General features: G+C 71.1%; 47 protein-coding genes, 1 tRNA gene and 1 riboswitch (1 of these 49 only partly in view). Of the genes, 18 read left to right on the forward strand and 30 right to left on the reverse strand.

Annotated elements, in window-relative coordinates; genetic code table 11:
* Positions 1-1056 carry the final stretch of an ATP-binding protein gene (locus ACSHV8_RS29425; protein ID WP_436520835.1) on the forward strand. 1206 nt of this gene lie to the left of the window's left edge, so 1056 of the gene's 2262 nt are visible here — the last part of the coding sequence; its start codon lies off the left edge, out of view; the stop codon is at positions 1054-1056.
* A gap of 59 nt (positions 1057-1115) precedes the next feature.
* On the opposite strand, the gene ACSHV8_RS29430 is transcribed toward ACSHV8_RS29425, so the two are convergent.
* The 5 genes from ACSHV8_RS29430 to ACSHV8_RS29450 are packed head-to-tail and all read right to left on the reverse strand — an operon-like array spanning position 1116 to position 7306.
* Positions 1116-1706 carry a LutC/YkgG family protein gene (locus tag ACSHV8_RS29430; RefSeq protein ID WP_436520837.1) on the reverse strand — a complete coding sequence of 197 codons (591 nt, stop codon included), beginning with the start codon at positions 1704-1706 and terminating at the stop codon, positions 1116-1118.
* Positions 1703-3124, reverse strand: a complete 1422-nt coding sequence (locus tag ACSHV8_RS29435) for a LutB/LldF family L-lactate oxidation iron-sulfur protein (protein WP_436520839.1) — start codon at positions 3122-3124, stop codon at positions 1703-1705. The genes ACSHV8_RS29430 and ACSHV8_RS29435 overlap by 4 nt, the downstream gene beginning before the upstream one ends.
* Positions 3121-3846, reverse strand: a complete 726-nt coding sequence (locus ACSHV8_RS29440; RefSeq protein ID WP_436520841.1) for a (Fe-S)-binding protein — start codon at positions 3844-3846, stop codon at positions 3121-3123. Before ACSHV8_RS29440 ends, ACSHV8_RS29435 begins: the two co-directional genes overlap by 4 nt.
* Positions 3847-3848: 2 nt before the next feature.
* Positions 3849-5279 (reverse strand): rhamnulokinase, encoded by a 1431-nt coding sequence (locus ACSHV8_RS29445; RefSeq protein WP_436520843.1) that lies wholly within the window; start codon positions 5277-5279, stop codon positions 3849-3851.
* A complete protein-coding gene (locus ACSHV8_RS29450; protein WP_436520845.1) occupies positions 5276-7306 on the reverse strand; it encodes a bifunctional aldolase/short-chain dehydrogenase in 2031 nt (676 codons plus the stop codon). The genes ACSHV8_RS29445 and ACSHV8_RS29450 overlap by 4 nt, the downstream gene beginning before the upstream one ends.
* A gap of 216 nt (positions 7307-7522) precedes the next feature.
* Here ACSHV8_RS29450 and ACSHV8_RS29455 point away from each other — a divergent pair, with 216 nt between their 5' ends.
* Together ACSHV8_RS29455 and ACSHV8_RS29460 are read left to right on the forward strand one after the other, a co-directional pair.
* Positions 7523-8830 carry an AAA family ATPase gene (locus ACSHV8_RS29455; protein WP_436520847.1) on the forward strand — a complete coding sequence of 436 codons (1308 nt, stop codon included), beginning with the start codon at positions 7523-7525 and terminating at the stop codon, positions 8828-8830.
* On the forward strand, positions 8820-9437 hold the full coding sequence (locus tag ACSHV8_RS29460; RefSeq protein ID WP_436520849.1) for an RloB family protein: 618 nt from the start codon (positions 8820-8822) through the stop codon (positions 9435-9437). Before ACSHV8_RS29455 ends, ACSHV8_RS29460 begins: the two co-directional genes overlap by 11 nt.
* A 170-nt stretch (positions 9438-9607) precedes the next feature.
* On the opposite strand, the gene ACSHV8_RS29465 is transcribed toward ACSHV8_RS29460, so the two are convergent.
* Entirely contained in the window at positions 9608-10174 is a 567-nt protein-coding gene (locus tag ACSHV8_RS29465) for a hypothetical protein (RefSeq protein WP_436536944.1), read from the reverse strand.
* Between the two features lie 84 nt (positions 10175-10258).
* Positions 10259-11662: an MFS transporter gene (locus ACSHV8_RS29470; RefSeq protein WP_436520851.1), complete on the reverse strand. Its 1404-nt coding sequence runs from the start codon at positions 11660-11662 to the stop codon at positions 10259-10261.
* A gap of 85 nt (positions 11663-11747) precedes the next feature.
* Here ACSHV8_RS29470 and ACSHV8_RS29475 point away from each other — a divergent pair, with 85 nt between their 5' ends.
* Together ACSHV8_RS29475 and ACSHV8_RS29480 are read left to right on the forward strand one after the other, a co-directional pair.
* Positions 11748-12707, forward strand: a complete 960-nt coding sequence (locus ACSHV8_RS29475) for an Lrp/AsnC family transcriptional regulator (protein WP_436520853.1) — start codon at positions 11748-11750, stop codon at positions 12705-12707.
* 119 nt (positions 12708-12826) lie between these two features.
* Positions 12827-13678: a poly(ethylene terephthalate) hydrolase family protein gene (locus ACSHV8_RS29480; protein ID WP_436520855.1), complete on the forward strand. Its 852-nt coding sequence runs from the start codon at positions 12827-12829 to the stop codon at positions 13676-13678.
* 67 nt (positions 13679-13745) lie between these two features.
* Here the strand turns inward: ACSHV8_RS29480 and ACSHV8_RS29485 are convergent, their stop codons facing one another.
* From ACSHV8_RS29485 to ACSHV8_RS29500, 4 genes are all read right to left on the reverse strand, one after another.
* Entirely contained in the window at positions 13746-14093 is a 348-nt protein-coding gene (locus ACSHV8_RS29485; protein WP_436520857.1) for a hypothetical protein, read from the reverse strand.
* A 55-nt stretch (positions 14094-14148) separates the two neighbouring features.
* Positions 14149-15189, reverse strand: a complete 1041-nt coding sequence (locus ACSHV8_RS29490; RefSeq protein ID WP_436520859.1) for a LacI family DNA-binding transcriptional regulator — start codon at positions 15187-15189, stop codon at positions 14149-14151.
* Between the two features lie 266 nt (positions 15190-15455).
* Positions 15456-15833 (reverse strand): nuclear transport factor 2 family protein, encoded by a 378-nt coding sequence (locus ACSHV8_RS29495; protein ID WP_436520861.1) that lies wholly within the window; start codon positions 15831-15833, stop codon positions 15456-15458.
* A gap of 116 nt (positions 15834-15949) precedes the next feature.
* Positions 15950-16582, reverse strand: coding sequence for a hypothetical protein (locus ACSHV8_RS29500; RefSeq protein ID WP_436520863.1), 633 nt, complete (start codon positions 16580-16582; stop codon positions 15950-15952).
* A 245-nt stretch (positions 16583-16827) separates the two neighbouring features.
* On the opposite strand from ACSHV8_RS29500, the gene ACSHV8_RS29505 reads away from it, so the two are divergent.
* Positions 16828-17334 carry a hypothetical protein gene (locus ACSHV8_RS29505; RefSeq protein WP_436520865.1) on the forward strand — a complete coding sequence of 169 codons (507 nt, stop codon included), beginning with the start codon at positions 16828-16830 and terminating at the stop codon, positions 17332-17334.
* 283 nt (positions 17335-17617) lie between these two features.
* Here ACSHV8_RS29505 and ACSHV8_RS29510 read toward each other — a convergent pair whose 3' ends face one another.
* A complete protein-coding gene (locus ACSHV8_RS29510; RefSeq protein WP_436520867.1) occupies positions 17618-18061 on the reverse strand; it encodes a hypothetical protein in 444 nt (147 codons plus the stop codon).
* A gap of 216 nt (positions 18062-18277) precedes the next feature.
* Entirely contained in the window at positions 18278-18844 is a 567-nt protein-coding gene (locus tag ACSHV8_RS29515; RefSeq protein ID WP_436520869.1) for a hypothetical protein, read from the reverse strand.
* A 350-nt stretch (positions 18845-19194) separates the two neighbouring features.
* Between ACSHV8_RS29515 and ACSHV8_RS29520 the strand changes: the two genes are divergently transcribed.
* The 4 genes from ACSHV8_RS29520 (at position 19195) to sigJ (ending at position 23950) form a co-directional block, all read left to right on the forward strand.
* The gene (locus ACSHV8_RS29520; protein ID WP_436520871.1) at positions 19195-20319 is read left to right on the forward strand and encodes a glutamate-cysteine ligase family protein; all 1125 of its coding nucleotides are present in this window, start codon (positions 19195-19197) and stop codon (positions 20317-20319) included.
* A gap of 493 nt (positions 20320-20812) precedes the next feature.
* Entirely contained in the window at positions 20813-21814 is a 1002-nt protein-coding gene (locus ACSHV8_RS29525) for a DUF4190 domain-containing protein (protein WP_436520873.1), read from the forward strand.
* Positions 21815-21950: 136 nt separating this feature from the next.
* Complete coding sequence (locus tag ACSHV8_RS29530; RefSeq protein WP_436520875.1) at positions 21951-23096, forward strand: NAD(P)/FAD-dependent oxidoreductase; 1146 nt, start codon at positions 21951-21953, stop codon at positions 23094-23096.
* A complete protein-coding gene (gene sigJ, locus ACSHV8_RS29535) occupies positions 23093-23950 on the forward strand; it encodes an RNA polymerase sigma factor SigJ (RefSeq protein WP_436520877.1) in 858 nt (285 codons plus the stop codon). Before ACSHV8_RS29530 ends, sigJ begins: the two co-directional genes overlap by 4 nt.
* A 17-nt stretch (positions 23951-23967) precedes the next feature.
* On the opposite strand, the gene ACSHV8_RS29540 is transcribed toward sigJ, so the two are convergent.
* On the reverse strand, positions 23968-24594 hold the full coding sequence (locus ACSHV8_RS29540; RefSeq protein WP_436520879.1) for a PilZ domain-containing protein: 627 nt from the start codon (positions 24592-24594) through the stop codon (positions 23968-23970).
* 986 nt (positions 24595-25580) lie between these two features.
* A complete protein-coding gene (locus ACSHV8_RS29545) occupies positions 25581-26462 on the reverse strand; it encodes a TIGR03560 family F420-dependent LLM class oxidoreductase (protein ID WP_436520881.1) in 882 nt (293 codons plus the stop codon).
* 67 nt (positions 26463-26529) lie between these two features.
* On the opposite strand from ACSHV8_RS29545, the gene ACSHV8_RS29550 reads away from it, so the two are divergent.
* Positions 26530-27060: a GNAT family N-acetyltransferase gene (locus tag ACSHV8_RS29550; protein ID WP_436520883.1), complete on the forward strand. Its 531-nt coding sequence runs from the start codon at positions 26530-26532 to the stop codon at positions 27058-27060.
* Here the strand turns inward: ACSHV8_RS29550 and ACSHV8_RS29555 are convergent.
* Positions 27018-27986: a hypothetical protein gene (locus ACSHV8_RS29555; RefSeq protein WP_436520885.1), complete on the reverse strand. Its 969-nt coding sequence runs from the start codon at positions 27984-27986 to the stop codon at positions 27018-27020. The two genes, ACSHV8_RS29550 and ACSHV8_RS29555, sit on opposite strands and share 43 nt — an antisense overlap.
* Positions 27987-28192: 206 nt before the next feature.
* On the opposite strand from ACSHV8_RS29555, the gene ACSHV8_RS29560 reads away from it, so the two are divergent.
* A complete protein-coding gene (locus ACSHV8_RS29560; RefSeq protein WP_436520886.1) occupies positions 28193-28552 on the forward strand; it encodes an ArsR/SmtB family transcription factor in 360 nt (119 codons plus the stop codon).
* Entirely contained in the window at positions 28549-29022 is a 474-nt protein-coding gene (locus ACSHV8_RS29565) for an SRPBCC family protein (protein WP_436520888.1), read from the forward strand. Before ACSHV8_RS29560 ends, ACSHV8_RS29565 begins: the two co-directional genes overlap by 4 nt.
* 112 nt (positions 29023-29134) lie before the next feature.
* Here the strand turns inward: ACSHV8_RS29565 and ACSHV8_RS29570 are convergent, their stop codons facing one another.
* From ACSHV8_RS29570 to ACSHV8_RS29585, 4 genes are read right to left on the reverse strand one after another with little or no spacing between them, the layout of a single operon-like run.
* The gene (locus ACSHV8_RS29570) at positions 29135-30379 is read right to left on the reverse strand and encodes a glycosyltransferase (RefSeq protein WP_436520890.1); all 1245 of its coding nucleotides are present in this window, start codon (positions 30377-30379) and stop codon (positions 29135-29137) included.
* A 9-nt stretch (positions 30380-30388) separates the two neighbouring features.
* Positions 30389-32632 (reverse strand): GH92 family glycosyl hydrolase, encoded by a 2244-nt coding sequence (locus ACSHV8_RS29575; protein WP_436536946.1) that lies wholly within the window; start codon positions 32630-32632, stop codon positions 30389-30391.
* A gap of 41 nt (positions 32633-32673) precedes the next feature.
* Positions 32674-34938, reverse strand: coding sequence for a putative bifunctional diguanylate cyclase/phosphodiesterase (locus ACSHV8_RS29580; protein WP_436520892.1), 2265 nt, complete (start codon positions 34936-34938; stop codon positions 32674-32676).
* Positions 34939-34980: 42 nt separating this feature from the next.
* Positions 34981-36186, reverse strand: a complete 1206-nt coding sequence (locus tag ACSHV8_RS29585; RefSeq protein WP_436536948.1) for an aminotransferase class V-fold PLP-dependent enzyme — start codon at positions 36184-36186, stop codon at positions 34981-34983.
* Between the two features lie 48 nt (positions 36187-36234).
* Positions 36235-36349: riboswitch (SAM riboswitch) on the reverse strand.
* Between the two features lie 72 nt (positions 36350-36421).
* Here ACSHV8_RS29585 and ACSHV8_RS29590 point away from each other — a divergent pair.
* Both ACSHV8_RS29590 and ACSHV8_RS29595 read left to right on the forward strand, forming a co-directional pair.
* Entirely contained in the window at positions 36422-37204 is a 783-nt protein-coding gene (locus tag ACSHV8_RS29590; protein ID WP_436520894.1) for a DUF1684 domain-containing protein, read from the forward strand.
* A gap of 33 nt (positions 37205-37237) precedes the next feature.
* The gene (locus ACSHV8_RS29595) at positions 37238-38329 is read left to right on the forward strand and encodes a M20 family metallopeptidase (RefSeq protein ID WP_436520896.1); all 1092 of its coding nucleotides are present in this window, start codon (positions 37238-37240) and stop codon (positions 38327-38329) included.
* 7 nt (positions 38330-38336) lie between these two features.
* Here ACSHV8_RS29595 and ACSHV8_RS29600 read toward each other — a convergent pair whose 3' ends face one another.
* The gene (locus ACSHV8_RS29600; RefSeq protein WP_436520898.1) at positions 38337-38939 is read right to left on the reverse strand and encodes an HD domain-containing protein; all 603 of its coding nucleotides are present in this window, start codon (positions 38937-38939) and stop codon (positions 38337-38339) included.
* 293 nt (positions 38940-39232) lie between these two features.
* Here ACSHV8_RS29600 and ACSHV8_RS29605 point away from each other — a divergent pair, with 293 nt between their 5' ends.
* Entirely contained in the window at positions 39233-40849 is a 1617-nt protein-coding gene (locus ACSHV8_RS29605) for a glycoside hydrolase domain-containing protein (RefSeq protein WP_436520900.1), read from the forward strand.
* Between the two features lie 46 nt (positions 40850-40895).
* On the opposite strand, the gene ACSHV8_RS29610 is transcribed toward ACSHV8_RS29605, so the two are convergent.
* The 3 genes from ACSHV8_RS29610 to ACSHV8_RS29620 all read right to left on the reverse strand — a co-directional run bounded on the left by ACSHV8_RS29610 (position 40896) and on the right by ACSHV8_RS29620 (position 44683).
* Entirely contained in the window at positions 40896-41690 is a 795-nt protein-coding gene (locus tag ACSHV8_RS29610) for an SAM-dependent methyltransferase (protein ID WP_436520902.1), read from the reverse strand.
* A 166-nt stretch (positions 41691-41856) separates the two neighbouring features.
* Positions 41857-43506, reverse strand: coding sequence for a sensor histidine kinase (locus ACSHV8_RS29615; RefSeq protein WP_436520904.1), 1650 nt, complete (start codon positions 43504-43506; stop codon positions 41857-41859).
* 7 nt (positions 43507-43513) lie between these two features.
* Positions 43514-44683, reverse strand: a complete 1170-nt coding sequence (locus ACSHV8_RS29620) for a PAS domain-containing protein (protein WP_436520906.1) — start codon at positions 44681-44683, stop codon at positions 43514-43516.
* Between the two features lie 52 nt (positions 44684-44735).
* On the opposite strand from ACSHV8_RS29620, the gene ACSHV8_RS29625 reads away from it, so the two are divergent.
* Positions 44736-45443 (forward strand): alpha/beta hydrolase, encoded by a 708-nt coding sequence (locus ACSHV8_RS29625; protein ID WP_436520908.1) that lies wholly within the window; start codon positions 44736-44738, stop codon positions 45441-45443.
* A gap of 84 nt (positions 45444-45527) precedes the next feature.
* Here the strand turns inward: ACSHV8_RS29625 and ACSHV8_RS29630 are convergent, their stop codons facing one another.
* From ACSHV8_RS29630 to ACSHV8_RS29655, 6 genes are all read right to left on the reverse strand, one after another.
* A complete protein-coding gene (locus ACSHV8_RS29630) occupies positions 45528-47279 on the reverse strand; it encodes a hypothetical protein (protein WP_436520910.1) in 1752 nt (583 codons plus the stop codon).
* 257 nt (positions 47280-47536) lie between these two features.
* Positions 47537-49927 (reverse strand): DUF3488 and transglutaminase-like domain-containing protein, encoded by a 2391-nt coding sequence (locus ACSHV8_RS29635; RefSeq protein WP_436520912.1) that lies wholly within the window; start codon positions 49925-49927, stop codon positions 47537-47539.
* Positions 49921-51033, reverse strand: coding sequence for a DUF58 domain-containing protein (locus ACSHV8_RS29640; RefSeq protein ID WP_436520914.1), 1113 nt, complete (start codon positions 51031-51033; stop codon positions 49921-49923). Before ACSHV8_RS29640 ends, ACSHV8_RS29635 begins: the two co-directional genes overlap by 7 nt.
* Entirely contained in the window at positions 51030-52004 is a 975-nt protein-coding gene (locus tag ACSHV8_RS29645) for an AAA family ATPase (protein WP_436520915.1), read from the reverse strand. Before ACSHV8_RS29645 ends, ACSHV8_RS29640 begins: the two co-directional genes overlap by 4 nt.
* Positions 52005-52014: 10 nt before the next feature.
* Entirely contained in the window at positions 52015-54579 is a 2565-nt protein-coding gene (locus ACSHV8_RS29650; RefSeq protein ID WP_436520917.1) for a fibronectin type III domain-containing protein, read from the reverse strand.
* A 185-nt stretch (positions 54580-54764) separates the two neighbouring features.
* Positions 54765-57341: a tetratricopeptide repeat protein gene (locus ACSHV8_RS29655; protein ID WP_436520919.1), complete on the reverse strand. Its 2577-nt coding sequence runs from the start codon at positions 57339-57341 to the stop codon at positions 54765-54767.
* A gap of 200 nt (positions 57342-57541) precedes the next feature.
* Between ACSHV8_RS29655 and ACSHV8_RS29660 the strand changes: the two genes are divergently transcribed.
* Positions 57542-57624: transfer RNA gene (locus ACSHV8_RS29660), tRNA-Leu, on the forward strand.
* The last annotated feature ends 47 nt before the right edge of the window (positions 57625-57671 follow it).

A 57671-nucleotide genomic window follows, 5' to 3' on the forward strand; every position in this document is an offset into this window, starting at 1 on the left:
CGGGACCTGCTGTTCCGGCCGTTCTCACAGGTGGACGCGTCGATCACCCGTACCTATGAGGGCACCGGCCTCGGCCTGGCGATCAGCCAGCGGCTCGCCGAGGCGATGGGCGGCGGCATCACCGTGGACAGCCAGCCGGGCCTCGGCTCGACGTTCACGGTCACGCTGCTGCTGCCCCCGGCCACACTGCCGGCCGGCCGGCCGGAACCGGCGGTCGCCCCGGTCGCCCGTCCCCTGCGGGTCCTGGTCGCCGAGGACAACCCGGTCAACCAGCGCGTCGTCGAACTCCTGCTGGAACGCCGCGGCCACCGCGTCGAGATCGTCGCCGACGGCGCCGCCGCGGTCGCCGCGGTCCGGGAAACCCGCTACGACCTGGTGCTGATGGACGTCCAGATGCCGGTCCTGGACGGCCTGGCCGCGACCGAACGCATCCGCGCCGACCCGCCGGCCCACGGCGCGCCCCGGATCGTCGCCCTCACCGCCAACGTCATGGTCGACGACCAGGCGGCGGCCACCGAGGCCGGGATGGACGGCTTCCTGGCCAAACCCATCCAGGAGCCGGAACTCGACGCCGTCCTGGCCGCCGCCACCCCCACCGGCCACTCCGAGGTGGCCCGCGCCGGCCTGGCCGCCGATGCCGCCCGCGCCGCGACCGCCGCCGGGGCCGCGCTGGTCCGGGCCACCGCCGGCCTGACCGAATCCGACAGCATCCGCGCCTGCGTGGACGGCATAGCCGGAGCCGGCCCGGCCGACCGCACCCGCCTGGCCGAGATCCTGCACAACTTCGCCGATCGCCTCCCCAGCACGCTCGACCGGATGGAACGGGCCGCCGCCACCGGCGACACCCGCAACCTCGCCCGCCTCGCCCACGGCCTCAAGGGTTCGTCCGCCACCCTGGGCGCGAGCCGTTTCGCCGCCCTCTGCGCCGACCTGGAGAGCCGGGCCCACCAGCACCCCGCCCACTCCATCGAACTCCTCCGGGACCTGCACACGCAGGCCCAGGAGGTCTCCACCGTCATGGAGTCGATCTCCGCCGAGCTCGCCCGCGCCGCCTAGGTGTCATGCCCACCGGCGACCGGTTCCATGTCGAGCTGGATCCGTGGCCGATCTCCGAGCTATGACTCCAGCAGTAGTACGTGCAGGTGGCGCGGCCCGTGCACCCCTTCGACCCGGTTCAGTTCGATGTCGCTGGTCGCTGACGGCCCGCTGATCCAGGTCAGTGGTTTTCCGGGGTCGAGCCGCCCCACCGCCTCGGGCACGGAGGCCACGACCTGTCCGGGTCGCAGCACCACGATGTGCACGTCGGGCAGCAGGGTGATGATCCGCCGTCCCTGGTCGGGTGACGCGTCGAGGACGATGGTTCCGGTTTCGGCGACGGCAACAGCGGCCGCGGTCAGGACCGCGGCGGCGCCGGCGATGCGGTCGGGTGCCAGGTTGTCGTCGACGAGGACGCCCTCCGGGCGCCAATTCAAGGGCAGCCCCGGGGGTACGACGATGGTCCCGCCCGCGATCGCGAAGGCAGCCGCCGCCACGTCGTCCTCGGCGATCCGCCGTACCGACGCCTTGTAGTCGACGAGCCGGTCCACCAGCACGTCGAGGTCGGCGGCCGGAAACGATCGGCGGTAGTCGCGGGGCGCCGGCCCGGGGTCGGGCGCGTCCCGCAAGGCCGCCCGGACCCGGCCCAGGATCAGGTCTTTGGAGTTCATCGTGACGCCCACCAGTCCCGGAAGGTCTGTTCGGGGAATTCCGGCAGGTCCCGTGACGTGGTCCACCCGGCCAGCGGCAGTCCTCGTCCGCGCCGTCCGGCGATCCGCGCCAGTTTGGCCGCCCGCTGGGCGCTCGCGTACAGCTTGGGCCGGTCCATGGTGTACGCGGCGGCCCGCATGGCCGCCTTCTCGGCCCGCGCGTGGGGCACCTTGTTCCGCAGGTGCACCAGGATCGACGGAATGTCGATCTTCACCGGGCAGGCGTCGAAGCACGCCCCGCACAGGGACGACGCGAACGGCAGGGAGGCGTTGTCCTCGACGCCGGTGAGCTGGGGTGACAGCACCGCGCCGATGGGGCCGGGGTAGACCGATCCGTACGCGTGCCCGCCGGTCCGTTCGTACACCGGGCACACGTTGAGGCAGGCCGAGCACCGGATGCAGTGCAGCGCCGAGCGCCCGGCCCGGTCGGCCAGGACGGCGCTGCGCCCGTTGTCCAGGAGCACCAGGTGGAAGTTCTGCGGCCCGTCGCCGGGGGTCACCCCGGTCCACATGGTCGTGTACGGGTTCATCCGCTCCCCGGTCGACGCCCGCGGCAGCAGTTGCAGGAACACTTCCAGGTCCTGCCAGGTGGGCACGATCTTCTCGATGCCCATGACGGTGATCAGGGTTTCCGGCAGGGTCAGGCACATCCGCCCGTTGCCCTCGGATTCGACCACGGCGAGGGTGCCGGTCTCGGCGATGCCGAAGTTGGCCCCGCTGATCGCGACCTTGGTGGCCAGGAACGTCTCGCGCAGGTATTTGCGGGCGGCGGCGGCCAGCACCGGCGGGTCGTCGGTGAGCGCCGGGTCCACCCCGGGCATCGCCTTGAGGAAGATCTCCCGGATCTCGGTGCGGTTGCGGTGGATCGCCGGCACCAGGATGTGGCTGGGCTTGTCCTGGCCGAGTTGCACGATCAGCTCGGCCAGGTCGGTCTCGACCGGCTGGATCCCGGCCGCTTCCAGGGCCTCGTTGAGCGCGATCTCCTGGGTGGCCATCGACTTGACCTTGATGACGCGTTCCGAGCCGGTCTGTCGCACCAGGTCGACGACGATCGCGTTGGCCTCGTTGGCGTCGGCCGCCCAGTGCACGACGCCGCCGCGCTCGACGACCCGCGCCTCCAGCTGTTCCAGGAGTTCGGGAAGGCGGGACATGACGTCGGCCTTGATCCCGGAGCCGGCCGAGCGCAGTTCCTGCCAGTCCGGCAGTTCGGCGATGACCCGGCCGGACTTGCCGCGGATGGTGGTGGTGGCGTGCCGCAGGTTGCGCCGCAGCTGGTCATCGGCGAGCGCCTTGTGCGCGGCGGCCGGGAACGGCTCGTCGCCGCGCAGGTGCCCGACGCCGCGCGGCGCGGTGGCCGGCATGCCGAGGAAGGTCGTCATGTGGCGGCCAGAATCTCGGCCAGGTGCACCGTCTTCACTCCCGAATCCCTTCGCCGCAGGCCACCGCCGATGTGCATCAGGCAGGACGCGTCCCCGGCCGAGCAGACCCTGGCGCCGGTGGACTCGATGTTGGTCATCTTGTCGTCGAGCATGGCCGCCGACGTCTCCGCGTTCTTGATCGAGAACGTGCCGCCGAAGCCGCAGCACTGCTCGGCGGCCGGCAGCTCGACCAGTTCCATGCCGCGCACGTTGCGCAGCAGCCGCAGCGGCTTGTCGCCGACCCGGGTCATCCGCAGGCTGTGGCAGGTCGGATGGTAGGTGACCTTGTGCGGGTAGTAGGCGCCGACGTCCTCCACCTTGAGCACGTCGACGAGCAGTTCGGACAGCTCGTAGGTGCGCGCGCCGACGTCCTCGGCCCGCGCGGCCAGCCCGGATTCCCCGGCCGCGGTGGCGACCATGGCGTGCTGGTGCCGGATCGAGCCGACGCACGACCCGGACGGCGCGACGATCACCTCGTACGGCGAAAAGGTTTTGACATAGCGCCTGACCAGGGGAAGTGCGTCCTTCTGGTAGCCCGTGTTGACGTGCATCTGCCCGCAGCACGTCTGCTCGAAGGGGAACACCACCTCGTGCCCGAGCCGTTCCAGCAGCCGGACGGTGGCCTTGGCCGCCTCCGGGAACAGGGTGTCGGCGAGGCAGGTCGCGAAGAGCGCGATCCGCACGGTCACCTCCCCACTCGGGCGGCGGCGGCCCGCCAGGGGGCGTCGTCGCCGCGCGGCTCGTAGCGCACGATCTGTTGAGTCTGCCGCACCAGCGCGCGCATCGCATCGAGCCCGCCGGTGACGACGCCCGCGGCGCGTGCCTGGACGAGCAGGTTGCCGAGCGCGGTGGCCTCGACCGGGCCGGCGAGAACCGGCAGGCCGGTGGCGTCCGCGGTCAGCCGGCAGAGCAGTTCGTTGCGGGCGCCGCCGCCGACCAGGTGCACCACCTGCGGATTCCGGCCGGATGCGTCCCGGGCCTGGCGCACCGCGCGCCGTTGCGCGAGCGCCAGGCTGTCCAGGATGCACCTCGCGATGACAGCGTTCCCCGCGTCGGCCGGCAGACCGGCCAGGTTCCGCAGCCGCCCGGTCATGTCACCGGGCGGCAGGAAGACCGGATCGTCCAGGTCGACCACATAGCGCAGCCCCGGTTCCTCTGCCGCCTCGCGAAGCAGGTCCGAGATGTCCGGTGAGCCCCACTCGCGCATGCACTCCTGCAACGGCCACAGGCCCATCACGTTGCGCAGATAGCGAATGGTCCCGTCGACCCCGCCCTCGTTGGTGAAGTTCGCCGCGCGCGAGTCGTCGCCGAGGACCGGCCCGTCCAGCTCCAGCCCGACAAGTGACCAGGTGCCCGAACTGACGTACGCGAAATCCTTGATCTTCGACGGAACCGCGACCACCGCGGACGCCGTGTCGTGCGAGCCCACCGCGACCACCGGCGTGCCCTCGAAATGTCCGATGACCTCACCCGGGCGCCGGATCGGCGGAAAGAGGTCCGCCCGCAACCCCAATTCCTCGATCAAGGACCAGGACCAATTTCCCGTACGGACGTCGAGCAGTCCCGTGGTCGACGCGTTCGTGTACTCGGCGCCGATCTCCCCGGTCAGCCAGTAGGCCAGCAGGTCGGGCACGAGCAGCATCGTCGCCGCGGCCGCGTACTGCCGGGTCCCGGCCGCCGCCAGCAGCTGGTAGACCGTGTTGAACGGCAACGTCTGCAGCCCGTTGACGTCGTAGAGATCGCGCACCCGGCCGGCGATCCCGTCGGTCCGCGCGTCCCGGTAGTGCACCGGGTTGCCGAGCAGCACCCCGTCGGCGTCGAGGAAGCCGTAGTCGACCGCCCACGAGTCGATGCCGATGCTCTCCACCGGCCCGGCCTTGCGCAGCCCGTCGAGCATCCCCCGGTACAGGCCGAGGATGTCCCAGTGCAGGGTGCCGCCGACGCGCACCGGCTCGTTGGCGAACCGGTGCACGACGTCGAGCTCCAGCCGGCCCCTGCCCTCACCGCTTTCCCCGGTGCCCTCACCGCTTTCCCCGGTGAACGTGCCGACCACGACGCGCCCGCTGGACGCGCCGAGATCGACCGCGGCGAACCGGCGCGTCATCGTCGTCGTCATCGGAGGAAGGCCGCCGCGACGCCCGCGTCGACCGGGATGTGCAGGCCGGTGGTGTGCGACAGGTCGCCCGCGGTGAGCACGAAGACCGCGTTGGCCACGTGGTCGGGCAGCACCTCACGCTTGAGCAGGGTGCGCTGCGCGTAGAACTCGCCCAGCTTCTCCTCCGGCACGCCGTAGACGGCGGCCCGCTGCGCGCCCCAGCCGGCCGCGAAGATCCCCGAGCCGCGGACGACACCGTCGGGGTTGATGCCGTTGACCCGTACGCCGAAAGCGCCCAGCTCGGCCGCCAGCAACCGCACCTGATGGGCCTGGTCGGCCTTGGCGGCGCCGTAGGCGACGTTGTTCGGGCCCGCGAACAGGGAGTTCTTGCTGGAGATGTAGACGATGTCGCCACCCATGCCCTGCGCGATGAGGATCCGCGCGGCCGCCTTGGCGACCAGGAACGAGCCCTTGGCCATCACGTCGTGCTGGATGTCCCAGTCCTGCTCGGTCGTCTCCAGCAGCGGCTTCGAGATGGACAGGCCGGCGTTGTTGACGACCAGGTCCACGCCGCCGAACGCGAGCACGGCCGCGTCCAGGGCGGCCTCGACCGCGGCGGCGTCGGTGACGTCGGCCGTGACCGACACGGCCGCATCGGTGCCGCCGATCTCGCGGGCGACGGTCTCGGCGGTGGTCGCGTCCCGGTCGGCGACGACGACGCACGCACCCTCGGCGGCCAGGCGCAACGCGATCGCCCGGCCGATACCGGAGCCGCCGCCGGTCACGAACGCGACCCGGGTCGCCAGCGGCTTCGGCTTCGGCATCCGCTGAAGCTTGGCCTCCTCGAGCAGCCAGTACTCGATGCGGAACTTCTCCGACTCGTCGATCGGCGCGTACCGGGAGATCGCCTCGGCGCCGCGCATCACGTTGATCGCGTTCACGTAGAACTCGCCGGCGACCCGGGCGGTCTGCTTGTTCGCCCCGAACGAGAACATGCCCACGCCCGGGACCAGCACGATCGCCGGGTCGGCGCCGCGGATCGCCGGGCTCTCCGGCGTGGCGTGCCGCTCGTAGTAGGCGCGGTAGTCCGCGCGGTACGCCTCGTGCAGCTCCCTGAGCCGGCTCTCGATCCGGTCGAGCGGCGCATCCGGGGCGGTGTCCAGCACCAGGGGCTTGACCTTGGTGCGCAGGAAATGGTCCGGGCAAGATGTGCCGAGGGCGGCCAGCTCGGCCAGGCGCTCACTGCCGACGAAGTCGAGAACCACGTCGTCATCGGTGAAGTGGCCGACCTGAGGGCGGTCGGTCGAGGCCAGCCCACGGATGATCGGGAAGATCTCGGCGGCGCGCTTGTGCCGCTCGGCCTTCCCGAGCGCGGCGACCCTGGAGCCGCCGAACGGCGCCTCCTGTCCGTGCTCGGCGATGTACGCCGCGGCGGTGTTGATGATCTCCTGCGAGTTGGCCTCGCACTCGTCGCTCGTCGCACCCCAGGCGGTGATGCCGTGCCCGCCCAGGATCACGCCGATCGCCTGCGGGTTCGCCCGCTGCACGGCGGCGATGTCCAGGCCCAGCTGGAACCCCGGCCGCCGCCAGTCCACCCAGAGCACCCGATCCCCGAAGATCTGCTTGGTCAGCGCCGGCCCGTCGGCCGCCGTCGCGATCGCGATCCCGGCATCCGGGTGCAGGTGATCCACGTGCGGCACGTCCACCAGCCCGTGCATCGCGGTGTCGATGCTCGGCGCGGCACCCCCACGCCCGTGCAGGCAGTAGTCGAACGCGGCGACCATCTCGTCCTCGCGCTCCACCCCCGGGTAGACGCCGGTCAGCGCCCGCAGCCGGTCCAGCCGCAGCACGGCCAGGCCCTTCTCGGTCAGGGTCCCGAGATCGCCGCCGGACCCCTTCACCCAGAGCAGCGCCACCGGCTCCCCGGTCACCGGATCCCGGTCGCTGCCCTTGGCCGAGGTGTTCCCCCCGGCGTAGTTCGTGGTGCGCGGATCCGCACCGAGGCGATTCGATCGTGCGATGAGCGCAGCGACGGCGGCATTCGTCATGGCGTCCCTCAGTCCAGTCCGGCGGCACGTAGTGTGAAACGTTTCAGAATTACCGACAGATTACGCAGCCGCTGCGCCCGCGGTCAAGGCCACGGCATGCCATCGCCGTCAGCAGGATCACGGCCCATTTAAGGTCGCCTGGCGGCAAGATTTGCCGGATTCTGGTCGTAAGTTGCTAGCCTGGCCTCATCAGAACCTCGCACGGAGGAGATTGCGGTGCTGCTCCGCTTCCGGGTCACCAACTTCGCGTCGATCAGGGACGAGCAGGAGCTCAGCATGGTCGCCCTCGACGACCACCCCGACCTCGCCGTCACCCGGGTGCCACTGGGCAAGGAGCACGTCCTCCCGGTCGCCGGCGTCTTCGGCGCCAACGCCTCCGGCAAATCCAACCTCATAAAAGCCATGAACTTCGCGCGTACGGCGGTGATCGAGTCCCACCAGCGCTGGCTCCCCGAGGATCCGATCCCCCGCTGGCCGTTCCGCCTCGACGCGGAGAGCCGCACCGCCCCGAGCGAGTTCGTCTTCGAGTTCATCCATGACGGGGTCCGCTACGAATACGGCTTCTCCCTGAACGACACCGTGATCCTCGAGGAGTGGCTCTTCTCCTGGCCCAAGGGCCGCCGCCTCACCCTGTTCGAACGCACCGCCCTCGACATCACGTTCGGCCCGAGCCTGACCGGCCACAAAGCCGCCATCGTCGACCTGGTCCGCGAGAACAGCCTGTTCCTCTCCGCCGCCGCCGCGAACAACCACCCGCTTCTGCGATCGGTCGCAGCATGGTTCGGGCGTTGGCAACAGATGGCGTCCGGAGCCCGGCATCCAGAGCCGTCGGAGCTGGTTGATGAGCAGGGCCTCAACCTGCTCCGGTATGCGGACATCGGGGTGATCGGCTCCACATCTTCTAGGCGACCACCTCCGATTACTGAACGCTCACACACCAACGCGACAGCCATCAGCCGCCACTACACAGAGATGACTGGCCTTCCCTCCGTTGACAACCGGGACAATCTCCGGCTGCATGAGGACAGGCTTCACATCGAGCTTCTACACCAGGCCCAGACGGCCCGGGGACGAGAGCCTCTGCCGTGGGAGTGGGAGTCATCAGGCACACAGAGCTGGCTCCACGTCAGCCGCCGAGCCGCCGGCTGCCTCCACGACGGCACCATCCTGACCATCGACGACCTGGGCGGCGAACTGCATCCACTGCTTAGTGCTCAACTCGTCGGGCTGTTCCAGGATCGGGACACCAACCCGCACGGCGCGCAGCTGATCTTCACCGGGCACGACGTCAACCTGTTGGGCCGGCATGTGGAACATCGGCTGCACCGCGACCAGATCTGGTTGGCCGAGAAGGCCCAGGGCGGTGCGAGCCGGATCTATCCGCTCACCGAATACGGACGGGTGCGGGACGGGGTCGACGATGTCGAGGGCCGCTACCTGCAGGGGCGTTACGGCGCGGTGCCGTTTTTCGACAAATCGCTGCTCGCTGACCTGATGGAGGAGCCGGCGACCGATGGCGCGTAGCAGTCGCCCGCTGCGGCGCAAGCCCGGCACGGCCACCGAGGCCGAGACGATCGCGATCGTCTGCGAGGGAAAGAAGACCGAAGGCCTTTATTTCAACGGGATCCGCCGTGAGTTTCGGATCGCCACCGCCCAGTTGAAGGTGATGGAACTCGGGTTCGACCCGTTGCGGCTGGTGCAGGAGGCCGAGTCCTTCCAGCGGAACTACGACCAGGTGTGGGCCGTCTTCGACGTCGAGGCACCTGGTGCGCATGCAATCCCGCACGCGCGCCTGAACCAGGCCCTCGACCGAGCCGCGCGCACCGGAATTCGGTGCGCGGTCTCGAATCCCTGCTTCGAACTCTGGCTGTTGCTGCATTTCCAGGCCCAGACGGCGTACGTCAACAATGAGGCCGTCCGTCAGAAGATCCGCAAATGCCCGTGCGGGTACGACGACAAGTCCTTCGAGTTCGCGAAGGTCTGGCCGCATCATGGGACGGCCCTCCGGAACGCGGAGAGCCTCGACGCCCGTCAAGTCGCGAACGGCGCGGAGATCCCCGACCGCAATCCGTGGACCAGCGTGCACGAGTTGGTCACGCAGTTGCTGAAGCTCGCGCGCGCCGGCCGCTGAGATCCGTGCGCGCATCACCACCCGGAGGCACTCCGCGGGGCGGCGAGTGGGGCGGGCGGCGTTCGCGCGGGTTCATCGCCGTACGGGAAAAGGGGGTTTGGGGGGAAGCGGAGCGGGAGGGCATGGGGAAGCCCGGGCCGAGGCGGCCCGGGCGTGGGGGTGGATCGGGTTCAGATGAGCCAGCGGTTCTTCTGGACCAGGGGAAGGCTCGCCCACCAGCGGCCCAGGCCCCAGGTGTGGCCGGCGTAGGTGAGGGCCAGGGCGACGCCCGTGACGGCGTAGATGACGTGGTAGTCGACCACGGGGTTGCTGGATCCGCCGGCCAGGGGCCATTCGGCCGCCCACATCAGGGCCATCATGGCGATCGCGGAGACGGCGGCGATCCGGAGGCCGATGCCGAGGATCAGGGCGAGGCCGATGCCGAGCAGGCCGAGCATGAACGCCCAGTCGGCGAACGGGCTGCCGGCGAGGCTGTGGAACAGTCCCTTGAGGGGGCCCGCCTCGACGCCGGACAGGAAGCCCTTGGTGGGCGAGCCGCCGTTGATCCAGGCTTTGGCGGACGGGGTGGCGTATCCGAAGCCGAACGTCTTGTCCAGGAAGGCCCAGAGGAAGACGAATCCGGTGGTGACCCGGAGTACGGCGAGGGTCTTGGCAGCGGCCTTGGTGAGCATGGCGCCCGGGGCCTCGACGTGCTCGAGGCGGTGAGCTGCGACGGTGGTCATCGCTTCCTCCTCCATCAATCTCTCTGCCATTGACAATCCTCTGTTCGCGGGCGCCGCACCCGGGTCCGACCACCTGACTGCGCGGGACCTAAGTCCCGGTCAGCCGACCTCGGCCGGGACGGGCGCCTCGTGGGACCGGGCGGCGTGGTGGCGGACGAAGATCAGGACCACGATCGCGGCGGCCAGGGCGGTCCCGGCGGCGACGTAGAGGGTCCCGTCGAGACCGTCGGCGAAGCCGCTCGGCTGCCCGTGCGCGTCGGCGATCCGGTTGGCGAAGATCGTGCCGAAGACGGCGACGCCGAGGGCGAAGCCGAGCTGGCGGAACGTGTTCAGCGCGCCGCCGGCCATGCCGCTGCGTTCGCGGGGCACCTCGGCCAGGACGGCCGAGGACAGGGACGGCAGCACGCAGCCGACGCCGAGTCCGACGACGATCAGGCCGGGGATCAGGACCTTGCCGGTGCTGTCGGCGTCCAGGCGGGCCTGGAGCAGGTCACCGGCGGCGATCAGCAGCAGGCCGAGGCCGACCGTCCAGCGCGGGGTGACCTTCTGCAGGAAGCGGCCGGCGGCGGCGCCGACGACCAGGGAGGCGGCGGCCATCGGCAGCGCGCCGTAGAGGCCGGCGTCGACCGGGCCGTACCCGAGCACCTGCTGCAGCCAGACCGTGCCGAACGGCAGGTAGCCGAACGCGGCCGCCTGGGTCAGGAACGCGGCCACGATCAGCGCCGCGAACGCCGGCCGCTTGAACAGGGCCAGGTCGAGCATCGGGTGGTCGGAGCGCAGCTCGGCGACGATGAACGCGACCAGCGCGACGACACCGGCGGCGAACGCGGTCAGGGCGATGCCGTCGGTCCAGCCGGCGTCGCCGGCGCGGATCAGGCCGTACGTGACGGCCCCGGCCGCCACCGTGAACGTGATCGTGCCGGGCAGGTCGAAGCGTCCGCCCCACGGCGCCTTCGACTCGGTGACACCGCGCAGGGTGAACCAGACCGCGATCAGGCAGACCGGCAGGTTGACCAGGAACACCCAGCGCCAGCCGAAGTGTTCGGTGAGCAGTCCGCCGGCGAGCGGGCCGGCGGCCGCGGCGGCGCCGTTGACCGCGCCCCAGATGCCGAACGCGACACCCCGGTCGTGACCGTGGTAGGTGACGTTGAGCAGGGCGGCGGTGCAGGCGAACATGGCCGCGCCGCCGGCGCCCTGCAGCACCCGGGCGGCGATCAGGGCCTGCTCGTTCGGCGCGACCGCGCACAGCAAGGACGAGACGGCGAAGATGCCGATGCCGATCAGGTAGGTGCGGCGGCGCCCGTAACGGTCGGCGAGCGAGCCGGCGCCGAGCAGCAGGGCGGCCAGAGCCAGGGCGTATCCGTCGAGCACCCACTGCAGGTCGGTGTAGTCGGCCTTGAACTTGTCGGCGATCGACGGCAACGCCACGACGACGATGGTGACGTCCACCAGCAGCAGGAATGTGCCGAGGCAGACGGCGATCAGTGGTGACCATTTGCGCATGCACAGAAGGATGCACGGTTTACTGAAGATCAGCCGCACCAGCTCGCGCAAGACTGCGGATCTCGACATCAGATAGGCTTGCCTGGTGGAAATCGACACGCTCGACCGTCGGGTGACGCACGCGCTCCGGATCAACGGCCGCGCCGGTTACCGGGAGATCGGTGCGGTGCTGGGCGTCTCCGACCAGACCGTCGCGCGGCGTTATCGCCGCTTGCGGGAGGAGGCGCGCCTGCGGGTCGTCGGTTTACCCAACCCCATCGAGCTCGGGTACGAGACCTGGGCGCTCCGGCTCCGCGCGGCCCCGGACGCGGCGTTGCCGATCGCGGCCGCGCTGGCCCGCCGTCCGGACACGACGTGGGTCTCGATCACCTCCGGGGGCACCGAGATCGCGGCCAGCGTGCACGTGCCCGCGTCGGCCGACCGGGAGGCGCTGCTGCTGCAGAAACTGCCCCGCACGCCGCGGCTGGTCTCGGTGAGCGCGCACTGCGTGATCCACAACTACGTCGGCGGCGCGGTCGGGCCGGACCTGCGCGACGACTCGCTGGACGCCGAGCAGATCGCGGCCCTGACGCCGGAGCGGCCGGACGGCGCCCGGTCGGCCGCTCATCTGACGGCGGCCGACGCCCCGCTGATCGAGGCGCTGTCCTGGGACGGGCGGCTCAGTTACACCGAGTTGGCGGCCGCGACCGGCTGGCCGGAGTCGACGGCTCGCCGCCGTACGCAGGAATTGTTCGAATCGGGATCGCTCTACACCGATGTCGAGATCGAGCCGGAGCTGTTCGGTTTCCGCGCGGCCGTGGTGCTGTGGCTCTCGGTCGCACCGGCGCGGGTGGCCGCGGTCGGCAGCGCGCTGGCCCGGCACGAGGAGATCGTCTTCGCCGCGGCCACCACCGGTCCGACGAACCTGCAGGCCACGGCCATCTGCCCGGACATGCCGGCCTTCTATCGGTACGTGACCGAGCGGCTCAGCCTGCTCGACGGCGTGGAGCGGATCGAGTCGGCGCCGGTGCTCAAGCACGTGAAGCAGCTCGGCTCGGTGCGCTGACATACCGCGTCCACAGGGATGCCGCCGGGATTACCCATCGGTAAGAATCTCGTTAATAATATTTACCAGCATCGATCTAGATCGGTCTCCCACTCACCATCCCCGGTTGGGAGAACCACATGTCCGTTCGATCCGTCCTGGCCGCATCCCTGCTGGCGGTCGTCGTCACCCTCGCGCCGGCGCCGGCGCAGGCCGCCAACCCGTACGAGCGGGGCCCGGCCCCGACCACCGCCAGCATCGAGGCCACCACCGGCCCGTTCGCCACCGCCTCGACCACCGTCGCCCGCACCAGCAGCTTCGGGGGCGGCACGATCTACTACCCGACCACCACCACCGCCGGCACGTTCGGCGCGGTGTCCATCGCCCCCGGATACACCAACTCGAAGTCCGCGGTCGCCTGGCTGGGCCCGCGGATCGCCTCCCAGGGCTTCGTCGTGATCGTCATCGACACCCTCAGCGTCTACGACTTCCCGGACAGCCGGGGAACGCAGCTGCTGGCCGCCCTGGACTACCTGACCGGCACCAGCTCGGTCCGCACCCGCATCGACGCGACCCGGCTGGGCGTGATGGGTTACTCGATGGGCGGCGGCGGGAGCCTGTCGGCCTCCAAGACCCGGCCGTCCCTGCAGGCGGCGGTGCCGCTCACCCCGTGGCACACCACCAAGAGCTGGACCACCGACCAGGTGCCGACCCTGATCATCGGCGCCGAGAACGACACGACGGCGCCGGTGGCGTCGCACGCCGAGCCGTTCTACACCAGCCTGCCGAGCACACTCGACAAGGCCTATCTGGAACTCAACAACGCGACGCACTCCGCGCCGACGTCGGCCAACGTGACCATCGCGAAGTACAGCATCTCGTGGCTGAAGCGCTTCATCGACAACGACACCCGTTACGAGCAGTTCCTCTGCCCGGCGCCGTCGGGCTCGGCCATCCAGGAATACCGCGACACCTGCCCGCACTCGGTCTGATTCCCCCGACAGAAAACGCCGGCGGCCCGGTCAGGGGCCGCCGGCGTTCCGAGCCGCGGAAAAGGGGTCAGCGCCAGAAGACCGCGACCGCCGCGTTGGCCAGGGTCAGCGTGATGATCCCGATGTAGTGGCCCTTGTTGACCGCCTCCCGCTTCCGCGGGATGAACACCATGATGAAGATCATCACTGCGATGACCAGCTTGACGACGAGCTTGATCGGGTCGGGCTCGTGGTCCCCGCCGCCCCGCAGCGGCGCGGCCAGGCCGAGCCCGCTGACCAGCTGGATGATCGAGCCCCACAGGACCGCCGGACTGATCCGGAACGTCCCCGACAGGAACTGCGCGATCGCCCCACCCAGCAGCAGGGCGAAGCCGACGAGGTGCACGAAGAGCAGGATCAACCGGAGAGCTTCCACAGCCGGACAGCTTGCCAGCTCACCGGAGGGCCGATCAATCCGGGATGCCGGTGTGTCAGCGTCGAACCGTTCCGGTCGAGGCCCGCGCCACCAGCGCCGGCACGAACGTCGCCTGTTCGTGTTCGTGATCCGGGTTGGTCGCCTCGTCCAGGACCAGGCGGGCCGCCGTCCGGCCCAACTCCTGGCGCGGCTGGCGGACCGACGTCAACGGCACGGCCGCCGCCGCCGCGAAATCGATGTCGTCGAAACCGACGATCGCCAGATCATCCGGCACCCGGAGCCCGGCGGTCACGGCATGCTGCAGCAGACCGAGCGCGAGCAGATCGTTCGCACAAAAGGCGGCGGTCGGCCGGCGGCGGGACGGCAGGCCGGCCAGACGCTCACCGGCCGAACGGCCCTCGCTCACCGTCAACGCCTCGGTCGGCAGGTGGATCAGATCCTCGGGCGGCTTGCCGAACTCCTCCCACACCTCGCGAGCCCCCTGGTACCGCTCGCGGACCTGGCCGATGGTCCCCGGGCCGCCGACGAACGCCACCCGGTCGTGACCGCGATCGATCAGGTGCTCGACGGCGATCCGCCCACCCAGGATGTCGTCCACCGCGACCGAACAGTGCCCGCCCTCACTGCTGAGCCGGTCGACCATCACGAACGGGATGCCGCGCCGGGCGATGTCGGCCAGATGCGACGCGTCCGGATCGACCGGAGTGATCAGAATGCCCTGCACCCGCTGCTGGACGAGCCGGTCGAGATGCTTGGACTCGCGCTCGGCCCGGCCGCCGCTGTTGCAGACGAACAGCGACAGGTCGGCGGCGTCGGCCGCGTTCTCGATCCCCTCGGCCACGTCCTGGAAGAACGGGTTACCGCCGTCGAGCATCACGTAGGCCAGCGCGCGGCTCGTGCCGGCGCGCAGCTGGCGGGCCGACTCGTTGCGGACGAAACCGAGCTCGGCCATCGCCCGCTCGACCCGCTCCCGGGTGGCGGTGCTGACCACGGCCGGCCGGTTGAGCACGTTGGACACCGTGCCGAGAGAGACGCCGGCGGCCGCCGCCACGTCCTTGACCGACGGCGCCCGGCCGTTGCGCGGCTGCTGAGTCAACCCCGTTGCCCCCTCGCTTGAACGGTGGATTGAAACGCATTCTAGGGTGAGCGCTCCCATCCGCAGATGTCAGCATCGCACCGTGAATGAAACATTTCAACCGCAACCGGTCGGCGGAGCCTTTCCCGTCCGATCCTGCCCGCTCCCGCCCTCCTCTGTCCCCTTCTGGTCCCTTCTGTCCCCGGGAGGATCACGGAAACCGGGCGGCACCGAAAGGCACATGATCCGCATTCCGCGGCGCCGGCACAATGCCGGACCTTCGGAGCTCAGAGGGGCGCGATGTGAGCGGCGACGATTCGCCAACCCCGATTCTTCGCGTACGACCATGTCCGCGTGTAGCGCAGCCGGGCGCGGAACGGCTCCCCGCCGAACGTACCCGCCACCGCGCACACCGCGAACGTGACACCGGTCGCGTCCACGACCAGCGACTCCAGACTCTCCTGGGTCAGGCTCTCGACGACCGAGGTGCCGGACCGATAGGCCGCCAGGTCGTCACCCTTCGTGTGGCGGGCACCATCCGGACCGATAGCGATCAGCCGGTCGTCGAGCAGCCGGTCGAGCTCGTCGACGTCCCCGTTCCGCTGCGCGTCCTGGAGGCGCCGCTCGGCGGACAACAGCTCGTCGATCAGGTGGTCGTCGCTCATCGGCCCAGGATAGGAAGGTGGCCGCTCCGGCACCCCACTCATCTGCCGAGGGCAGAAGCCTCGCACCGAACCCACCGGATCGTGGGCCTGTGGACAGGCGGCACTGTGGATGACCGTCAGGTGGCGGGGCTGACGCGGGGGCCGGACGTGCGGAGCCACCGGGGGCGGCGGGACAGACCCACCACCAGCAGGATGATCGAGAGCAACGGCATCGGGTGGCCGATCGTGAAGGCCAGGGCCAGGTCGGCCAGACCGCCCAGTACGGTCATCGTGAAGATCCAGCGCGGGGCGACCGAGCTCGGGCGGCGGTCGCGAATGCGGCCCCACGGTTTCGCGACGGAAAGCCAGCCCTGGAAGGCGATCGCGCTCGCCATCAGGGCGGTCGCGGCGATCTGGCGGGCGGACGGGCCGGCCTCGGCCGAGCGTTCCAGGACCGGTGAGAGCAGGAAGATGCCGGCGAAGAGCTGCACCACCGTGATACCGAACTTGACCGTCACCCACCAGTGCCGGAAGAACCCCCACGGGGTCGCCGCGGCCAGCATGATCCCGGTGAACGCGGACGCGTCGGCCATCGGGCCGAGCAGCCGGCCGTCGAGTTGCAGCGCCATGCTGGTGGCCGCATGCCGGACGTCCGCGTCGGCGGTGGCGAAGCCGACCGAGAGCAGGACGCAGAGGGTCATGGCCTGCACCATCCAGCCCACCGAGGTGAGCACGTGCAGCCAGACCGTGAGATGCCGCCACGTCTTCATGCCCGTCAGCCTCGCGGCGGGCACCCGATCCGGACATCGGTGATTTCCCCGAACCCGAGCCCGGTCTTTCCCTGACGCCTTTCCCAGACGCCTCTTTCCCTGACGCCTCTCTCGCTGACGCCTCTCTCGCTGACGCTTCTTCCCTGCCGCCTCTTTCGCTGACGCCCCGCCCCCGGCCGCCAGGAGCCGGGTCGGTGGCGGCCCTGGCTGGAGGCTCTCAGGAATGTCGGCTACCGTCCGTGGCCGTGATGCGTTCCCGGATCGTTCCTGTCGCCCTGCTCTGCGCCTGCCTGGCGGGCCTCGCCGCCTGCAGTGATAAGGACACCGCGAGTGCCGCGCCGGTAGCCGGGGCCACGAGCGCGGCTCCGTCCGCCTCGGTTGTCGCCGCGGCGCCGTCCGCCTCGGTCGCGGCCGGCGGGAAGGTCACCGGGGACAAGGAACTGTGCGACACGGTGAGCAAGGCCGGCAGCGCCATGAAGGAAGGCATCATGACGGCGCAGAAGCAGGACGGGCACGTGGAGGTCACCGACGCCCGGCACTCGTTCGTCACCTTCCACAACACGATCAACGAGGCGCTCGCCTTCACCGAGGCCACTGATGTGACCGTGGCCGCGCGGGCGATCGCCGACGAGGTCGGCAAGGCCGCGACCGCCGCCGACCCGATCAGCGCCGCCGCGGGCGCCGGCTTCGACCAGCTCAGCAGCAAGCTCACCACCGCCTGCAAGGCCGCCGGCGTCACCGTCAACTTCTGACGCACGGCCGACCAACCCGCACGGCCAGCCTCCCGCACAGCCGACAATCCGCACGGCCAGCCACCCGCACGGCTGGTCAGCACACAGCCAGCCAGCCAACCGGCACAGCGCCCGGGCAAGCTAGGTCATGCACTCGGGCCTGGTCAGTGCGTCCGCGTCGCAGGTCGACGCAGACGGGCGGAGCGAGGCGGTCCGACGGGTGGGCGGAACGGGCAGAGCGGCGAAGCGGGCAGGCAAGCAAGCGGGCGGATTGTCAGGCGGACGAGCGGGCGGGCGGAGCGGGTCAGTCCATCCAATACTTTGCCGGGGCTATGCCGACGCCTTCGACGATTTCTCGGGGGTCGTCCGGAGTGGCGAGGGGGTCGAGGTCGGCGGCGCTGCGGGAACCGGTCGAGAAGATGGTGAAGCCGGCTCGGAACGTGTATCCCAGGGCGGCGCGCTCGGGGTGGTGGCCGAGAGCGGTCAGCTCGGCGACCACGTCGTCCATGAACCGGAACGTCAACTGGACGCCGTCGAGGGTGGCCTGCTCGCCGCCGTCACCCGAGGCGCCCAGCTCGACCAGCTCGACGACATCCTCGTCGTAGTCGACCACCAGGCGGGGCTCGGTGTCGTAAACCGAGCGGGCCGCGATGCCGGGATGCGCCGGTGGGCCCAGCCGGGCCTCGACCGCATCTCTCGTCTCGCCGACACGCACCAGTAGGACGCCTTCGCCGGGCAGAATCTCCATGCCCGAAAGCCTGCCACTCCCCTATGACATTTTCGACTCGCCGGACCTCGGCACCCGGACAGAGTTTTCCTGTGACGGCCGCGACAACCCCGGCCGGGGCGCGGGGCCGGCGGCTGCTGCGGGGCCGGCGATAAGGGTGCCCCGGCGCGTGGCGGACAGTGGGCGGGGCGGGGCGGGGCGGGAAGCGGGGGGCGCGGCGGGAGACGCAACGGGGGGTCAGTGCAGGAGCATGGCCGGGCGGGGGCGCAGGGGACGGGGGTGGGTGTCGCGGCGCAGCGGGGCCAGGGCGGCGAGGATGGTCAGGGCCGCGAACGGGAGCAGGTCCAGGTCGACGGTGATGGCGACGATGCCGGCGCCGAAGAGCAGTGGGGTCCAGACCGGTAGGCGGCGGGCGGCGACCAGCAGCCCGAACAGGGTCAGCAGGCCGAGCGGGAAGAGCATCGGGCCGGCGGTCTCCAGCGGGGCGGGGATCGGCGCGGCGTCCTTGAGGGTGGCGGAGAGGTCGCCGGTGATCACCCAGAGGAAGCAGAGGACGCCGGCCAGGGTGAGGGCGGTGGCGCCGGTGGCGAGGTGGTTGCGCTGCGGGAGCAGGCCGCGGACCCCGGCCGCGAGTACGCCGAACAGGGCCATCGCGGCGAAGAAGGCAGCGTGACCGGCGTTCCAGAGCACGCCCGGGCCGCGGTGACCGTCGAGGCCGTCGGCGAAGCGGAGGACTCCGTAGAGCAGCAGCAGGATCGGCGCGGCGAGGGCGACACGACGGATGATGACCGGGTTCGATGCCATGCGCTGACGCTATGGCCGGTGGCGTGCCCGGGAGCACCGGCGCTTTCCCGGATACCGCCCTGATCCGTTTCTCAGGGGTTCCCCGATGTCGTCCCGTATTCCTATCGCTCAGATAGGAATGCTATGCTCTCGACCACGGGGCCGGTGGCCGGAGCAGCGGAGACGCCGAGAGGCGCTCCGACCGTGTCCGGCACCGCCCCGGCAATCGTCGCCCCACCAGGAGACACCGCACGCAGCACGAAGCAGAAGCAAGAAGCTCGAAACCGGAAAACCGAATAACCGTCCAGTGACCGGCCCGCCGGCCGATCCCCTGAACGACCGCTACTTCTCGAACGCACCGGAGGCGACGCGTGACAACCCTGACCGAGCAGGCCGCCGAGGAGTTCTTCGCGGCGCGGGCGTTCGCTCCCGGTTTGCCGGGCTTCGTCGGGGTCGCGGTCGACCTGCTGCTGGATCCGGCCAGTGCGCCGACCGGTCGCCGCCCGCTGCGGCACGGCTTCCTGGACGCGCGATCGCCGCAGGTCGTCGTGGTCAGCACTCCCCCGTCGCCCGGTCTCGAGGTGGCGCTGCGCCGGATGTCCGACGATCTCGCCGCCGCGACCCGGGTGATGGACCAGCACGGCCTCACCGTGCTTCCGTTCGCCACCGAGATCGATCCGGAGAATCCCACGCGGACGTACGGGACGGGCACGGCCGGAATCCGGATCGGCTTGGAGGCGGGGCCGGACGACGGCGGGCCGCTCGGGCTCGAACGTCGCTGGGTTCTCGCTCACACGCTCGCCCCGGTGCTGGCCGCGGCGTTCGCCAACGCGCCGCTGCGCCAGGGCCGGCCGACCGGCTGGCGCAGCGTCCGTCAGGCCCTTCGTCGCGAACTGCCGGTTCTGCCCGGTCACGTGGGTGATGCACAGAACCTTCCGGCCCAGCGGATTCCGGACACACTCGCGGAGGGCCTGGGGTCCAGGTTGGCGGTCGATCCGCGCACGTCGTGGGCCGCGCACGCCATGGACTCCCCCACGGTCACCGGTCGCAGCCTGCGCGAGCGCTTCCGGGCCGGCGCGCGCCTGACCGAGAGTGATCTGGAGCGTCACCTGGCCGGCCTGCGCCCGCCGGTGGCCGCCCGCGGTCACCTGGAGATCGACGTGGCCGACTGTCAGCCCGGCCACGGCTGGCGCGTGCCGGTCGCCGTGGTCACCGCCCTGCTGGACGATCCGCGCGCGGCCGAGGAGGCCTACGCCGCGACCGCCCACCTGGCCGGGGAACCGCGCCTGTGGGAGCGCGCGGCCCGGGACGCGCTCACCGACCCGGTTCTGGCCGACGCCGCCCGGGCCTGTTTCCTGGCCGCGTACGGTGCGCTGGCCCGGCAGGGCGCGAGCCGGTCGCTGCGGGACGCGGTGGCCGACTTCACCGAGACCTACGTCAATCGCAACCGCTGCCCGGCCGACGACCTGCTCGACCACACCACCCGTCGCGTCTGACCCACCGGCTGGTCGTGAGGGGTGTCTCAGGGCGCCGGAGGCGACCGTGACACTCGGCGGGGCGGGATGAGGCTGCGGCCTCGCGCGGGGTCAGGCCCAAAACCGGGAGTTGGGTGGGTTTGTTGCTCCGGCGGCAACCGCCCGCGGAGGAGACAAGCGGTCGACGGGTTTTGTGGTTTGACCGCGACCAACCGACCACGTCGCCCTTTCGGGCCTCGCGTTCTGGCCGCGCCAGCGGCCTGCGAGGGTCGGAAGGGTCCCCGCGGGAGCGACGATCCGGACCACGGCGGACCGAGGCAATGAAGAATGTGATCTTCGGGTGACGGGTGGGTTCGGGGACGACCTCGCGTTCCCGTTCCGGGCCATCGAGCGGCCGCAGCGGCCGCGCTGATCCGGGCAGGTGGGGACGGGTCCCGGCCCGGCGTGGACGTCGATACGGAATCGTCACGATCGGGCACCCGGAAAAGATCCTTTCCTGGGTTACCGTCCCGGCGTGAACGAGGAAATTCCCGGGCCGCCGAACCCGGCGCCCGGTCCCGCCCCCCAGCCGGCCGATCCGCTGGCCGCGGCTCCGGTCACCGGGGATCCGCTGGCCGCTGCTCCGATGTATCCGCCGACGGCTGCTTTTCCTGGTTATGAGCAGCCCGCGACCTATCCGCCGCCCGCCGGTTTTCCACCGCCGGCCGGGTTTCCGCCGCCGGCCGGGTTTCCGCCGCCCGGTTTCCCGCCGCCGGCCTATCAGCAGGTGCCCGGGGCCTACCCGCCGCCGGGGGCCTATCCGCCGCCCGGCTACCCCGGCCAGCCGATGTTCGCGCCGGAACCCAAGTTCAACGGCTTCGCCATCGCGTCGCTGGTCACCGGCGCCTTCGGCATCCCGCTCGGCATCATCTTCGGCATCGTCGCCCTGGTTCAGATCCCGAAGCGCGGCCAGCGCGGCAAGGGCATGGCCATCGCCGGCATCGTCCTGTCGGTGCTCTCGGCGGCAATCCTCACGCTGGTCATCATCGTCGCCACGCTCCTCTCGGAGAAGGGTGACTTCACCACCAGCAGCAGCCGGCCGGCGCTGGAGTCGACCACCGAGCCGACGCTGGAGCCGACCGCCCGGCCGACGCCGTCGAAGACCGTGGCCGGGGACCTGGGCACGGTGGCCACCGAGGACCTGAAGGCCGGGGACTGCATCTCGTACATCGACGAGAGCGGCAGTGCCAGCGAATTCCCGACCATCCAGTGCGCCAAGCCGCACGCCGGCGAGGTGTACTACCTCTGGACCTTTCCGAAGGGCTCCTACCCCGGGAAGACCAAGGTGGAGGCGCAGGCCGAGAAGGTCTGCGGCAAAGCGCTGGACAAGTTCGCGGTCGGTAAGTTCTCCGACGCCGACTACTGGTACATCTACCCGTCCGTGGACACCTGGGCCGACGGCGACCGCCTGGTCACCTGCATCGCCGTGCCCGCGGACACCGGCGACACCTGGACCGGATCGATGGTCAAGAAGTAGGACGCCGCGGCCGGCCGTCCTCCACCGCGGTGGAAGGCGGCCGGCCGAAACCCGAAAAGTGACCTGAGCCACACCACTTCACGGTGGCGGAGGGCTGTTCCGTCTCGCGGTAAACACCTCGGGAAGGGACCGGACGATGCACAGGATCGTGGTAATCGGCGCGGGATACGCGGGCATGCTGACCGCGGTCAGCCTGATCGGGCGGACCCGGCGGCGCGACGACGTGTCGGTGACCGTCGTGAACGCTACGGAGCGTTTCACCGAGCGGCTGCGGCTGCACCAGACAGCGACCGGGCAGAAGCTTCCGGAGCTGCCCATCGCACGGTTCGTGGACGACCTCGACGTCGGCTGGGTGACCGGGATCGATCTCGCGGCCCGGACCGTGCGGATCGACGACGAGCGGGAGATCGGGTACGACACACTGGTCTACGCGCTCGGCGGCTCGGCCGACACGTCGCTGGTGCCGGGGGCCGCCGATCACGCGTACACCCTGGACTCGGCGCATGACGCGGAGCTGTTCGCGCGCCGCCTGGGCGAGATGAGCGAGGGCCGCGTGCTGGTGTGCGGCGGCGGGCTCACCGGGCTGGAGGCCGCGACCGAGATCGCCGAGCGGTTTCCGCAGCTCACGGTGACCCTGCTGGGCCGGGCGGAGCCCGGCCAGGACCTCGGGCCCAAGGCCCGCGACTACTTGCGGTCCGCTCTTCGCCGACTCCGCGTCTCGGTCCAGGTCGCTGAGATTGCGACGGTACGGGCGGACGGGGCCGAACTGGCCGACGGCGGCTTCGCGCCGGCCGACGTGATCCTGTGGACCAGCGGCGTGCGCGTGTCGCCCCTGGCGGCCAAGGCCGGACTGACCGTTGACGATCAGGGCCGGATCGTCACCGACGCCACGCTGCGCTCGGTCTCGCACCCCGAGGTGTACGCGGTCGGTGACGCCGCCGCCATCACCCAGCGCTACGGGGTGATGCACGGGACCTGCCAGAGCGGGATGCCCACCGGCGCCCACGCGGCCGCGCAGATCGTGCGCGAACTCGACGGCAAGGCGCCCCGGCCGTTCCGGTTCGGATACATCCACGAGCCGGTCAGCCTCGGGCGGCGCGACGCGGTGATCCAGTTCGTGCACCCGGACGAGACGCCGAAACGCTTCTACCTGTCCGGGCGCGCGGCCGTCTGGTACAAGGAGACGGTGAGCTCGGCGCCCTGGAACACGTACGGACGGGTCCTGCGCACGCCCCTGATCGGCATCCTCGGCTGGCGGCGCGGCGGTCAGTACACCCGATGAGCGTCTTCGACGACCACCGGAACCTGCTGTTCTCGGTCGCCTACCGGATCCTCGGCAGCGCCGCCGACGCCGAGGACGCGGTGCAGGACGCGTGGCTGAAATGGTCGGCGGCCGACCGGACACTCGTCGCCGACCCCAAGGCGTACCTGGTGCGGATCGTGACGAACGTGGCGATGGACCGGCTGCGGACCGCCAAACGCGAGACCTACATCGGCCCGTGGCTGCCCGAACCGGTCCTGACCAGCGGTGACGCGCCCGACGTGGCGCCGGCACTGCTGCTCGTGCTGGAGAACCTGACACCGTTGGAACGCGCGGTGTTCGTGCTCAAGGAGGCGTTCGCGTTCAGCTACGAGGAGATCGCCGAAGCGGTCGAACGGTCCCCGGACAGCGTGCGGCAGGCGGCCCACCGGGCGCGGGAACACGTACGGGCGGAACGGCCCCGCTTCCGGGCCGACCGTGACCGGCAGCGGGTGGTCACCGAACGCTTCTTCGCCGCGGCCGCCGGCGGGGACATCAACACGCTGATGGAACTGCTCGCACCCGACGTGACGCTGTGGACCGACGGCGGCGGCAAGGTGCGCCAGGCGATGAAACCCGTCCACGGGGCCGAACGGGTGGCGGCGTGGCTGGCCGGGGTCGGGTCGCGGCCCTACCAGGGAGTGCGGCCGGACGAGATGACGGCCGCCCTCGTCGACCTCAACGGCGAACCCGGGCTGGTGATCAGCGGGGCCGGCCGGGTCATCGGCACACTGACCCTGGACCTGGACGCCGGCGGACGGGTCACGGCCATCCTCAACACTGCCAACCCCGACAAACTGGCCGCCGTCCAGGGCGGTGTCGTGCGGGACCTGTGACCGGTCCCGCACCCCCGTCAGTGCTTCTGGCGGGCCTTGCGGCGCTCACTGATCTCCCAGGCGATCACGTACTGGCGGATCATCTGGGCCAGCGGGTCGACCGTCTTGAAGATCAGGACGACGTGGTGACCGGGCTCGTCGGCGGCCGGGCGGACCGCGTACACCTTGCCCTTCAGCTCGGCCTCACCGTTACCGAGCCAGACCAGGGCGCGCATGTGGTCACCCTCGGAGAACATCTTCGCGTCCTGCACCCAGAAACGCAGGCCGCCCTCGCTGATGTCGAGCATCCGGCCCTGCAGGTACTGCGGGCCCCAATCGCCGAAAAGACGGATCGGGGCGCCGGCGCCGCCGCGGGCGTACTCGCGGCGGTTGCTGATCACCGGCTCGGCCGTCGGGAACAACGTCCAACGGAACGGGGCGGAGTCGGTGACATCCTTCAGCAGCACCGGCATCACGATGCGGGTACGCGGGGGAACCCAGAACGCCTCGAACTCGTAGCCGGGAAGGAACCCCGTCGGGCCGGAAGTCTCCAGCGGGGCGGCGACGCTGAACGTGTCCCCGTCCACGGACTCCAGCCGGGATCGGAAGTTCACGCCGTCCCCGAGCGCCAGGAACATCGGGGAACCGATCTCGGGCAGCTCCATCACACGTCGGCCTTTCACGTCGCCTGGGCCCGCACCGCGCGGGTCGCCATGCAATGTCGGCTTTCCCCGCGGCGACGTGAGAGGTCGAAAAGTTGCGATCCGGGTCCCCACCCAACCCCAACCCTCCCCCACCCAGCCCACGCGTCGCCACGCCCGGCCCACCACCGCCGAGCCCCCGACCCGCCACCACCCAGCCCGCGCGGCCCGACGCCCGGATCGCCGCCGCCCCAGCCCGCCGCACACGGCGCCCGACCTGCCACTGCCCGGCTCGCGCGTCGACCGCGCGCGGGCGCGGGCGTGCGGGCGCGGGCGTGCGGGCGCGGGCGTGCGGGCGGCGCGCGGGCGCGGGCGTGCGGGCGCGGGCGTGCGGGCGCGGGCGTGCGGGCGGCGCGCGGGCGCGGGCGTGCGGGCGGCGCGCGGGCGCGGGCGTGCGGGCGGCGCGGGCGTGCGGGCGGGCGCGGGTGGGCGGCGCGGGCGTGCGGCTGGTGCTGAGGGCTGCTTCGCCCGGCCGGATACGACCCTCACGACCAGCCGAGCCGAGCGAGCTGGCGCTCACGGCTCCAAAACCCACCTTGAGCAGCCATGAGCACCAGCTCGGGCAAGCCGGCTGGCGCTCACGGCTGTCTCCACCCGCCCGAGACAACCCTCAGTGCCAGCTGAGACCGCGGGGTGCGGCAGGCGAAGGGGCGGGCAGCCAGCTGGCGGTCAAGGGTGGGGTGGGGCGGTTGAGACGCGTCGGAGGGGTGGCTGGGGCGCGGAGGGGTGGCTGGGGGGTGAGGAGGGGTGGCTGGGGGGTGAGGAGGGGTGGCTGGGGGGTGAGGAGGGGTGGGGGGTTTGAGCGGGAGCAACGGCGGACGTCGCCCTTGGGGGCTGAGTGGTTTGGACGCGCAGCGGCCAGCTCAGCCCCCGAGGGTCCCCGCGGGAGCGACGATCTGGACCACGGCGGACGTAGGCAATGATGAATTTGATCTTGGGGGTTGGGGGGGTCAGCCTCGGACCAGGGTGAGCACCGTGTCCATGTTCTTGAGTTTTTCGGGGCCGGTGCCGAGGAGGCCGTCCGGGATGATCAGCTCGTCGAGGCCGGCGGCGCGGTACTCGGCGATGGCGTCGGCCAGTTTGGACGGGCTGCCGCCGATGATCGGCATCGGGAGGCCTTCGGGGAGGGGGCCGTCGACGACCGTGAGGGCCTGGGCGGTGCGCTGGATCGATCGGGGGTCGCGGCCGCGTTCGGCGCAGAAGCGGTCGAGGACGGCGGATTTGTGGGCGATGAGTGCGGGGAGGCCCCAGGTGTTCCACTGGTCGGCGTATGCGGCGACGACGTCGAGCATGCGCTTCTCGCCCTTGGCGCCGATCATGATCGGTAGTGGGTTCTGGAGCGGCTTGGGTTCGCTGACGGCGTCGGTGAGCTGGTAATACTCGCCGGTGAAGGTGGTCTTCGGGGTGCGCAGGAGGCCGTGCAGGACCTGGAGGGCCTCGACGAAACGGTCCAGCAGTTGCCGGGTGGCGGGGAGCTCGATGCCGTACTGCTCGTGCTCGTTGACCTGCCAGCCGGCGCCGACGCCGAGGGTGAAGCGTCCGCCGCTGATGTGGTCGACGGTGGCGGCCATGTTGGCGACGACGGCCGGGTGGCGGTACGTGTTTCCGTAGACCAGGGTGCCGATGCGGACGCGCGGGATCGCGGCGGCCAGGGCGGCGACCAGCGAACCGGCCTCCAGGGTGGGGCCGAGCGGGTCGCGGCCGGGGCCGGCGTTGGGCATGAAGTGGTCGGCGATCCAGAGGCCGTCCCAGCCGGTCTCTTCCGCGTGACGTGCGGCTTCGAAGATGTCGGACCAGGCTTGACCTGCACCCGGCCAGAAGGAGATGCGCATACGGGTACCCTATCGCTGCCCTATTCCGGCGATATGCGGCGATTGATGGGGGACGTATCGTGGCCGGGTGATCTCTCTGCTCACCGCGGCCCACTTCGGCGCCGCCACCGACCTGGTCAATCACGTCTACCGGGAGTCCGAGAAGGGGCTCTGGCGGGACGGGGCGTCCCGCACCTCGCTGGCCGAGGTGACCGAGCTGGCTTCGGCCGGGGAGCTCGCGGCGGACGTGCGGGACGGGCGGCTGGCCGGGGTGGTGCGGGTGCGGCGGATGCCGGGTGGGGTCGGGGAGTTCGGGATGCTCGCCGCCGACCCCGGGCGGCGTGGGGAAGGGATCGGGGGCGGGCTGATCCGGTGGGCGGAGGAGTACTGCCGGTCCCGGGGGGATCGGACGATGCGGCTGGAGTTGCTGGTGCCCCGGGGGTTCGAGCTGGAGTCCAAGGAGTTCCTGCACACCTGGTACTCGCGGCTCGGGTATCGGGTCGAGCGGGTGGGGCGGCTGGAGGAGGACTATCCGCAGCTGGCGCCGATGTTGGCGGTGGAGGCCGACTATCGGATCTACACCCGGCCGCTGACGCCCGCCGTGGCGGTCCGGCGGTAGGCGTACCGGATCAGGGCCAGGGCGCCGATCGTGAAGACGGCGTTGCCGATCAGGTCGACCGCGGCGGCGGCCTCACCGGTCGGGCTCTCGACGAACGAGTGCCAGGCGTAGGTGAGCAGCGCCCCGGCCGCCACCGCCAGGTAGTGCCGGCTCCCCCAGCCCGGCTTGGCCGACCAGATCGCGATCAGGGTCAGGTAGACCGCGATGTTCAGTACGAAGATCACGACGCCGGGCCAGGCCGGGACGTCCACGATGGTGATGCCCATGTAGACGGCGCCGGCGAGCAGGGTGGTGAGCAGGACGATCAGGGCGTTCGGGGCGGTGCCGGGACGCGGCCGGAACGTGATCCGCAGGGCCAGGCCGGCGGCGATCAGCAGCGCCACGACGAGGCCGGTGACGGTGAACTGGGCGGCCGTGGCGGTGTAGGGCCACAACGACATGTTGATCGCGGTGCTGATGACGATGCCGATCAGGAACAGCACGCCGGTGACGATCAGTCCGGTGCGGCCCAGCCACGGGGTGGTGCGGCGGTCCCGGGAGATCACTTCCATGATCAGAATCGGCGCGGCGACGCTCCAGAACGTGTGCAGGCCGACGACGAACAGGGTCCACGGTGCGGCTGTGCCGAGCGCCGGGATGAAGCCGTCGACGAGAAGGTGCTGGCCGGCATAGTTCGGGTTGAACAGCGACTGGGTCGTCAAACCCTCCTCGATCACGCCGTAGGCGACGGCCAGGATGACCATGTTCGGCCAGCCCAGGCCGCGGCGGCGGACGAGCTCGCGGATCAGGAGGGCGCCGCCGCCGTAGAACGGGGCGAGCGCGACCACCGCGGGCAGGAACGTGATCGGCAGGTTGCCGAGCAGGAACTCGGCGACGAGCGGGGCCAGGAAGAAAAGTCCGACGGCGGGTGCGAGGCGACGAAGCATGTACTCAGTGGACCGCCGCCGGGCCTCGCACCCCCGGGCCGAAAATCAGGACTTGTCGATGACAGATGTCAGGCGGGCACGACGGTGCGGCCACTCCGACGCGACGCAGGAAACGATCCTCTACCTGGCCTTTCAACTCTACGGTTGACAGCGGGGTGGCCGGGGGCTAGGTTGTCTTTAAACCGATGAGTTGAAACGAGGGCGCGATGCCGGCCGATGAGTTGTCGCGGGTGTTCGCGGCTCTGGCCGACCCGACCCGCCGGGACATGGTGTCGCGGCTGGCCGACGGCGACGCGACGGTCAATCAGCTCGCCGAGCCTTATCGGATGTCGCTGCAGGCCGTCTACAAGCACCTCAAGGTGCTGGAGGAGGCCGGGCTGGTGAGCCGCCCGCCGGGGCCGCAGCCGCGCTCGGTGCGGCTCGAACGTGACGTGTTCGACGAGGTCGGTGGGTGGATCGAGCAGTACCGGCGCCGGGCCGAGGCGCGCTACCAGCGCCTGGACGCGGTGCTGCGGACCATGCGGGAAGACGACGGAACAGACCGACCTGAGGGGCTGGAGACATGACCGAGGCGCAGATCGAAGCGGACAAGGACCTGCCGATCATCCGGATCACCCGGGACTTCACGGGTACGCCGGAGCAGCTGTTCCGGGCGCACACCGACCCGGAGCTGTTCGCGCAGTGGTGCGGGCCGGACTCGACGACCGTCCGGATCGATCACTGGGACGCGAGGAACGGCGGGGCGTGGCGGTACACCGCGGTGCGGGGCGAGGAGGAGTTCGGGTTCCGGGGCTGCTTCCACGAGGTGAGCCCGGAGCGGATCGTGCAGACGTTCACGTTCGAGGGCGCGCCCGAGGGGGTCTCCCTGGAGACGCTGACGTTCGAGGACCTGGGCGACGGCCGGACCCGGCTGCACGCGCAGTCGCTCGTGGACAGCTTCGAGGGCCGGGACGCCTGGCTGCGGAGCGGCATGGAGACGGGCGTGAACGAGGGTTACGCGAAGCTGGACGGGCTGCTGACCAAGGGCGCGGTCTGACGACGTACCGAAGCGGGCAGGAAACCCGGAGCACGGCGGACCGGAAGAGAGGGGCGGCCTCGAGTGGAGGCCGCCCCTCTCTTCCGTCAGAAAAAGCTGTCAGAAAAAGCCGTCAGAACAGGTCGTCGAAGACGGCGACGCGGTCGAAGGACATGGCGTGCTCGCGAGCCCGCGTCTCCATGGCCCGTTTCTCCGCCTCGGGCATGTCGAGGACGACCCGGTCGAGCGCCTCGGCCAGGGCGTTGATGTCGCCGGCCTCGATGATGACGGCCGTGTCGCCGACCGCCTCGCCGGTGCCGCCGGTCAGGGTGGTGACGATCGGGCCGCCGCCGGCCAGCATCTTCTCGGCCAGCGCGATGCCGAACGTCTCGACGAAGTCCGGCTCCGGCTTGGTGGGCAGCGCGTAGGCGGCGCACCCGGCCATCAGCAGCGGCTTCTCGTCGTCGTCGACGTCGTTGAGGAAGATGATCCGCTCATCCTCCTTGGCCATCGCGCGGACGTGTTCCAGCGCGGGGCCGTTGCCGGCGATGACCAGCGGCACCTCGTCCCGGCACTGCATCTGGCCGTACGCGATGACCAGGTCGTAGATGCCCTTGGCCCGGGCCACCCGGGACAGGAACAGGATGTACTTGCCGCGTTCGAGGCCGCGCTTCTCCAGGGCGGCGTCGATCGTCTCCTCGTCCAGGTCGAGGAACGCGGAGGAGTCGATCGGCGGGTAGCTGACCGTGACCCGGTCGCGGCACTGCTGGGCGAAGGTCGTCCCGCAGTGGCGGTCGACCTCCTCGGCCGAGGCGATGATCTCGTCCTTGGTGTACTCCGAGACGGCGACCACCTCGTCGCTGGCCAGGAACGTGGTCAGCAGGACGGTCGCGGCGCCGACCCGGCCCTCGCGCAGGCAGGAGCGGATGACGTTGGTGACGTCCGAGCCGACCGCCTTGGCGATGGTGTGCACCTGCGGGTTGAACCCGGCGGCGCGGGCCGCGGTGACCGCATCGTTGATCACCTGGGTGTGCGGGACCAGGTACATCGACAGGCACACGGTCGGCACGCCGTCGCTGAGCAGCTCGACCAGGCGCCCGGTGAGCCCGGCCAGGTGCCGGCCGTCCGGCACCCGGTAGTCGCCGACTGCTTCGGGGCGCTCGACGGTGATGCCGTCGCTGTACGGCAGGAGCCGGTCGAGCGGCTTCAACGGCAGGCCGGCGGCCTGCAGCGTGGGGATCGGCCAGGTGAGCAGGCGTACGTCGTCGAAGCCCCGGGTCAGGGCGACTTCGGCGAGATTGCGTGCTTCACCCGAGTGTCCGCAGATCACCGGGTCGGCGCGGACCGCGATCACGAGTCTCCGAGTAGGACGGCTCATGGTCATTCCTTACGTTGTCGCAGGGGGTGTTGAGAGGGTGAAGGAGTGGGAGGGCGGGCGGATCCCGTGTCCCCACGTCGATGGTTCGGGGCCGAGCTTGATGTGCAGCCGGCCCCCGCGATGCACGTCGGTCGCGGAGAGGTGCGCCGCGTGCAGCGGCTTGCCGTTGAGGGTGGCGGACTGAACGTACTGGGCGGGCGGGTCACGGTCGAGACCGTCGACACCGATCGGCGTCTCCTTGTGCCCGCTCGTCTCGATGATGAACTCCTCGTCGCCGACGCGCAGCGCGGCCCGGGCAAATGCCGGAGCATTCACCAGGAAGAGGCTCTGCCCGGCGACCGGGAACAGGCCCAGCGACGCCCAGACGTACCAGGCACTCAGGCCGCCGGAGTCGTCGTTGCCCGGCAGCCCGCCCGGGCCGGTGCCGAACTGCCAGGTCAGTGCCGAGTGGACGATCTCGGCGGTCCGGTCGGGACGGCCGGCGTAGTGGTAGGCCCACGGGGCCTCCATGTCCGGCTCGTTGTTCAGGCCCTCGAAACGGTTGAGCGCGTACCCGAGCGCCATCTCGGCCGGCTGCGGGCTGATGCCGGGCTGCTTGACCGGCTCGGCGCCGTAGCCGAAGAAGCGGTCGAGCTTGTCGATGAAGCCCTTGTCCCCGCCGGACAGCTCGATCCGGGCGGCCATGTCGTGCAGCAGGCGGAACGAGTAGTTCCACTTGCCGCCCTCGTAGAACTCCGAGTCGCGCAGCAGGCCGGTGGACGGGTCGAACGCGTTCACCCACTGGTGGCTGCGGCGTTCCAGGTCGTCGGCGAGACGCCGGTCGTTGAGCGCGCGGGCCACCTTGGCGGTGGCGTGGTGGGCGTAGGCCAGGTCGAGCGTGTGGGTGATCGGGTGCACCAGGCCGTGCTCGAAGAAGTCCTCGCCGTACATCCGGCGCAGGTCGTCGACCATGTGCACGAGCGCCCAGCCCCAGTCGACGCCGGCCCGGCCGAGCGCGTGGGCGTCGGCGATCGCGGTGTGGGCCAGGGCCGAGGCCTGCCGGAAGAACCGGTCGGCGCCGCGGGCCATCCGGTACCCGATCGGGAAGTTGCCCTCCTCCTCGCAGACCCGGATGAGCGACTCCAGCAGGTCCATGGCCCGGTCCGGGGCGATCGCCTGCAGCAGCGGGATCTGCGTCTTGTAGATGTCCCACATGGTGCAGATGTCGAACGCGTACGGCCCCGAGTTCGGCCAGAACGGGCTCTCGTCGTCGGCGAAGCACGGCTTGATCAGCGAGTGGTAGAGCGCGGTGCCCATCACCGTACGGCGGGCCGGGGTGCCGCCCTCGACCTGGATCCGGTCGAGGTGGTCGCGCCAGCGATGCCGGGTGTCCGAGCGGACCTTCTCGAAGGCCGGCTCGGACTCGGTGCCGCACTCCTTGTGCAGGTTGCGTTTGGCCTGCTCGTGACCGCGCAGCGAGAAGCCCATCCGCACCTCGATGGTCTGCCCGGCCCGGGCCGAACCCATGAAGAGCAGCCCGAACGGGCGCAGCGTGGTGCTGCGGATGCTGTCGAAGTCGAGACGGGTGCCACCCGGGATCAGCCGCCGGTCGTACCAGAGCATCTGCCGCCACCCGGGGGTGTCGGCCTCCAGGTAGACCGAGAGCGGCACGCCCTCCATCACCACCGTGCCCTGCGCGCAGCCGTGGCCCATGCTCTCGACCTGGGCGCGCAGCGGAACCGTGCGGCCGAGGTCGATCGCCAGGCCACCGCAGGACAGGTCGATGACGACCCGGGCGCTGTGATGGTCCGGGAAGGTGTACCGGTGGACGGCGACCTTCTCCCCCACGGTGATCTCGCAGCGCACCCCGGTGTCGAGGTTGGCGGCGTAGTACCCGGGGTCGGCGCGTTCGTCGTGCAGCGCCCAGGACTGGCCGAGGTCGTCCAGCGGCTGGACCATGGGCGTGACCCGCACGTAGTTGTAGTACTTGCGGATCGCGCCGGTGCCGGATTGCTGGAAATGGGTGAAACCGGACGCCTCGGTGCGCTCGAACATCTCCTCGGGCACGCCCTCGGTGTTCTTCGCGTACCGGCCGTAACCGGTCGGGTAGGCGCCCGAATAGGCGCAGGCGGAGACCATGCCCAGAGGCGAGGTCGCGCCGGGGTGAGTGTTACCCACCTGCGGCTTGGGCCACCACCAAGTGGCGGCCAGACCGTGTGCGCGAGGCAGGTCGGTCGCCGCGGTGCCGATGAAGGGATCTACGTTGTCCAGGATTTCGGGACTCTAACCGGCCGCGGGCCCCTCTGTGGTTTCAATCAGGTGAACTGAGCCATAGGAGTGACACACTTCCGGTTGATCAACATCTGCTGGAACTCCTCCGGAGCTCGCGGTTCGCTGAAGAAATACCCCTGTACGGCCGGGCAGCCGGCCGCCTTCAGAGCCTCCCAGTCGGCCATCTCCTCGACCCCCTCGGCGATCGTGGACATGCCCAGGGACTGGGCCAGCCAGAGCACCGCCTGGATGATCGACGACTTGCGCTGGTCCTCGGCGAGACCGGCGACGAACGAGCGGTCCAGCTTGACGATGTCCGCCGGGACCGACTTGAGCCAGGTCAGCGAGCTGTAGCCGGTCCCGAAGTCGTCCAGGGCGATCCGCACGCCGAGCCGCTTGATGGTGGCCAGGCGCTCGCTGACGTCGACCGTCGAGGACAGCAGGGCGGTCTCGGTGATCTCCAGCACCAGGCGGGACGGGTCCAGCCCGGGGTGGGCGGCGAGCAGGTCGGCCAGCATCGGCACGAAGTCCGGCTCGGCCAGCTGGCGCGGGCTGACGTTGACCGACACGTAGCCCAGGTGCCCGGACCAGTAGATCAGGTGCTCGATCGCCGAGCGCAGCACGTGCTCGCCCAGCGGCACGATCATGCCGGTCTCCTCGGCCGCGCCGATGAAGTGGAACGGGCTGAGGATCCGCCCGTCCGGGGTCCGCATCCGGCACAGCGCCTCGGCGCCGACGATCTGCCCGGTGATCGTGGACACGACCGGCTGGAACCACAGCGGCAGCGTCCACGGCAGGTGCCCGGCCAGGGCCTGGCGCAGGCGGGCCTCGGCGGCCAGCCGCTCGTGCACCGACACCCGCATGTCCTCGGCGAACACCTCCAGACGGTTGCCGCCGGCCCGCTTGGCCGCGTACATGGCCGTGTCGGCGGCCAGCACGACGTCGTCCGAGTGCTCGGCGCCGTGATCGGAGGCGACGCCGACACTGACCGAGATCGGCAACGGGTTGCCGGCCACGTCCAGCGGCTCGCCCAGCGAGGCCAGGATCTCCTGCCCGACCCGCAGGCCGGTGCCCGGAGGACCGGTCACCGCGACGACGAACTCGTCACCGCCGAGCCGGGCCAGCAGTGCGCCCGGCGGCACGACCCGGGACAGCCGGGCCGACAGCGCGCGCAGCACGTCGTCGCCGGCCGCGTGGCCGGAACCGTCGTTGACCGACTTGAACCGGTCCACGTCCATGTAGATGACGCTGACCGGGTTCCGGCCGGCCAGGAGCACGGCCAGGTCGTTCTCGAACGCCTTGCGGGACAGCAGACCGGTCAGCGAGTCGTGCCGCACCTGGCGGCGCAGCTCCTCCTCGTGGTTGCGGACACTGGTGACGTCCAGGCAGTGCACGAAGATGAACCGCAGGGTGCCCTGCTTGTCGTAGAGCGGCGTGCTGTGCAGCTCGACCCAGATCAGCTCGCCGTCGTCGGTGCGCCGGTACTGCCGGGTCAGCGTGAGCGGGTGGGGGGACGCCGACATCCGCGGGAAGGCGCTGCCCTCCTCGGCCACGGCGACGAGCGGCACATCCCGTACGGAGAAATCGGCCGGAAGCTCGTCCGGCAACCGCAACCAGTGCCGGTAGGCCGCGTTGGTGCGCAGCACCAGCCCGTCCGGCGCGAACATCGCCATCGGCACCGGAGTCTCGTCGAAGGCGACGCTGAGCTGGGCCTGGCTCTCCTCCAGGTTGTCCGCGGCGCGGCGCTCCTCGGCCTCGGTCAGCCCCCACTGGACCACCTGGAAACCGGCCGCCAGCAGCACCGCGAAGCCGTGCAGGCCGGCCCAGAGCAGCGGGTGCGCCTGCGCCGAGTGGTGGTCGTAGGTGTGCGTGCCGGTGATCACGCCGAACAGCCCGTGGTGCAGGGTCGTGGCCACCAGGAACGCGCCGAACGGGGCCCAGTCCCGGTAGAGGGCGAGCGCGGCGACCGCGACGAAGAACGAGAAGTGCGCCTCGGTCAGGCCGTTGCTCAGCGACACGAAACCGGCGCAGGCGACGGTGAACCCGATCGCCACCGCGACCGAGCGCAGCCGGCGTCCCCTCAGCAGGGTGCCGGCCACCACGCAGGGCAGGACCAGCAGGTCCGTCCAGAGCAACGTGGCGCCCTGATCCGGGCGCAGCGCGCCGAACACGGTCACCACGAGCACGACGACGCCGAGCAGCACCGTCAGCAGACGGTGCCTCGTCGCCCAGTCCTCGTCGCGCAGGCCGCCACCGGAGGGTAGGCGGTCCCGCAGCCTCATCAGCCAGGTCCCCACGGTTCCGTTCATCGGAACGTTCCGGGGTGAGCGCAGGTTCCCGCCGGTTGCCGGTCAGGAGCGGAGTATCTCGGCCAGTGCTTTCGTGAAGCGGTCGACGTCGTCCTCGGTGCTGCCGAGGCCCCAGCTGGCCCGGAGCAGGCCGGCTCCGGGCGCGTCGCACGTGTCGGATTTTTCGGCGTTCACCAGGCGCCGGACGAGCGGATGGGCGCAGAACTGGCCGGCCCGGACGCCGATGCCGTACTCGCGGCCCAGCCGGTGGGCGACCTGCGCGGGATCGTGGCCGGGGAGGGCGAGCGAGACGATGCCGACCCGCGGGTGGTCCGGGCCGAACAGGCTGACCTCGCGGGCGCCCTCGGGCAGGCCCCGGCGGAGACGGGTCAGGAGGCGCTGCTCGTGCTCGTGCAGGGCGTCGCGGTCGGCGACCAGCAGGGCGGCGCAGACGGCGGCGATCGCGACGGCGCCGAGCAGGTTGGGGGTGCCGCCCTCGTGCCGGGCCGGGCCGGTGGCCCAGGTCAGGTCGCCGGGGCGGTCGCCGACGGTGGCGCTGGCCCCGCCGCCGTAGAGGTAGGGCTCGGCGGCGTCCAGCCAGTCGGCCCGGCCGGCCAGGACTCCGCCGCCGAAGGGGGCGTACAGCTTGTGACCGGAGAAAGCCAGAAAATCAGCACCCAGGTGGTCCAGGTTCGCCGGTAGGTGCGGCGCCAGCTGGGCTCCATCAACAATGACGCGTACGTCGTGCGCGTGGGCGATGTCGGAGATTTCCCTGATCGGCCACACTTCGCCGGTGACGTTGCCGGCTCCGGTAACGGTGACAACCGCGGGTCCGGTGATGCCGCCGAGCGCATTTTCGACCGCATTTATCGCCTCATCGGCGGACTTCGGCGCGGGGAGCCGGAGCTGATTCGGCCAGGGCAGCAGGTTGGCGTGGTGCTCGCCCTCGAACAGGATCGTCGTGGTGCTCGGCGGCAGGGCCCGGGCCAGCAGGTTCAGCGCGTCCGTGGTGTTCCGCGTGAAGATCACCTGGTCGCCGGGGCGGGCGCCGACGAACTCGGCCACCACGTCCCGGGCCACCTCGTAGGCCACCGTCGAGGTCTGCGACCGGACGCCGGTACCGCGGTGCACGCTGCCGTACCTCGGGAGCAGTTCGGCGACGGCCTGCGCGGCGGCCTCGGCACAGGGAGCCGAGGCGGCGTAGTCCAGGTGCGCGAAACGCACCGTCTCGCCGGTGGGAAGTTCGGTCTTCAGGTCGTCGCCGACGATGTCGAGAGCCGACACGGCATGCCTCCGCCGAGGTCTGGGACCCCACGGGGCCCGCGCTTGCCGGCGTCGGGCGACACCGGCCCGGTCCTCACCCGGGGCACCCCATCGCGAACGCAAGGGTTGCCGGTCAGCAAGCCGGGGCTACGCGCTGACACTCATGACCTGGCCACGAAGTTAGCAGAACTCACAGCGCCGTGCCATATCCCATTCCACGAGTAGGGATTAAGGTCGATGTATGAGCGATTTCCAGCAGCAGTGGACGCGGTGGCACGACGAGCACGAGAAGCGGCGGGCCGACCCGCACGGGTTCCTGGCGATCACCGGCCTGCACTGGCTGGACGAGAAGCCGCAGCACTTCCCGGACGCGCCGGGCTCGTGGCACACCGGGCCGGACGGCGTGGTCGTCGACCTCGGGCCGGACGAGTCGCTGCTCATCGACGGGGCGACTGTGACCGGGACGCATGCGTTCGGGCCGATCCCCGAACGCGGTGACATCACTGTGGGTTACGGTGACGCGAAGCTGGAGATCGCTCGGCGGGGCGGCTATGACGTGCTGCGGCCCCGGCACCCCGACAACGAGACCCTGGTCAAATATCTCGGGACGCCGGCCTACACGGCCGATGAGAAGTGGGTTGTGAGCGGCACTTTCGTGCCGTTCGAGGCGCCCGTGCCGGTGACCGTGGGCTCGGTCTCGGAGGGGCTCGAACACGTCTACGAGTCGCCCGGCAAGGTCGAATTCACCGTGGGCGGGGAGGATCTGGCCCTCACCGCGTTCAACGGCGGCACGCCGGGTTCACTCTTCGTGTTGTTCACCGACGCGACTTCCGGGGTCACGACGTACGCCGCCAATCGGAGTCTGGCGATCCCCGCGCCGGCCGCCGACGGGACGGTGACGCTCGACTTCAACCGGGCGACCAACCTGCCGTGCGCGTACACCGAGTTCGCGACCTGCCCGCTGCCGCCGGCCGGGAACAAGCTGCCCGTGGCGGTGGAGGCGGGCGAGCAGCTTCCCCGATAGCGTCGGTTCAGGCTTCCCCGATAGCGTCGGTTCATGGAGGAACTGCTCGCGTCCGCCGAGGCGCTGATCGGAATCCGCTCCACCGCCGATCGGCCCGGTGAGCTGCACCGGGCCCTCGGCCTCGCGCTCGACGTGGTCGGGCCGGACTTCGAGATCCAGCGCTTCGAGTCCCGGGGCAAGCCGAGCGCACTCGTCACCCACCCCGACCGGCCCGGGCAGCCTCGGGTGATCCTCAACGGTCACCTGGACGTGGTTCCGGGCACGCCGGACCAGTTCCGGGCCCGCCGGGAGGGCGACCGGCTCTACGGCCGGGGCGCGCACGACATGAAGGTGGCCGCGCTCGTGCTGGCCACGGTGTTCCGGTCGCTCGCGGCCGAACTGCCCTACCCGATCGCGCTGCAGCTGGTCACCGACGAGGAGGTGGGCGGCTTCGACGGTACGGGCCATCAGGTCGACCAGGGTGTCCGCGGCGACTTCGTGGTCATCGGTGAGCAGAGCGCGCTGCGGGTGGTCACCGAGTCCAAGGGGCTGGTGCGGGCGCGACTGGTCGCTTCCGGGCAGACGGCCCACGCGGCCTATCCGTGGCTGGGCTCCAACGCGCTGATCACGCTCTGGGAGGCGGTCGATCGGGTGCTGGAGCGCTATCCCGTACCGTCCGCGGAAGCCTGGGCGACAACGGTCAACCTGGCCCGGATCGAGACGTCCAACGAGGCGGTCAACCAGGTGCCGGCCGACGCCGTGGCCTGGCTGGACATCCGGTACCCGCCCGAGGACGGTGAACTGACCGGGCGGTCGGTGGCGGCGATCGTCGAGCATCTGCGGTCGGTGGCCGGGCCCGGGGTGGACGTGGTGGTGGACGCCGTGGGGACACCGCACCGGGCGGACGCCGGGAGCGCCGAGGTCGTGGCGCTGCGGGAGGCGGCCCGGGCCGTGGGCTACTCCGGGGAGCTGCTGCGCAAGCACGGGTCGGCCGACAGCCGGTTCTACTTCCCGCTCGGCGTCGGCGCGGTGATCTTCGGGCCGGCCGGGGACGGCCAGCACGGGCCGGAGGAGTACGTGCAGATCAGCTCGCTGACGCCGTACGCCGAAGCCTTGTCGATCTTCTTGAAGGGTCTTCCGGCGTGACCGGGCGTCAGTCGGTGAAGGAGAGCAGGTATTCGATGCGGTGGGCGATGCCGCGCAGGTAGGGGCCGCGATCGGGGTCGACCTTGGCGTTCCACGAGGACGGGCCGTGGCGCTCCAGCATCTCCGCGTAGCGGGAGGCCGGGCCGACGTGGGCGCCGTCCGGGCCGACGGTCTGGTCGGCGTAGGTGAGGGCGTCGGCCAGGACCGTGCGCTCGTCCGGATAGGCGGCCAGCAGCTCGCTCAGGCCCCGGGCGGCGGCGATGAACCGGGCGCCCGAGTGGTACGCCACCAGGCCGGCCACCCGGACCGGCCAGCCGTTGCGGGTCAGGTGATCGGCGCCGTCCAGCGGGTGGAAGCCGGTGGTGACGGTCTCCGCGGCGTAGCCGACGTCGTGCAGCCAGGCGGCCGCGGTCAGCAGGTCGGCGTCGATGCCGAGCGGCCCGGCCAGGGCGGCCGCCCGCTCGGCGACCCCCTGGGTGTGCCGCCAGCGATTACCCATGTCACCCAGCAGCGACTCGGCCACCGTCCGGGCGGCGGCGGTCAGCGGGCCCTCGCACGGCCCGGCCGGCGTGGGCAGGCAGGGCGCGGGGAGCAGGGTCGGGGCCGTCATCGCCGGATCGTAGGCCGCTGATGGTGAACAAAAGACCAACTGAGCATGAGCGCACCCTGAATCCACACGTCGGCGACCTGGCAAAAGGCTGATCGGCCGATCCGCGGAGATCGTTAGCCGGAGCCGCGCCGGGCTTGTGGGGCACCTCACCGGACTCATCCCTTCGGTCAGACGGATCTCGACCGAACAGATCTTGGCAGCCGGGCATCGGCCTGGTTCGATCCGGAGGTTCATTGCGCCGTGATCAGCGCGATGACTTCCCACGCCGTGAAACCGCCGACGTCAGGATCACGATGAGCGAAACGCCCAAGCCGGGGCGTCACCGGATGACCACCCGCTGGCTGGTGCGGTACCGCAAGCGCCTGATCGGCGTCCTGGTACTGCTGCTGTCGCTGACGCCACTGGCGTTCATGAACACCGCGGGCGCGGCCACCGCCCTCGGGCCGCAGCCGGGCAACTTCACCGGGTCGGCCTTCGACGCGTGCGCCGCCCCGTCCAGCGCCACCATGGCGACGTGGCTGAAGTCGTCGCCGTACCGGGCGATCGGCATCTACATCGGTGGCGTCAGCCGCGGGTGCGCCCAGCCGAACCTGACCAACGCCTGGGTGCGCGAGCAGGTCACCCGCGGCTGGCACCTGATCCCGCTCTACGTCGGACCGCAGGCCAGCTGCACCAAGGTCAGCAAGAAGACGCTGATCGACAACTCGAAGGCCGCGGCCCAGGGTGCGGCGTCCGCCTCCGACGCGGTGACACAGGCCAAGAAGCTCGGGCTGACCCCGAACAGCGTGCTGATCTACGACATGGAGGCGTACGACACCACGAACGCCGCCTGCAGCCTGGCCGTCAAGCAGTTCATGGGCGCGTGGACCGCCCGCCTGCACGACAACGGGTACGCCTCGGGCTTCTACAGCAGCTCCGGCTCCGGGATCGCCGACCAGGTGGCCGTCTACAACCAGGGCGGGTACGCGCGACCGGACTACATCGACTTCGCCCGCTGGGACAATGTGGTCACGCTCCGCGACCCGCTCATCCCGACCGAGTACTGGACCGGGCGCCGCCGGATGAAGCAGTACCAGGGCGGACACCAGGAGACGTACGGCGGCGTCACCATCAACATCGACAACGACTACGTGGACTTCCGGGTCATGCCGGCCACCCTGCAGGCCGACTGGAACCGCAACGGCTGGTCCGACGTGCTGGCGGTGACCACCAGCTCGAAGCGGTTGTACTCGTACCGGGGCAACGGCGCCGTCGTCTACGGCACCGGGACGCTGATCGGCAACTTCTCCGGCTTCAACACGCTGCTGCGGATGGACCTGAACAAGGACGGCTTCCCGGACATCATCGCCCGGCAGACGTCGACCAGCGCCATCTACTTCTACCCGGGCCGCAGCACGGGCGCGCTCGGCCCGCGCAAGCTGCTCTTCTCCCGCAGCCGGACGCTGCGCGAGCTGACCGCGATCGGCGACTTCAACAAGGACGGCTACCCGGACATGGTGGCCGCGATGAACAACGGCGGCCTCTACCTCTACCCGGGGGCCAAGGGCGCCAAGTTCGGCAAGGCCAAGCGGCTGGTCGCCGGGAACTGGAACGACCGCAGCGAGTTCGCCGGCGTCGGCGACTTCAACCGGGACGGCTACCAGGACCTGGTGGTCAAGGTGAACAAGACCGGCGCGATGTCGCTGTACCGCGGCCGGTCCGGCGGCTTCCTGAACCCGGTCACCATCGGCTCCGGCAACGGCATACGCGACTACGTCGGCGTCGGCGACTTCGACCGCGACGGCTACCCCGACCTGGCCGCCGTGCAGGCTAGCAACGGCAACCTGGTCCTGTTCCGGGGCCAGGGCAACGGACTCAAACCGGCCATTCGCATCGGCTCCGGCTACGCCGGTCGCACCCTACTCTTCTAGAGATTCAGCTCGCCGAGATGGCGCCGGGTGATCCCGGCGCCATCTTTCATTTTCCCGTACGGGCGTGAGCCGTCACGATCATCCGCTGATGGTCGGCGGTCAACGGCTCACCGTCCTCCCCGTACCCGGCGACCGCCCCGAAACCGGCGGCGACGAGCCAGTCCCGCAGCTCCGGGAAACCGAACAGGCGCTTGAGGAACGTCAGCCGGCGCACCCGCCCGTCCCGGATCACCGTGCGCTCCACCTCGAACCGGCCGGTCAGCGCGTCCAGGCGATGCCGGTCGACCAGCATGTCCCCGTCCTCCCGGGCCACCGTCACCCGCGACGGCGTCCACGAGGCGAGGAACCGGGTCAGGTTGTCGAGATCCATGGCGAGCCGCCCGCCCGGGGCGAGCACACGCGCCATCCCGGCCAGCACGGTTCGGTTCACGTCGTCGTCGAAGTAGCCGAACGCGGTCGACCAGTTGACCACGCGGTCGAAACGCCCGGACCACTCCCCCGGCAGCGCCCGCATGTCCCCGGCCACGAAATCCACGTCCAGGCCCTGCTCGGCGGCGTCCGACCGGGCCCGATCCAGGAACACCGGCGAGAAGTCGAGGCCGGTCACCCGGCAGCCGCGGGCGGCCAGGGCCCGCGCCATCGAGCCGTGGCCGCAGCCCACGTCGAGCACGCTCATGCCCGGTTCCAGGTCCAGCAGCCGCCAGACCCGGTCGGTGCCGGACACCCCACCGTGGTCGGTCGGCACGCCCGGCCCGTGCGTCACCCGCGCCGGACCACCCGCGAAGAAGTGCAGGTAGTCGTCGTCGTACATGGCCCCGGCGTCGAACAGATCGGTCGTCACCCGGTCGACGCTAGTCGATGCCGACCGGCGGCCGGGAGGTGCGGCCGGGAGCCGGCACCGCGCCGGTGGGCGGACCACGTCTCCCGGGAATCAGCCCGGATGCGGCCCGGCGGCCCGGTGCGGCCGGGGCATCGCGTGGCTCGGCGGGCGTGGGCCCGTCCCGTACCTATATGGGGGGTTGATCGGGAAGGGTGAAGACGACGCGCGTGCCGCCGCCGGGATTGTCGGCGACCCGGATCGAACCGCCGTGGCGGTCGACGATGCGCAGGCAGCTGGCCAGGCCGATGCCGTGGCCGGTGGCCGAGGTGCCGTCGAGGCGGGTGAACATGTCGAAGACGCGGCTGCGCTGCTCCGGCGGGATGCCCAGGCCGTTGTCGGCGACCGTTATCGCCCAGCCGGAACCGTCGCGGTCGGCCGTCACCTCGACGTGCGGGGGACGGTCCGGGTGGCGGTATTTGATCGCGTTGGCGACGAGGTTCTGCAGGAGCTGGCGGGCCAGCACCGGATCGCAGGAGACCTGGGGCAGCGGGCCGGGGGCGGTCACCGCGGCGTCGGTGGCGCCGATCTCGGCGTGCAGGTCGGCGACGACACTGTCGAAGACCTCGCCCAGGTCGGCGGTGACGCAGCGGACCGGGGCGCTGCCGGCCTGGGCGTAACCGAGCAGGGAACCGATCAGGTCGCGCATCCGGGTGACCGCGCGTGAGGCGGCGTCGACCCAGCCGCGCGGCTGGCCCTCGACGACGTCCTCGAGCAGCTCCAGGTAGCCGCCGACGGCGCCGAGCGGGGCGACCAGGTCGTGGCTGACCGCGCCGGCGAAGTTGGCCAGGTCGGCGTTGGAGCGGCGCAACTCCTCGTTGGCGGCGGCCAGTTCACGGCGGGCCCGTTCGATCACGCGCTGCTGGGCCCGGTCGGTGGTGACGTCGTTCATCGCCACGACGGCGCCGAGCGGGGTGCCGTCCGGGGCGATCAGCGCGCGACCGCTGGAGGTGACGTGGATCGGCTCACCGGTGCGGCGCCGGATGATGATCTCGGCGTTGGTGACCGTGCCCTCGTGCAGCGCCCGCATCAGCGGGATCCGGTCCGGCGTCAGGCGGGTCTCGCCGTCGGTCTCGAACAGCGCGTACCGGTCCGAGTAGTCGCGCGGGTCGACGGTCGGGTCGGCGTCCAGGCCGTGCCACTCCCGCGCGGTCCGGTTGAACAGGGTGAGATGGCCGTCCCGGTCACAGGCGACCACGGCCACGTCGATGGTCTCCAGCAGCGTGTCGGTCCAGCGCTGCCGGGCCTCGGACATGGCGGCCAGCTCGGCGTTGATCCGGGCCTGCCGGCGCCGCTCGAAAAGGGCGACGATCACCTGGGCCAGGTCCTTGAGCCGGGCGATCTGCTCGTCGTCGAGCGTGCCGGGCTGGTCGTGGAAGACGCAGAGCGAGCCCAGGGCGTACCCGTCCGGGGTGATCAGCGGCGCCGAGGCGTAGAAGCGCACGTCGGCGTGGATGCCGGTGACCCACGGATTGGTCCGGTAGGTCGGGTCGACACTCGCGTCCGGCACGTACGTGAAATTGCCGGTCTCGAATCGGATCGCGCACATCGAATCGGACCGCGACGAGTCCCCGCCGTCGAACCCGACGGTGGTGAGCTGGCACTGCCGGTTCTCGTCGATCAGGTTCAGCGTGGCCGTCGGCACGCCGGCCACCGTCGCCGCGACCCGGACCACCGCTTCCAGTTCGTCGCCGGCCGGCGAGTCGAGCAGACGGTACTCGTGGAGTGCCGCCAGCCGCCGCCGCTCACGCTCGTCCACCAGCTCCGCGACCAAATTCACCTTCCCCCTATCGGCGGTCCGCCGCCGATCCTGAAGAACGTGCCGCCAGAGCGTCGGCCAGCAGCCCGTCGATCAGGTCGCGCATCCGGGCCACCTCGGCCGACCCGGCCGACGCCTCCGGGTAGCCCTCACCGGCCAGCAGCTCCAGGTAGCCGCCGACCGCGGCGAGCGGCGCGATCAGGTCGTGACCGACCGCGGCGGCGAAGTTGGTCAGATCCGCGTTCGAACGCTCCAACTCGACGTTGGCCGCGGCCAGCCGCTCCCTGGCCTCCTCGATCAGGCGGCTGCGCAGCCGGTCGGCCGTCACGTCGGACTGCGCGAGCACCGCGCCGACCGGTTCGCCGTCCGGGCCGGGCAGCGGACTGGCGTTGACCAGGACGTGCACCTCCCGGCCGTCCGGCGGGCGGATCACCATCTCCCGGCCGGTGATCACCACACCGTCCCGGAGCGCCACCTGCAGCGGCAGCTGGTCGTCGGGGATCGGGGTGACCCCGTCCGGCTCGAACAGCCCGAACCGGCGGGCGATGTCGGTCCGCGTCTGATCGTCCTCGCCGCTGCGGCCGTGCCACTCGCGGGCCGCCCGGTTCCAGAGGGTCACCCGGTAGTTCTGGTCGCAGGCGATCACCGCGGTGTCGACGGTGTCGACCAGGATCTCACTCCACTGCTGCTTGACCTGGGCCGAAGCGGCCAGTTCGGCGTTGCGCCAGGCCTGGCGGCGGCGCTCGAAGAACGCGATGACGATCCCGGCCAGATCGGTGAGCTGCGCCCGCTGCCGGTCGCCGAGCTCGTGCGGCTCGTCGTCGAAGACGCACAACGTGCCCAGCGCGTGCCCGCGCGGGGTGATCAGCGGCGCCGAGGCGTAGAACCGGAGCCGGCCCAGAGCACCGGTCACCCACGGATTGTGCTGGTAGAGCGGGTCCAGCCGGGTGTCCGGCACGTGCACGAACCCGCCGCACTCGAACTGCACGCCGCACATCGAATCGGACCGCGCGCAGTCCACCGGCGCCCCGCCGATCCTGATCAGCTGGTACTGCCACCGCTCGTCGATCAGGTTCAGGCTGGCCGAGGGCACCCCGGCGATCGTGGCGGCGACCCGCAGCACGGCCCGCAACTCCGACTCCGGCGGGGTGTCGCGCAGCCGGTACTCGTGCAGTGCCGCCAGCCGTTCCTGTTCCACTCCTACCTCATCGTCCGGCCCGGCGAGAGACTGAGGACGTTAGTCTCCGTCAATGACCTACGTGAAGCCCTTCGTTCTCGCGGTCGAGGAACGGACTCCGGAACGTCACGAACTGCTCGACATCTACCTGCCCGACGACCTCACCGCGCCGCGCCCCGCGGTCCTCGTCGTGCCCGGCGGGCCGATCCCGGAACATGTGCGTCCGACCCAGCGCGACTGGCCGGTCTTCCAGGGCTACGCGCGGATCGCCGCCGCTCGCGGCCTGATCGGCGCGGTCGTCGAACACAAGATGTACGGCCCTTCCGGGTACGGCGACGGCGCCGCCAACGTCGAAGCGGCGGTCGAGACGCTGCGCAGCGATCCGCGGGTCGACGAGAACCGGCTGGCGCTCTGGTTCTTCTCCGGGAGCGGGCTGCTCTCGGCCGACTGGCTGCGGGAACCGCCGTCGTGGCTGCGCGTGCTGGCGATGAGCTATCCGATGCTGGCGCCGTTCACCGGGTGGGTGGTGGATCCGCGGTTCGCCCCGATCCCGGCGGTGGCCGGGGCCGGGGAACTGCCCATCGTGCTGACCCGGGTGGGGCTGGAACAACCGGCCATGGCGGTGCCGGTGGAGGAATTCGTGGTGGCGGCCGCGAAAGCGAACCTGGAGATCGTGGATCTGCCGGACGGGCAGCATTCGTTCGACATCAAGGATGACAACGATGAATCGCGAGCCGCTATCGAGCGGGCGGCCGGGTTGGTTTTCGCTCGGCTGATCTGAGGATTGCGGGGCCGCCACCCGGGGTTGGGGCGGCGGCTTTTCCGCTTTTCCGCGTGCCGCTTTCCGGCGTTCGCTTTTCCGTGGTCAGACGGTGACGGTGTCTACTGCTACGCCGTCGTCGGGGATGCTGGGGGCGTCCTCGTCGGCGGGGCTGTTGTCGGTTTCGTCAGTGGCTTCGTCGGTGCTTTCGTGGTCGGCGGTTGCCACGGTCTGGTCGCCGCGCTCGTCGCTGCTCGCCTTTTCCGACATTTCGTATTTGTCGGGCGCTTCGGTGTCGCTCTGGGCGTCGGCGTCCTGGCACGGCTGCTGCGCCTGATCGCGGTCCGGCCGCTCGTGGTGTGCCCGGCGGTGGCCGGACCGGGACCGGTCCGGCTGCGTGTGCGCCGCGTGCTTCACCCGGTGATGACGGTGGTGGCGCGGCCCCTCGTCAGACGCTCGGCGGCCGAGGTCGAAATCCCCGAAACCATCATCAAAAATCCCATCGCGTACGACGTCGAAGCCGTCATCCCCGTACGGCTCGAAGCCGTCGTCCCCGGACTCGAAGCCGTCATCGCCGTACCAGCCGCCCGACCCGAACGGGAACGTGTGCCGGTACTGCGCGTAGTCCGCCGAGCGCGGCATGGCGATCGGCATCCCGGCGTGGTTCAGCAGGTAGATCTGCGAGTCCAGGTCGCCCTGGTCGGTGTCGAAGCACAGCTTCGAGTTGCCCATCCACCCGTTGGCCAGGGTCATATCGGTGATGTCGCCGCAGCTGCGGTCGGCGTTGATCGGCTGGTCCGGGTCCAGGGCGCGGACCCAGGCCGGGCGGTGCCGCGTCGCGTTGTGCCGGGACGGGCGCTGCTGCGCGGGCCGATCGTCGTGGGCCTGGGCCGGGCGGTGCGGGCGGACCTGCGGCCGGTCGGAGGTGACCGGCGGCTCGGCGTGCGGGGGCACGGCCTGCGGCAGGTCGGCGAACGGCGGGTTGTCGGCCGGCGCGTCGTGGGCCGGCGAGTTGCCCGACGGCGGCGGGTCGTGGGCGACGATCGGCTCGGCCTGGATCGGCGGCGCCTGATGGGCCGGGCCGGCCGGGGTCAGGGTGCCCGGCCGGTTGACCGGCTGGGCGACCGGGGCCTGGCCGGCCGGGTTCAGCCCCGGGTTTTGCCCGGCGGGATTTTGGCCCGCGGGGTTCTGGCCGGTCGTGTGCTGGCCCGCCGGGGCCTGACCCGCCGGCGCTTGGCCGCCCGGTGCTTGACCGCCAGGCGCCTGACCGGCCGGGGCCTGGCCGCCCGGGGCCTGGCCGTTTCCGGTCACCGGTGCGGTGCCCGGGTTCTGCGGCGTGGCCGGGGTGGCGCCGCCGCCGAGTCCGGGGCCGCCGACGCCGTTGCCGGCCGGGCCGACCACGCGCGGGTTGTCGACCACCGTGCCGCCCAGACCGAGGCCACCGCCGCCGCCGTGCTGGTGGCCGCCGGTGCCCGGAGTGGCGACGACGTTGCCGCCCGGGCCCAGAGCGCGGGTTCCACCACCGGCCGTACCGTGGTTGTTGCTGTTGCCGTTGCCGTTGGATCCGCCGCCGACCGCCGAGCCGATCCCGCCGTCGTCGTTCCCGGCCGGCGCCTGGCCCGGCTGGTTCTGCTGGTCGTCCTGCGCGGGCGCGCCGGGCTGCTGCTGCTCGCCGTCACCGGCGGCGTCCGGGTGCGGCGGCTCCAGCGTCGGCCAGATCGCGCCGGGCGGCGGCAGCTCGCCCGCGAACGGCTTCTCGTCGTCGCCGGTGCACCCGGCAACGGTCATCAACAGGGCCGCTCCCAGCACGGCGCCGATCCGGCGCGGACGTACGGACTTGTTTTCGGCGCTCTGCATGAGTGGTCCACTCCCCCTACGTGGACGCCATGATCAGCATCCGGGCGGGATCACTATCCACCGTCCAGCCGCGACGGTCCGGGCGTTGGATCTTCGACACACCCGGACCGGGGGCGGTTCCAGCCGCGCGGGTGACCGGCCGGAATGCCTTGCCCTCCGAGTCGTTAACCGGCCATCACACCGGTGCCGGCGCAGCTCTCCGAACCGTCAGCCGGCCATCCGGGGCCGGCGCAACGGTCCGAATCGTCGACCGGCCGTCAACGGTGCCACCGCAGCGGTCCGGGGTGGATGCTCCACCAGATCTTGCGCCACCAGGAGCGGCGTTCCTTGAGTGCCGCCGCATACGCGATGGCCTGTGCCGCGGCCCGATCGGCCTGCCCGGCGTCGGCCGCTCCGGGGGCGAACCCGACCGTGTTCAGCGCGTCGACCAGTTCCCCGAGCGGCGGAAGCGGCGGCTGGCCGACCGCATCGCCGCTGCCCTGCTCAAGCACCGCGATCGATCCCGCCGATCCCGAGCCGGGCGCGGCCGGTGCCCACTCCGACCCGCCTGCGGGCGCGGGCAATGCCGAGCCGGGCGCAACCGGCGTCGGCACGGAACCGGGCGAAGGCGCGGCCTCGGAGGGCGCCGGGACCGCGCGGCGCAACAATCCGCCCCGGCGCGGCGGGGGCGGCGTCGCCGCGTAGGCGGCCATCTCGGTCGCCGACAGGTGCTCCGGCACCGGCTGCCCGGCCAGCCGCAACGCGTCGGTGAACTCCAGCCACGCCCCGGCGATCCGCTGATCGGGCCCGCCGTCGTACAGTCGCCGCCGCCGCAGTCCGCGGCGCAGCTGCGCCACCACCAGCGCCGCCACCAGCAGCAGGACCAGCAGCGTTCCGGACGTCCCACCGGCCACCGCCCCGGCCGACACGCCGCCCGCGGCCGCCACCGGCGCGGCGAGCGCGGACTCGGACGGCGCGGCCGACTCGGCCGGTGCGCTGGTCTGCGGCGGGGTCGTCGGCGGCGTGGTCGGCTTGGGCTGGAAGTCCTGTTCCACCGGCGTCGGGTCGTCGCTGGTCGGCAGCGGGTCGAACGCCACCCAGCCCAGGCCGTTGAAGAGCACCTCGGGCCAGGCCACCGCGTCCCCGCCGGTGACCTCGCCGCCGGCGGCGGGCGCGTCGAACCCGACGACGACCCGGCTGGGCAGGCCGGTCAGCCGGGCGAGCAGCGCGAACGACGCCGCGAACTGCTCGGACGTGCCCTCCTGGCCGCCCTGCCCGCGCGGCCCGAACAGGAAGTAGGCCAGGTTCGGGTAGGCGTGGCCGCTCGGCGCGTCGGCGGTCTCCCGGTAGTGCTCGGCCAGGAACTCCTGGATCGCCAGCGCGCGATCGTACGACCCGCCGTTGCCGTCGGCGAGGTGCTCGGCGAGCCGCCGGACGGTGTCCGGGACGCCGTCGCTGACCGACAGGTAGCGGATCACCGCGTCACCCGACGGGGACTGCGCGCCGGGCAGCATGTTCAGATCCGGTGTCTGCACGCGCGAGGTCACCGTGTAGGTGAGTCCGCTGGTCAGGCCCTCGGGACGGATCAGCGTGCCGGTGCCCGCGTCGTAGGCCACCCGGGCGCCGGACACCGCGGTCGGGGTGGGGACGGCCGGGAGGAGGCGGCCGGTCAGCCCCTCGACGGAGATCTGCTGCCGTACGTCGGAGATCGCCGCCCCGGCGAGGGGGGTCTGCTCGGGAAGCACCCGGCCGGCGTTGCGGTAGACGCCGCCGACCTTCCAGGTGACGCCGTCATAATCGGACAGCACCGCGAGCCGCACCTTGACCGTCTTCGCCTTGCCGGTCGGTGGGGCCGCCGGTTGGTACCCGAAGAGCTTCTGTTTCGGCGCGAGCATCCAGCCCGAGATCCGGTTGAGCGGGCTCTCGTCGAGGCTGTCCACCTGCGGGGGCTCGACGTAGCGGCGTGGGTCGACCGGCGCCGCACCGACCTGACCGCTGATCCACGGGCCGACGACAGCGGCCAGTCCGATCACCGCGACCAGCCCGGCGGCGCTGCCGGCCACCGTCCGCGCCTTGACCTTTTCGGACACCTCGACGGCCGGTCCGGCGCGGCGCACCGAGATCGCGAGCGCGACCACGACGAGCGCGGCGAACCCCAGGGTCGGCCCGGCGGCGGCGCCCTCGTTCGGCCCGACGACGTAGAGCGCGCCCGCGTAGAGCGCGACCGGCGTCACCGTGCCCAGCAGCACGCGCCGGGCGCGCACCCCGACCTCGACCGCGGCCAGCCCGGCCAGCCAGGTGGCGATCACCGGGACGACGACGGTGTCCGGTGTGGACTCGACCGGAATCATCGCCGTCAGCAGCCGTGGGATGCCGTTGACCAGGGCATCCCGGACCATCGGGGCGAACCCCGTGGTGACGCCGGCGTGCCCCGCGGCAATTTTCAGACCGATTCCGACGTACGCGATGAGCAGCACCGTGGAGACGGGAGCCGCGCTCCACGAGGGCAGCCGCCGGGTCGCCAGGCCCGCACCGACCGAGCCGACCGCGGCACCCGCGACCAGCTGGAACAGCAGCGCATCGGCGTAGATGCGACCCAGCGCGAGCCCGGACAGGGCCAGCAGGCCGACAAGGGTGGCGGCGACCACGTACGGCCGGGCCCTCACCATCCGCGCACCCCGTCCCACGCGGCGGCGAACTCGGCGCCGTCGGCCGCCTCGATCACGATCAGCCGGTCACCGGCCGCGACCGGGGCCGCGTCCCGGTCGCCGAACAACGCGGCCAGCACCACCGGGTACGTCCCCCGCAGCGAACTGACCGTCCCCAGGTCACCGCGCCCACCGGGCCCGGTCAGGAAGACCAGGGTGTCGCCGAGCCGCTGGGCCCGCAGCCGCCGCAGCGTCGCGTCGAGGTCCCCCGCGGTCAGCGCGGCCTCGGTCAGCACGTCCAGGAACGGGCCGGTGGCCACGGCCGACACCAGGTGCAGGCCGACCGGCAGGTCCTCGCGGACCGCGGCGGCGACGATCGACGCGGCCGCCTCGCAGGCCGACTCGAACGCCTCCGGGTCCGGGTAGGCGCCCGCACGGTCGTCGAGCAGCACCACGATCGTCGGCTCGGAGGTGTCCAGCTGCTCGCGGACCATCAGCTCGCCGACCTTGGCCGAGCTGCGCCAGTGCACGCGCCGCAACTCGTCGCCGATCACGTACTCCCGCAGCGCATCGAAGGTGATCGTGCCGTGCGGGATCTTGTCGATGCGCCCGTCCAGGCTGCGGGCCATGCCGGCCGGGGTGGCCCGCAGCAGGTGGATCCTCGGGTGGACCCAGACGCGGGCGACGTCACCGTACGTCCGGTTCAGGGTGACCAGGCCGAGCGGGTCGCCCCGGGTGACCCGCAGCGGGCCGATCGGGACGATGCCGCGACGGCTCGTGGGCACCGGGTACTCCACCGCGGTGTCCATGCCGGGGCGCAGGCGCAGCAGCGGGACCGGCACGCTCGTGCCGCCGCAGCGGTCGGTGGCGATCATGCTGGCCGCGCGCATCCGGCTGGTGTTGCTCACGGTCAGGCGCATCCGGGCGGGCTCGCCGCGGGCGACCCGGTCCGGTTCGGCGACCCGCTGGACCCCGAGTTGCGGGCGCCAGTAGGCGAAGACCAGCGCGCAGGCGATCGCGACCAGGGCCGCCGCGCCGAGCAGGGCCAGGTCCGGGTAGCCGTACGCGAACCCGGCGGTCAGCAGGACGACCGCCGCGGCCAGCAGGCCGATGCCGCGAGTGGTCACGCGCTCGCCGGCAGCGGCACCGCCACCGAGTTGACGGCGTCGGCGAGCACGTCGGCCGCGGTCACGCCGCGCAGCTGGGCGTCGGCCGACAGCAGCACGCGGTGCGCGAAGACCGGCTCGACAAGGGTCTTCAGGTCCTCCGGGAGGACGTAGCCACGGCCGTTGATCAACGCGTAGGCGCAGGCCGCGCGGGTCAGCGCGATGACGCCGCGGGGGCTGACCCCGACCCGGACCTGCGGATGGTTGCGGGTGGCGGCGGCCAGGCGGACCGCGTACGCATAGAGGGGGTCGGCGACGTGGACCTGCAGCGCCATCTTGACCATCTCGCCGACCGTGTTCGTGTCGGTGACCGGTTCCAGGGAGTCGGGCGAGCGGTTGGCGGCGCCGCGCAGCACCTCGATCTCGACCTCCTCGTCCGGGTAGCCGACCGACAGTTTGACCAGGAAGCGGTCGAGCTGGGCCTCGGGCAGCCGGTACGTCCCGTCCATCTCGACCGGGTTCTGCGTGGCGACGACCAGGAACGGCTGCGGCACCGGGTGCGGCACGCCGTCGACCGTGACCCGCCGCTCCTCCATGACTTCGAGCAGCGCCGACTGGGTTTTCGGGGACGCCCGGTTGATCTCGTCGGCGATCACGATGTTGGCGAACACCGGACCCGGGTGGAACTCGAACGCCCGGCTCGCCTGGTTGAAGATCGTGACGCCGGAGACGTCCGAGGGCAGCAGGTCGGGGGTGAACTGGATGCGCCGCCACTGCCCGCGGATCGACGCGGCCAGGGCCCGCGCGAGGGTGGTCTTGCCGACGCCGGGCACGTCCTCCAGCAGGACGTGCCCCTGGGCGAAGAGCGCGGTCAGCGCCAGCCGGACGACCTCCGGCTTGCCCAGCACGATCGACCCGATCCGGTCGGCGAGCTGCCCGGCGACCTGGGCGAAGCCGGAGACGTAGGACGGCGGCAGCGGTTCGGGCGTCACGTGGTCCTCATCAGCAGTCCGGCAGATACTTCAGGTCGGCGTCCTTGGCGGCGCCATCGATGGTGAGCCAGGCCAGCGGGATGTAGGTCTTCCCCTTGTAGTTGACCTGGATCCACGTGGTGCTGCGCTTGTTGTCGTTGTAGACGAACGCGAACACCTCCTCGCCGGAGTCCTTGCAGTACGCCTGCAGGTGCGTCCCGTTGGGCACCCACCCGGCCTGCTGCGAATCCACCTGCTTGGTGACCTTGAAGATCTCGTTGCCGTTGCGACCGTCGACGTCCGCGTCACAGTACGTCTTCTGGTCGCCGCTCGACCCGTTGATGCAGGTGGCGGTGCCGCCCAGGTAATCCGTGGTCTTCGACGAGTCCTTGGTCACCGTGCCGGCCGCGTTCTTCGCGGACACCTTGAACGTGTACGCGGTGCCGGCCATCAGGCCGCTCACCTTGAGGCTGGAACAGTTCCCCGAGGACGTGCCCGCCGAGGTGGACACCGTGCAGGTGGCCGAGGGGGCGCCACCGGCGTCGACACTCAGCGACAGGGTCGCGGTGTTGAAGGTCGCGTCCGTCCCGGTGATCGTCAGCGTCGGCGCGGCCAGGGTGCGCGCGGTGGCCGTGGCCGGGTCGCTCTCGCCGCCCTCGTTCACGGCGACGACCTGCACCTGCACGCTCTCACCGGTGCCGAACCCGTCGAGCGTCGCGGTCAGCGCGTCGTTCACGTCGACGCTCTTGTCGCCCGCCTTCACCACGTACTTACTGATGGCTCGCCCGTTGTCGGCCGGCGCGGTCCAGGTGACCTTGACGGCGCCGGCCTTGTCGGTGACCGTGGTGGCCGCGACGTTCTCCGGCTTCTCCGGCTTGGCGAACGGGACGACGCTGTTGCTGACACCGGACGCCTTCGACCCGGCACCACGCTCGTTGATCGAGACGACGGTGAACGCGTACTGCTTCCCGTAGTCCAGCTGACCGGCCGGGATCGTCATCGTCGGCTCCTTGGCGTCGCCGATCGGCGCGCCGCCGCCCTCACTCACCGCGGTCACCGTGTAATGGTCGATGGCCAGGCCCTGCCCGTTCGCGGCCGGCCAGGTCACCACCACGGTGCCGTCCGGCTTCGCCTCGGCGACCGGCACGCCCGGCGGGTCGGGCACCTCGGAGGTCGGCTTGACCGGGTTGCTCGCCCGATCCGGGCCGGCGCCCTTGGCATTCACCGCGTGCACCTGGAACGTGTACGTCTCGCCGTTGGTCAGCCCGGTCACGGTCAGCGAGCGCTGATCCGCCCCGACGTCGAACGTCTGGTTGTTGCCGGTCACCACGTACTTCGTGATCTCGGCGCCGTTGGCGGCGGCCGCCTGCCAGGTGACCCGGGCCTCGGCGTTACCGGCCGCGGCCCGCACGTTGCGCGGCGCGCCCGGCTTCGTGACCGCCGGCTTGGTCGGCTTCTTCTTCTCCGGCGGGGTGACCGGCGGCGCCTTCACCGGCGGCGGGTCACCACCCAGAACGTCATCCGCGTACTTGTCGACCGGGCGGACACCGTGCTGGTTGTCCACCACCTGCGCCACCGGCGAGCCGGGCGCGTTGATAAACAGGTAGTTCTCCCGCACCTCGAGATCGAGCGAGCCGCCCGGACGGTTGAAGGTGATCGGCTTCTGCTGCGTGCCGGCCTGGTCGAAGACGTGCACGGTGCCACCGTCGGTGTCGGCCGCGTAGTAGTAGCCCTCCCACGAGACCGCGGGCTGCAACTGCGACTCGCCGCCGGGCACGGTGAACTTCGCCTTGATGTTGCCCTGCGGGTCGACGCCGACGACCTGGCGCGTGTCCGGCACGGTGACCGCGACGGTGCTGCCGTCGGTGTGCGGGGCCAGCACGCCCGGGCCGGTCAGCGGCAGCGTGGTGTGTGCGGTCGGAGCGTCACCGACGCGGAACAGTTCGTTGGTCGTCCGGTCCAGGATCGCGACGCCGTCGTCCATGGTCGTCATCCGGAAGTCGTGGCTGGCGCCGCCGACCTGCTCGGTGCGCACCCGCTGCGGATCGCCGGACGGGCCGGTCGTGGACTTCGGCGCCGGTGAGATCGCGGTGGCCGTGCCCTCGCTCGGCGCCACGATCCACAGGCGGCCCTTGCCGTCGAAGTCCCCGCCGGTGATGCCCGGCGGGAAACTGATCGCCTGCCCGATCGGCTGCAAACTGGCCGGGTCGATCTGCTGCACCTTGCCCTGCACCGAGTCGACGATGAAGGCCGAGTCGTCGTGCAGCGCGACACTCACGCCGACACCCGGGGTCAACTGCTGGTTCCAGAACGTCTGCAGGTCGGTCAGGTCCATCGAGCCGATCGCGCCGGTGTTGACGTCGCGCAGGATGACGAACCGGTCGCTCTGGCTGACGTCCAGGCCGTGCCCGCGGGCCTGACCCACGTCCACCCGGGTGTCGATCTTCGCCGTCACGCCGTTGACCCGGGACACCTCGCCCTTGGCCTGACTCCACACCCACGAGGCGGCATCGAAGCTGGCCACCGCCTCATCGGCCTTGCCGAGACCGAGGACGGTCAGGCCGAGGCCGCCGGCGAGCGCCAGCACCGTACCCATCGTGACCAGGTAGCCACGACTGGGTAACCGACGCTTACGTGCACCTTCCGGCGCGGCGTCCGTGCTGCTCACAGCGGTCGTCCTCCCCGTTTGCAAAGCCTGGCGTGCCAAGGACGCAGGCCACCATACCGGGATCGCGGCGGCCGTCGATACCCACCGTTCCCGCCTGTGGACAACCAGCTAGATCACTTCTTGCCCCGATCGGTGCAGACCTGCGGCGAAGTGGCGAATTTGTTGGTCCCGTAAACGGCCACCACGGCGAAGCAGTAGTCGAGCGAAGCACTGAGCCCCTCGATGCGTCGCGAGGTCTGCCCCGGACCGACAGTGCTGACCGGTTTCAACTGCTCACCCGGGTGCGCCATGGTCACCATGAAGCTGACCGTCGCATCCGTCGGATCGGTCCAGCTCACGTCGATCTTGCTGCCCAGGTCGGTCAGCTTCACATCGGCCGGCGGCGCCCCGGAAAGCGTCGGCGCGTTCGGGTCGGTGTTGTCGTCATCACCCTTCCGGGTGCCCTGGGCCAGCGAGAAGACCAGCGCGGCAACCGCGACGACAGCGGCCATGGTGGCGGCGATCACCGCGAAAAGGGCCATGCCTCGCTTACGACCACCACTTTTCCCGTACGGCGTGAGCACGCCCGCCGCGGGATCCGGGGGCGAGGTGGGGGCGGGGCCGCCCTGCCAGGTCCCGTCCGTGCCCTGGTGGAAGACGCCGGGCTGGTGGGCGGGGTGTTGCTGCTGGTAGACGCCCGGGTGAGCGGCCTGCTGATACGTATCCAGGCCGTAGGCACCGGCCTGCTGAAGCCCGGCGTCCTGGCTGTAAGTGCCGGCTTGCTGAAGCCCGGCGTCCTGGCTGTAGACACCCGGGTAGGCGGCGTCCTGCGCGTAGGAGCTGGGATAACCGGCGTCCTGCTCGTAGACGCCAGGATTCCTGGCCTCCTGATATCCGCTAGGTGGGGCGGCCTGGTCGGAGGGCTCCGGGAGGCTGGGGGTGAGCTTGGTCTCGCCCGGCCACCGATTGAAATCCGGCCAGGCGGAGAAGGCCTCGTCCTCAGTGGGTTCCGGCGTGGGGGCGACCTGCGGCTGCGTGGCCGGGGGTGAGGGTGGGGTCACCGCGGGCAGCAGCGTGGTGGACTCGTCGATCGGGTTGGCGTCCCGGTCGTCCCGGTCGGGGACTCGTGTCCACGGGGAAACCGTGAAGCCCGGCTCGGGGGCCGCCTCCGGCTCCGACGCCGCCTCCGGTCGAACAGGCTCCGGCGCCGACACCGGGCGAGCAGGCTCCGGGCGAGCAGGCTCCGGGCGAGCAGGCTCCGGGCGAGCAGGCTCCGGGCGAGCAGGTGAGACCGGACCGGCGGATGACCCCAGGCCTGCGGGTGGGACCGGACCGGCCGGTGACTCCGGGCGGGTGGGTGAGACCGGTCGCGCCGGGGACACCGGGTGACTCGGCGCCGACACGCCCGGCGTGACCGATTCTGGTCGTGCCACGGGGGCGGGCTCCGCCCGTACGGGAAAATCGATTTGAGCCGGAACCGGACCGCCCACCGTGATCGAATCCGGACGCGCCTCCGGCGCGGCCGGCTGATCCGTCCGCAACGGCATGATCACCGGGTCGGGGCGCTGAACGACCACAGAATCGTTCGAACCCCGGTGGAAGAGGGCGGGCGGCGCCTCGGTCCCCTGCACCCCGAAGACACCGGGCTTGACCTCACGAAACGGCGTCTCGGCGGGCTCCTTGACGGTGCCCGGCGCAGGTCCCCAGGGCGACTCCGCCCGGAACGTGTCCTGCGTCTCCTTCTTAGCTGGTTCTTGGTCGGCCTGCGCTCCAGTAGGTGCAGCGGGCGTGCCGGGCAGCTTGAGACCGTTCTCCCACGGAGGTGGCGGGGGCAACTCGGTCCCGGCCTGACGCGGCGGCGGAGACGGCAGCTCGGTCCCGGCCTGACGCGGCGGAGCGTTGGTGGGCGCCTGCCGCGACGGCGTTTCGGTGGTGGGCTGGCGCGGCGGCGTCTCGGTGGTGGGCTGAGGCGGCGGGAAGGTCAATGCGCTCGGCGGCGGGAGCAGGCTCGGCGGAGCGACCGGCGCGGGTGGCCGATTCTGCACATCTGGTTCCGGCTGGCGGGGAGTCGGGATCGGCGGCTGTGTCCGCGTCGCCTGCGACGGCTGTTCCTGCCGCTCCTGCTGCGAACGGGTGGGCCCTTGCGCCCACGGGTTGCCCGGCGGGTTGTCCTGAGGAGTATGCGGCGGCCACAGAACAGTCGGATGGTTGTCCGGCGGCGCCTGCATGGCCAGGCCACTCTGCGGCATCTGATGCGCGGGCTCGATCCGTACCGGAGAAGTGGGATCCTGTCGGAGATAGGCCTGAGCCCGGGTGACCGCCCAGTGCCCCGGCCCCAGCATCATCGGCCCGAAGTCCGCCACCCGCCCGAACGCGACCCGCGCCTCGTCCCGGTTCCCCAGCTCCTCGGCGAGCACCCCGAGGTCGTACGAGATCTGCAGCATCAGCGGGTCGTCGTCCCCGAGACTGAACTGCCCCGCCTCGTGCGCCTCCTCCAACACCAGCTTGGCCGCCGCCGGATCCCCCGACTGATGACGCAGCGAAGCCAGCTCCCGCTGCGTCGCCAACACATCCGGGTCATCCGGGCTCAGACTCGCCCGACCGATTTCGATCGCACGTTCCAACAACACGGCGGCCCCCGCCAGATCACCAGCGGCAACCAGCGAGTGCGCCCTTTCCAGGGCCGGGGTCAGCGGGGAGGGGTGGGACACCCCGCCATGCTGCCCGCTACTCCCCCGCAAAACCAGGCCGGATCCCCATTCGCCCCGATACAGACCTCAATGTCCGCTCCCCCACCCCTGCTGCAGCCCCCTCCGAGGGCCGTGTACTGTTCTCTCCTGTGCGGCCGACAAGGCAGCCGAAACCCCCGGCAAACACCGGGGAAACGGGTGCTGCTAAGCTGTACGTGCAAGTCCGGGTGGCGGAATGGCAGACGCGCTAGCTTGAGGTGCTAGTGCCCGCAAGGGCATGGGGGTTCAAGTCCCCCTCCGGACACGTTGAACCCCATGCAGGTTATCCACGTTTTTCGTGGTTCCTGGTGG

The organism is Actinoplanes sp. HUAS TT8, assembly GCF_051380535.1.
Taxonomy (GTDB): Bacteria; Actinomycetota; Actinomycetes; order Mycobacteriales; family Micromonosporaceae; genus Actinoplanes.

What these genes read in the sequence shown, in the direction of transcription:
- ACSHV8_RS29495 (WP_436520861.1), bottom strand. Translation starts at nt 15,833, where the DNA reads ATGAGCGACGACCACCTGATCGACGAGCTGTTGTCCGCCGAGCGGCGC.
- ACSHV8_RS29500 (WP_436520863.1), bottom strand. Translation starts at nt 16,582, where the DNA reads ATGAAGACGTGGCGGCATCTCACGGTCTGGCTGCACGTGCTCACCTCG.
- ACSHV8_RS29435 (WP_436520839.1), bottom strand. Translation starts at nt 3,124, where the DNA reads ATGACGACCTTCCTCGGCATGCCGGCCACCGCGCCGCGCGGCGTCGGG.
- ACSHV8_RS29560 (WP_436520886.1), top strand. Translation starts at nt 28,193, where the DNA reads ATGCCGGCCGATGAGTTGTCGCGGGTGTTCGCGGCTCTGGCCGACCCG.
- ACSHV8_RS29530 (WP_436520875.1), top strand. Translation starts at nt 21,951, where the DNA reads ATGCACAGGATCGTGGTAATCGGCGCGGGATACGCGGGCATGCTGACC.
- ACSHV8_RS29460 (WP_436520849.1), top strand. Translation starts at nt 8,820, where the DNA reads ATGGCGCGTAGCAGTCGCCCGCTGCGGCGCAAGCCCGGCACGGCCACC.
- ACSHV8_RS29510 (WP_436520867.1), bottom strand. Translation starts at nt 18,061, where the DNA reads ATGGAGATTCTGCCCGGCGAAGGCGTCCTACTGGTGCGTGTCGGCGAG.
- ACSHV8_RS29595 (WP_436520896.1), top strand. Translation starts at nt 37,238, where the DNA reads ATGGAGGAACTGCTCGCGTCCGCCGAGGCGCTGATCGGAATCCGCTCC.
- ACSHV8_RS29590 (WP_436520894.1), top strand. Translation starts at nt 36,422, where the DNA reads ATGAGCGATTTCCAGCAGCAGTGGACGCGGTGGCACGACGAGCACGAG.
- ACSHV8_RS29445 (WP_436520843.1), bottom strand. Translation starts at nt 5,279, where the DNA reads ATGACGACGACGATGACGCGCCGGTTCGCCGCGGTCGATCTCGGCGCG.
- ACSHV8_RS29600 (WP_436520898.1), bottom strand. Translation starts at nt 38,939, where the DNA reads ATGACGGCCCCGACCCTGCTCCCCGCGCCCTGCCTGCCCACGCCGGCC.
- ACSHV8_RS29540 (WP_436520879.1), bottom strand. Translation starts at nt 24,594, where the DNA reads ATGGAGCTGCCCGAGATCGGTTCCCCGATGTTCCTGGCGCTCGGGGAC.
- sigJ (WP_436520877.1), top strand. Translation starts at nt 23,093, where the DNA reads ATGAGCGTCTTCGACGACCACCGGAACCTGCTGTTCTCGGTCGCCTAC.
- ACSHV8_RS29565 (WP_436520888.1), top strand. Translation starts at nt 28,549, where the DNA reads ATGACCGAGGCGCAGATCGAAGCGGACAAGGACCTGCCGATCATCCGG.
- ACSHV8_RS29430 (WP_436520837.1), bottom strand. Translation starts at nt 1,706, where the DNA reads ATGAACTCCAAAGACCTGATCCTGGGCCGGGTCCGGGCGGCCTTGCGG.
- ACSHV8_RS29650 (WP_436520917.1), bottom strand. Translation starts at nt 54,579, where the DNA reads ATGGGTACGGTGCTGGCGCTCGCCGGCGGCCTCGGCCTGACCGTCCTC.
- ACSHV8_RS29470 (WP_436520851.1), bottom strand. Translation starts at nt 11,662, where the DNA reads ATGCGCAAATGGTCACCACTGATCGCCGTCTGCCTCGGCACATTCCTG.
- ACSHV8_RS29580 (WP_436520892.1), bottom strand. Translation starts at nt 34,938, where the DNA reads ATGAACGGAACCGTGGGGACCTGGCTGATGAGGCTGCGGGACCGCCTA.
- ACSHV8_RS29570 (WP_436520890.1), bottom strand. Translation starts at nt 30,379, where the DNA reads ATGAGCCGTCCTACTCGGAGACTCGTGATCGCGGTCCGCGCCGACCCG.
- ACSHV8_RS29515 (WP_436520869.1), bottom strand. Translation starts at nt 18,844, where the DNA reads ATGGCATCGAACCCGGTCATCATCCGTCGTGTCGCCCTCGCCGCGCCG.
- ACSHV8_RS29630 (WP_436520910.1), bottom strand. Translation starts at nt 47,279, where the DNA reads ATGCAGAGCGCCGAAAACAAGTCCGTACGTCCGCGCCGGATCGGCGCC.
- ACSHV8_RS29635 (WP_436520912.1), bottom strand. Translation starts at nt 49,927, where the DNA reads ATGGTGAGGGCCCGGCCGTACGTGGTCGCCGCCACCCTTGTCGGCCTG.
- ACSHV8_RS29625 (WP_436520908.1), top strand. Translation starts at nt 44,736, where the DNA reads ATGACCTACGTGAAGCCCTTCGTTCTCGCGGTCGAGGAACGGACTCCG.
- ACSHV8_RS29605 (WP_436520900.1), top strand. Translation starts at nt 39,233, where the DNA reads ATGAGCGAAACGCCCAAGCCGGGGCGTCACCGGATGACCACCCGCTGG.
- ACSHV8_RS29555 (WP_436520885.1), bottom strand. Translation starts at nt 27,986, where the DNA reads ATGCTTCGTCGCCTCGCACCCGCCGTCGGACTTTTCTTCCTGGCCCCG.
- ACSHV8_RS29465 (WP_436536944.1), bottom strand. Translation starts at nt 10,174, where the DNA reads ATGGAGGAGGAAGCGATGACCACCGTCGCAGCTCACCGCCTCGAGCAC.
- ACSHV8_RS29545 (WP_436520881.1), bottom strand. Translation starts at nt 26,462, where the DNA reads ATGCGCATCTCCTTCTGGCCGGGTGCAGGTCAAGCCTGGTCCGACATC.
- ACSHV8_RS29450 (WP_436520845.1), bottom strand. Translation starts at nt 7,306, where the DNA reads ATGACGAATGCCGCCGTCGCTGCGCTCATCGCACGATCGAATCGCCTC.
- ACSHV8_RS29480 (WP_436520855.1), top strand. Translation starts at nt 12,827, where the DNA reads ATGTCCGTTCGATCCGTCCTGGCCGCATCCCTGCTGGCGGTCGTCGTC.